We start from the raw sequence: 56112 nt of genomic DNA on the forward strand, positions 1-56112 counted from the left end.
ATCCTTGGAAAGACTGACCAGAAAGATCTTTTCGCGGCCGGAGCCGTGCTCCGCTTGAGCGAGCAGGTCCGCGGCGACGAATTCGGGATCGGCATGATCGTCCGCGATCACCAGCAGCTCGCTGGGGCCGGGCAAAAGATCAACTCCGATCGTACCATAAACCTGTCGTTTAGCTTCCACCACAAAGGCGTTGCCCGGACCGTAGACCTTTAGCGCCGGCTTGATCGTTTCCGTTCCGTAAGCCATCGCTCCCACCGCCATGATTCCGCCAAAGCGATAGGCTTCCGTCACACCGGAGAGATACATCGCAGCCAAGCAGCCGTCGTTTACCTTTCCTTCTGAATTGCAGGGCGTGAACGCCACGATCTCCTTCACCCCGGCCAGTTTAGCGAGGGAAGCTGTCATCACCACCGTGGATACAAGATCGCGCGGGATGTAGAGCCCGACTCGACCAAGCGGATAAAAGCGCTCGCCGATCGTCGCTCCGTGGGCGTTTTTCGCGGTCCAGGACTTGGGCAGCGCGTGGCGATGAAACTCGGTCACGGAAGCGACGCTATGCTTGATCGCATCGACGTCGCTTTTAGGCAAACGCTTCACCGCCGCCTTCATTTCAGCGCGGCTGATTGGAAACTGTTCGCTCTTTAGGGAAACGCCATCGATGCGGCCGAGCGCTTCTGCGACGCCGGCATCGCCCTTGACGCGCACGTCGTCCAGCACCGATGAAACAGCGTCGACGATGCTTTTCGGAACGGAAGAGGTTTCGCAAAACGCTTCGAGCTTTCCCCAGAAGGTTCGTGATTTGTAGGCCAAGTCTGCCATGGCCTCACTTTTGCAAGGGCGCAGCTCGCTTGGCAAAGACAATTTTGGCGCCTCGCTACTCGCGAAGGCGCCTGAAAAAATTGGAGACTGGGCTCGGGAGCGCTACTCGGTCAGCACTGGCACGTTGAAGCGATCCGTATCGAAGCTTTCGTTGATGTCGATGGATGTGTAGGTGATCTCGATGGTCTGCACTCCGAATTGAGTGATGAACTTGGCCACCAGCTTTTCCGGGAAGCGAACTCCGTCCACCCACTGCTCACCGCTGGTGGTCATGATCGCGCCGTTCTGATTGATCATGTGAACCACTTCGCCCGTCTCCCTGTCGATGTAACGATGGAAGCCGCGACTGCGTCCGTGGGCATAGTACAGCACCACCAGCTCGCGACCATCGATGGTCTCCGTGCCAAGATATTCAATACGTCCGTTGCGCACCGGCGGCGTATTCAAAAAACTCAGTGTATCCGCCACCGTCGCCTGCATGGCCCGAAGCTCCTGCAGCTGGTAGATGTTGAGAGTCCAGGATCCCGGCTGGTCCACACGTTCCACCTTCTGCCATGCTTCCGTACGATTGAGCGTGGAGGTCTCCTTCTGGTTCCCAATCACCGATATGGCCTGGTGATAATTCGGTTTCATGAAGATCGACTCGATCGTGCCCGACTGCCCGTTTCCATAAACCAGCACGCCCTTGTAGTGAATAGACTTCACCGCGTTGAGAGCCTTCTCGCCGCCGAGGTACTGACGGGCCTTGGCTACCGTTTCCTTAACAATGGCGGCCGCTTCCTCCGGCGAAACCTGAGGCTGCTTTACCTCCGCTTCCTGCGCCGAAACGGGGCCGATAAAAACAAGCGATACAATCGAAAGGAATACTGCGAATCGATTCATAAGAAATGTTCTGGGGTTGTTTTGGGGGACGCGGAGGGCGGCTTGGCGACTCCTCCGCGAAGCGGAAACTTCAGCAAGGAAAAGCGCGCGCTACTCCCACTCGATGGTGCCAGGAGGCTTGGAGCTGATATCGTAGACCACGCGATTGACGCCTTCCACCTCGTTGATGATTCGCGTGGAAACCTGCTGCAGCACTTCGTAAGGCACGCGTACCCAATCGGCGGTCATGGCGTCCTTGCTCTCCACCACGCGGATGGCGATCACGTTGTCATAGGTGCGCTCGTCTCCCATCACTCCAACCGTGCGGACCGGGAGGAACACACAGAAGGACTGCCAGACCTTGTAATAAAGGTCCGACTCCATCATGGCTTCGTGCAAGATGGCGTCCGCCTTGCGCAGCACGTCGAGGTTTCGCTTGGTGATTTCGCCCAGCACGCGCACCCCTAGGCCAGGACCGGGGAACGGCTGGCGCCAAACGACTTCCTTGGGCAGGCCGAGCTCGGTGCCGAGGGCTCGTACCTCGTCCTTGAACAGTTCGCGAAGCGGCTCCAGCAGTTTGAACTTCATGCTCTTCGGCAAACCACCCACGTTGTGGTGGCTCTTGATGGTGGCCGCAGGATTGCCGTCGATGGAGACGCTCTCGATCACGTCCGGATAAAGCGTGCCTTGAGCAAGAAACTTCGCCTCGCCGATGCGCTTGAGCGATTCCTGAAAGACTTGCACGAAGGTGTTGCCGATGATCTTGCGCTTCTTCTCCGGGTCCGAGACTCCCTTGAGCTTGGCGAGAAACTTGGAACCAGCCCGGGCCACCCGCACGTCCATGTTGAAGTGACGCTTGTAGAGATCCACTACCAGTTCGCGCTCGTTCTGACGCAGCAGACCGTTATCGACAAACACGCAGGTAAGCTGGCGGCCGATGGCTTTGTGTATCAAGGCTGCCGCTACAGACGAGTCAACGCCCCCGCTCAAGCCGAGCAAAACGCGGTCCTCGCCTACCGTGTCACGTATTCTCTGAATGGATTCACGCGCCAAGTCCGCCATGGACCAGTCGCCAGCGCAGCCGCAAATCTTGCGCAGAAAGTTTTCCAGAATGTTGATGCCGCCTTGGGAGTGGTCCACCTCCGGGTGAAACTGAATGCCATAGATCTTGCGCTTCTCGTCCGCGATGGCGGCAAAGCTGGAATTTTCGGTCGACGCGACCGCCTTGAATCCGGTCGGCAGCTTCGCGAGGCGATCGCCGTGCGAATTCCAGACACGCAGCTTGTTCGGCAGACCGCGAAAGAGGCTACCTTTTATCTTCACGTTGAGCGTGCCGTGCCCGTATTCGCGTTCGCGGCTCTTCTCCACCTTGCCATCGAGCAAATGGGCGATCAGCTGGACCCCGTAGCAGATGCCGAGAACTGGCACGCCCAGCTTGAAGATGGCGCTATCCGCCTTGGGAGAATTCGGGGCGAGCACACTGGAGGGACCGCCCGACAGGATGACGCCCACCACGCCATCCTTCTTCAATTGCTTCGCCGAGGTCTTGTAGGAGTAGATCTTGGAGTACACATTGCATTCGCGAATGCGACGAGCGATGACTTGCGTGTATTGTGACCCAAAATCGAGTACGGCGATGGTTTGGTGCTTCATAGATGTAAATGGAAATTAAACTAGCTTCGCGGTGGGCTTGTCACTCGTTTTCAACCGCCAACGGCGGCTTAAAACGATAGTTCGAAATTCTTGTATCCGCATTTTGGACATCGCTCCCCCTCCGAGGCGTCCCGTTTACGGATCGAGTACAGGTTTCCACAGCGCACGCAGTGGAATACCTTTCGCTTTCTTCGCGCGTCAAACAGCTGCTTGTCCCTCTTCTCGTAGTAGAACCACAGGACCGAAATCGCCAGAAGGGCTGATCCAGTGTAGAGGATGAGAAACCAGGTGAAAGAATGCATCGAAGAGGTTCTTAAAAACGCGAAAATGCGTCCTTCGCGGAAGAACGCATTTTCGAAAATGAAAAAGAAGTGTGAGAACCAGCCTTACTTGGCTTCTTCTGTCTTCGCTTCTTCCGCGGCAGCGCCTTCGGCCTCGGCTGCGGGCTCTTCCTTCTTCGGCTCTTCAACCGGAGCGGCTGGCTTGTCAGCCTTCTTTGCCTTGGACTTGCCCTTCTTGGCGTAGCCTTCGTCGTCCGCGTCGATCAGCTCGATCAACGCCATTTCGGCGGCGTCGCCACGGCGTGTACCGATTTTGTAGATACGCGTGTATCCACCGTTGCGATCGGCGAACTGCTCAGCCTTTTCGTCGAAGAGCGTGTGCACCGCGTCAGCGTCGCGAACGCGAGAGATGGCTATACGACGATCGTGCAGGCTACCCTTCTTGGCCAGGGTGATGACCTTCTCGACGAACGGACGAAGCGCCTTCGCCTTCTTCAGAGTGGTCTTGATGCGGCCGTGCTGGATGAGAGCGGTTGAAAGATTGGCGAGCAGAGCTTCACGATGCTCCTTTTTGACGCCGAGTTGATTACGATGCTTGCGGTGACGCATGGCGGTCTAGAGTAAGTTGTTTAGAATTAGAGCTCCTTCTTCGAGTCGAGAAGACGCTCGTCAAATTTCATTCCAAGCGAGAGTCCGAGCGACTCCAGCTTGTCCTTGATTTCGTTAAGCGACTTCTTGCCGAAGTTGCGGTACTTGAGCATTTCCTGCTCACTCTTCATCGCGAGCTCACCCACAGTGGTGATGTTCGCATTGTTCAAGCAGTTCGCAGCGCGAACGGAGAGCTCGATCTCGTTGACGCTCATGTTGAGCAGCTTGCGCAGCTTGTTCTGCTCTTCGCTCACTTCGCCGCCTTCGTCTTCGAACTCGTAGTTCTCGTCGGAAACGTTGTCGAACACGTCGAGGTGATGCTTGAGAATGGCGGAAGCCTGCTTGAGAGCGTCGTCCGGAGTGATGCGGCCATCCGTCCAGATTTCGAGAATCAGCTTGTCGTAGTCGGTGATCTGGCCGACGCGAGTCGCTTCGACAGAGTACTTCACGAGGGTGACAGGGCTGAAAAGTGAGTCGATGGCGATCACGCCGATCGGCTCGTCCTCATCCTTGTTGTCCTCGCCTGGGCAGTAGCCACGACCGACTTTCACTTCGAGCTCCGCAGTGAACGGCATCTCGCGGTCCAAGGTACAGATGACCTGGTCCGGGTTGATGACTTCCACGTTGGAGTCCGGCTGGATATCGCCAGCGGTGATCGCTCCAGCGCGGTTGGTGTTGATCATCAGCTTGACGCCTTCGCGCTTGTGGCAAACGAGCAATACCTTCTTCAGGTTCAGAACGATGTCGGTGACGTCTTCCACGATTCCGTCTACGCTCTGGAACTCGTGGCTAACTCCCTCGATCTTGACCGAAGAAATCGCCGCGCCTTCGATGGAGCTCAACAGAACGCGGCGCAGGGAGTTGCCGATCGTGTGACCATAACCCGCTTCGAAGGGTTCAGCGTGGAACGTTGCGTAAGTAGCGGAGGAACCCTCCTCTACTTTCACAAGACGATTTGGCAGTTCGAACTTTCCAATACGTTTCGGCATGTTGCGTTATGGTCTTTGGATGGGCTGGGAATTAGTTGGTCGAAAGAGTGAGATGATAAACAATCGCGATTAGAAGCGGCTGTAGAACTCTACGATGAGCTGCTCGTTGATGCTTTGCTCGAGCTCTTCACGGTTCGGCAAGCGATTGACGGTACCGCGGAAAGCTTCGTCCTGACGGGTCATCCAGTCGGGTACGTTGCGCAGTCGATTCGCTTCCATGTTGCGAGTGGCGAGCTGACGGGAAGAGGTGGTATTGCGCACTTCAATCTCATCGCCTGGCTTTACCTGGAAGCTAGGGATGTCGACCTTCTGACCATTCACCAGCACATGGCCGTGGTTTACGAACTGGCGGGACGCCTTGCGGGTCTTGGTGAAGCCAAGCAGGTAAACGATGCTATCCAAACGCGTCTCGAGGAGCTGAAGGAAGATGGTACCCGTCACCCCGCGCTGCGCCTTGGCGCGATCGAAGGTGCGACGGAACTGCTTTTCCATCAGACCGTACATGAAGCGCAGCTTCTGCTTTTCGCCCAAGCCGATCGAATACTCGGACTGCTTGCGACGCAGACGCGGACCGTGCTGGCCGGGTGGATAGTTGCGCTTTTCGAGAGACTTGTTGGAGCCGAAAATGGGCTGACCGAAACGTCTGCTGATCTTGGTAGTTGGACCGGTATAGCGAGCCATGAGATCTAGATATAAAGATTAACGATTGATGCGAACGCCATGCGCACTAGACGCGGCGACGCTTGGGTGGACGGCAGCCGTTGTGAGGAATGGGAGTGGAGTCCGTGATGGAAGAGATCTCCAAGCCGAGAGTCTGGAAGGCGCGGATCGCGGAATCGCGGCCCATGCCAGGACCCTTCACTTCGATGTACACTTCCTTCAGGCCGTGGGCCATGGCGGCCTTGGCCGCGTTCTGGGCGACGACCTGAGCAGCGTAGGCGGTGGACTTGCGAGAGCCGCGGAAGTTCATCTTGCCCGCGCTCGCCCACGAAACGGTGTTACCCTTGAGGTCGGTGATGGTGACGATGGTATTGTTGAACGTAGCGCTCACCTTGGCGATGCCGGTGGTGACGTTCTTGCTACCCTTCGCTTTGCGAATCTTGAGATCGCCGATTTCTTCCTTAAGAAGATCCTGAGCGGTTGGTTGCTTCTTAACACCACCAACAAGCTCTTCGACCGCTTCCGCAGCCTTCGCTTCCCCTTCGGGAGCTTCCTTCACTTCTTCTTCAGCTTGAACGTTTTCTTCAGCCATGACTAATAGTTCCTATCTTCTACTTGCGGAGCGAGCCCACGGTCTTGAGTTTGCCCTTGCGGGTGCGGGCATTGGTCTTGGTACGCTGACCACGAACCGGCAGACCACGACGATGACGCAGTCCGCGATAGCAATTGATCGCCTGGAGACGCTTCATGCTAGCGGTGAGTTCGCGACGAAGATCGCCTTCGACGACGAACTGAAGCTCTTGGATCTTCGCCATGATCGCGTTGATCTGCTCTTCGTTCAGCTCCTTGGCGCGCATGTCCGGATCGATGCCGGTTTCCGCGAGGATTCTCTTGGAGCGGGTTGGGCCAATTCCGTAAATGTAACGGAGAGAGTACTCGAGCTTCTTATTGGCTGGAATGTCTACGCCTAGGATACGTGGCATGGTGTTCTAGCAAGTTTTTGGTTAAAAAGTGTTTGTGAATTGTGAAGCGTCAGAGACGCGCGATTTGAGCGAATGCCCGAGATACGAAAAGAGGGGGGACGAATTTCAGCCGTGCGCGAGGCGCAAGGAAAAAAGAGCAACGAAATGACCCCTCATAATCATAAAGTAAAGAATTAATTTGTTGCGTATTGCAGGAAATAAGCGATCAGGCCGACTGCTCCGATTCCCAAAACGACTGCGTAGAGCATTCCGACGTTCTTGAGATCGGTCGCCTCGCCGAGAGCGCTCTGGGCGCCGCGGGTTTGGCTGCGCCCGCGGATGCGTCCCTTTTTCAGGAACCCGTCGTAGTGACGCTGCAGCAAGTGAGTTTCGATCTGCTTCATGGTGTCGAGAGCGACACCGACCGTGATAAGCATTCCGGTACCGCCAAAGAAGATGGCCACTCGCATCGGAATGTCGTAAGCAAAAAGAAGCACATCCGGGAAAACGGAGATGATCGTCAGGAAGATCGCCCCTGCGAGCGTCAAGCGAGTCATCACGAAGTCGAGGAACTTGGCAGTGGGCTGGCCAGGGCGAACGCCCGGCACGTACCCGCCGTACTTCTTGAGGTCGTCAGCGATCTGGATCGGGCGAAACATCACGGAAACCCAGAAGTAGCTGAAGAAAAGAATCATCAAACCGAAGACCACGTAGTAGGTGACCGAACCGCGCACCAGGTAGTTCGCCACGTCCACCAACCAAGGCAGGTCGAGAGCGGCTCCAATCTGCGAGATGATCTGCTGCGGAAACGCCAGCAAGGCCGAGGCGAAAATGACCGGCATCACACCGGAGTAGTTGACCTTAAGCGGCATGAACGAGCTCTGCCCGCCATACACTTTGCGACCTACCACCCGCTTGGCGTACTGCACTGGAATCTTGCGCACCGCTTGGATGACCATGATCAGGCCCGCGGTGACCACCAGCAACAGAGCGGCGAGCAGAATACCATGGCCGAACACCAGCTTTTGCACGCCTACCGGACCGAAGAACAAGTCGTAGGTCGCCTGAGCCGCTCCAGGGAGGTCGGCAATGATGCCCACCGTGATCAAAATAGAGATACCGTTGCCAATGCCCAGCTTGGTGATCTGCTCCCCGATCCACATCAGCAGCACCGTCCCCGCTGTGAGGAAGATGGTCGAGGTGATCAGGAACCAAATCTTGTCGATGATGACGATCTGCCCGTAGACGTCAGTGGAGAAGCCCTGGAACAAGGTGCCCGGATTCTGCAAACCGAGAATCAGCAGCACCGCCTGGACGGCGCAGATGACTACGGTAGCGTATCGGGTGTATTGATTGAGCTTCTGACGTCCGGACTCCCCTTCCTGCTGCAATCGAGCCAGGGCCGGAAAGACGGCCCCCATCAACTGGAATATGATGGACGCCGAGATGTACGGCATGATGCCCAGCGCGAACACCGCGCCGCGCAGAAAGGCGCCACCGGTGAACATGTTGTACAGCCCCACCAAACTGCCTCCGCCGGACGCGGTCTGCTCCGCGAAGTAATCCTGAAGCGGTTTCATGTCGAGACCGGGCAACGGGATGTTGGCGCCGATTCGAGCGATGAAGAGCAACGAGAGCATCATGAAGATGCGCTGGCGAAGCTCAGGGATCTTAAGACAGTTGGTGAACGCGGAAAGCATGCCTAGGGGAGTGGGAGTGTCTGAGAAAAAACCTTAAGAGGCTGCGACGATCGCCTCGCCGCCGGCCTTCTCGATCTTTTCCTTAGCGGATGCGGAGAACTTGTCTGCCGAGATCTTGATCGCTTTGCTCAGTTCGCCCTCGCCGAGGATTTTGAGAGGCTTGTCGTTCAAGCGAACCAGACCGGCGACCGCCAGCGCGTCGCGATCAACCACCTCGACCGAATCGTCTATCTTGGAGAGGTCGCCAACGTTCACGGTTTCGTATTCGGTGCGGAAGTTCTTGTTGTTGAAGCCGCGAATCGGAAGACGGCGGAAGATTGGCATCTGACCGCCTTCGAAGCCGATGCGGATGCTGCCGCCGGAGCGAGCGGTCTGGCCCTTGCCGCCGCGACCGGAAGTCTTACCGTGACCTCCGCCTTCGCCGCAACCGACGCGCTTGCGACGATGCGTGGCGCCTTTTACATTAGATAGTTTGTGGAGTCTCATTGTGAGGGTTCCTTCCAAATTGGGTTTAGCCACGAAGACGCTTATAGTCTTCGTAGGTCTTGAGCTTCTTGAGACCGTCGAGCGTAGCGAGGACGATCGCGTTTGGATTGTTGGAGCCGAGGGACTTGGTGAGCACGTTCTGCACGCCAGCCGCTTCGAGCACGGCGCGAACGCCGCCGCCGGCGATGATGCCGGTACCGGTGGTGGCTGGACGTAGGAGAACCTTGCCGCCGTCGAATTCGCCCAGCACCTCGTGCGGGATGGTGTCGCCCTTGAGCTTCACCGGCTGGAGCAGCTTGCGGGCTTGCTCGGTGCCCTTGCGGATCGCTTCGGGAACTTCGTTGGCCTTGCCGTAGCCGATGCCGACCTGCCCCTCCTGGTCGCCTGCGACCACCAGAGCGGAGAAACTGAAGCGACGGCCACCCTTAACGACCTTGGCGCAACGATTGATGAAGACCACCTTCTCGGTGATGTTGTCGTCTTCCTTCTCTTCGCGGCGGTTGTCGCGACGACCGCGAGGGCCACGCGGACCACGGGGGCTGTTGCCTCCACGAGGGTTGCCACCACGGTTTTGATTTTGCTGTGAAGTCATCATAGGGCTATTAGAAGTTGAGGCCTGCTTCGCGAGCGGCGTCTGCGAATGTTTTAACACAACCGTGGTACTTGCGGCCGTTGCGGTCGAATACCACCTTCTCGATGCCGGCTGCCTTGGCCTTTTCGCCGAACGCCTTGCCGAGAGCGGCTGCTCCAGCGGAGTTCGCCTTGAGGTTCTGCTCGCGCAGCTCCTTGCCCAAAGTGGAGACGAAAGCGAGGGTCGCGCCCTGCTCGTCGTCGATGGCCTGAGCGTAGATGTGCTTGTTGCTGAGGTGAAGGCTGAGTCTCGGGCGCTCTGGCGTGCCGACAACCTTGCGGCGAATGCGCCAGCGGCGCTTCTGAGCGAGCTCGTTTTTCTTTTGAATTTTCATCTGGTAACTCTCTTTCCTGAGTTAGCTGTTCAAGCTAAGCCGGTCCTATTAGACAGACTTGCCCTCCTTGCGGATTACGTGTTCGCCAACGATGCGAACGCCCTTGCCCTTGTAAGGCTCTGCAGGAGCGAACTTCTTGATGGAAGCCGCAGCCTGGCCGACCATGTGCTTGTCGATGCCGGAAACCTTCAGCTTGGTGCTGCCATCCATGGTGATGGTGACGCCTTCGGGCACTTCGTAGTCGATGTCGTGAGAGAAGCCTAGCTTCAGGTTGAGGACCTTGCCCTTCAGGTTAGCTCCGAAACCGACGCCATTGATCTCCAAGTCCTTGGAGTAGCCTTCGACCACGCCTTGCACCATGTTCGCGACGATGGAACGGGCGGTGCCGTACATGGAGTTGGCGAAGCGGGTGCTGTCCGCCGGGCTGACCTTGATCTCGTTGTCTTCAACAACGAACGAGGCCGCTGCGTTGAAAGTCTTTTCTAGCTTTCCCTTGGGTCCTTCCACCTTGACGGTATTTCCGTCGACGGCGACCTTGACGCCAGCTGGGATAGCAACTGGTAGTTTACCGATTCTGCTCATTGCGGATGTCCTTTCTTACCAAACGTTGCAGATGAGCTCGCCGCCGAGCTTGTTGCGGCGGGCGTCGCGGTCCTTCATCACGCCCTTAGGGGTGGTGAGGATGCAGACTCCGAGGCCGTTGAGAACGCGGGGGATGTCGCTGCTTTTAGCGTAGAGGCGAAGTCCCGGCTTGGAGACGCGCTCGATGCCGTTGATGGAGGGCTCGCCGTCCACGTACTTGAGGCCAATTTCGAGGGTCTTGTGCCCCTTTTCGTCCTGGCCTTCCTTCACTTCCTTGACGAAACCTTCGTCGAGGAGAATTTTGGCGATGGCCGCCTTGAGCTTCGAATGCGGGGCCACGCAGATGTCCTTGTTGGCCGCCGACGCATTACGAACGCGCGTTAAGAAGTCGCTGATTGGATCAGTGTGCATACTTGATTAATTGGTTGAAGAGCCGAGCGATATCCAAACTCCCGGCTCGAGGTGTACTTTTGAAAGAAGCGGAGGATTTGATCGGGTTTTATCGATTCGTCAATGATGAAGCGACTACCAGGACGACTTCGTCACGCCCGGGATCTTTCCTTGGAGGGCGAGCTCGCGGAAAGTGAGGCGGGAAAGTCCGTAGCGGCGCAGGTAGGCGCGAGGACGGCCGGTGACATTGCAACGGTTCTTGATGCGTACCGGGGAGGAGTTGCGCGGCAGCTTGCAGAGCTTGCGCTGCGCTTCGTAGAATTCTTCGTCGGTGCTGTCCGGGCTGGCGAGGATCGCCTTGAGGGTCGCGCGCTTTTCGGCGTACTTGGCGACGAGACGTTCGCGCTTCTTGTTGCGGGCAATTGATGATTTCTTAGCCATATGTCTAAAATGCGGGATTAAGCTGCGGTTTCCTCTGTCTTCTTTTCCTGCTTGCGGAACGGCATGCCGAGCAGGGTGAGCAGCTCCTTGCCTTCCTCGTTGGTCTTTGCGGTGGTGACGATGGTGAACTCGAGACCGGACTGGTACTTCACGCTGTCGGTATTGATTTCCGGGAAGATCGTCAGGTCGGTGATGCCGAGGGAGTAGTTTCCGTTTCCGTCGAAGCGGGAATGCACCCCACGGAAGTCGCGAATGGAGGGAAGACCGACCGCGAGCAAGCGATAGAGGAAGTCCCACATGCGAGCGCCACGGAGCGTGACCTTGCAGCCGATGGGCATGCCTTCGCGGAGCTTGAAGTTCGCGATGCTCTTGCGAGCGTAGGTGCGAACGGCAGCCTGGCCGGCGATGGCGCTGAGGTTCTTAACCGCCTCTTCGAGGACGGACTTGTCTGCGGAAGCGTTCACGCCGATGTTCAGAACGACCTTTTCGATCTGAGGGATCTGCATGTCGTTCGTGTAGCCGAGGGCCTTCTTGAGGCCTGGGGCGACCACATCGCTGTAGTACTTCTTGAGTGCTGGAGTTTCTTGAGAGCTCATTGGTTTTTACGTATCCGGATTTCCGACCCGAATATCTTGGTTCTCGGTGTCTTGTTTAGACGGAGTTTATAATAGTGGTTACTTGGAGCGACGGGCGTCCCACTTGGTGGCGGCCATCAGATTGGAGACGTGGATGGAGCCTTCGCGTTCGACGATGGCGCCTTCCGGCTTCTCTTCCGACTTCTTCTCGTGACGCTTGATCATCATCAAGCCTTCGACGATGGCGCGGTCCTTCTTGGGGAGCAGCTGCAGCACCTTGCCGCGCTTGCCCTTTTCCTTGCCAGTGAGGACGATCACTTCGTCGCCCTTTTTGATGTGTGTCTTAGCCATCTTTAGAGTACCTCCGGAGCGAGGGATACGATCTTCATGAACTTCTTGTTACGGAGTTCGCGAGCCACTGGGCCGAAGATGCGGGTTCCCTTTGGGTTGCCGTTGTTGTCGAGAATCACGATGGCGTTGGAGTCGAAGCGCAGGTAGCTGCCATCCTTGCGACGGATGGGAGCCTTGGTGCGAACGACCACGGCCTTCACGACGGTCCCCTTCTTCACGGAGGAGTCGACGGAGGCTTCCTTGATGTTGACGACGATAACGTCGCCCACGCCAGCGGTTTTCTTGTTCTGTCCGAGACGGCGGATCATGTGAGCGCTCTTGGCGCCGGTGTTGTCCGCGATCTGTAGTGATGAACGTAGTTGAATCATGGTTTGCTGACCTCTCTATGCTATGCTTCGACGCCGGATTCCGCTGCGTGGGCTTCCTGTTCCGCTTCCACTTCGGCGAGCGTCTTCTTGCCGAGCATCGGAGCGCGCTCGATCACGCTGACCAGACGCCAGCGCTTGAGGCGGCTGATGGGGCGAGTTTCCATGATCTCCACCTTGTCGCCGAGGCGAGCGGTGTTTTCTTCGTCATGGACGTGAACGACGGTCTTGCGGTTGATCACCTTGCGATAGCGCGGGTGAGGAATCTTGTAGCTGTAGGTCACCTTGATGGACTTGTTGCCCATGACGCTGGTGACCATGCCGATGAGGTCTTTTCTGCTGTTACGTGAATTTTCCATAGCCTTGTTTTACCGGGTATAGGTTAGGCAGTCTGCTTTTCGGCTTTCAGCTTTTGGGAGCGAATGGTTTCCATGCGAGCGATGTCCTTGCGCAGGGCAGTGATCTCATGGGTCTTCTCTACTTGGCCAGTCTGCTTCTTGAGACGGAGTTCGAGGAGCTGCTCGCGAGAGTCGCGGGCCTTCTTCTCGAGCTCTGCAAGGGAAAGTTCTCTGATGTCTTTGGTCTTCATTTCGATCGGTTTCCTTTCCGTGACGATTAATCGCGATCGCGCTCGATGAAGCGCGTGCGGAACGGGATCTTGGCGTCCGCCAACGACATGGCTTGTCGAGCGACCGCGATGGGCACCCCGGCGAGCTCGAACAGGACGACGCCTGGCTTGACTGCGGCGACGTAGTGGTCGACCGGTCCCTTACCCTTACCCATACGGGTTTCGAGCGGCTTCTTGGTGATCGGCTTATGAGGGAAGACGCGGATCCAGAGTTTGCCCTTACGCTTCATGTGGCGAGTGATCGCGACACGAGCGGCTTCGATCTGACGGCCGGTGAAGTGGCCTCGGTCGAGGGCTTGGATAGCGAAATCGCCGAACGCGATGGTGTCGCCACCCTTCGCGTTTCCGCGAAGGCGACCCTTCATTACCTTACGGTACTTTGTACGTGATGGTGTTAGTGGTGGCATGGCTTGTTACCCTTTCCGCTTAGTCTTCCTTGTTGAATACCCAGCACTTGATACCGATGATTCCGTACACGGTGCTGGCTTCCGCTGTGCCGTAGTCGATGTCTTCGCGCAGCGTGTGCAGAGGCACGGAGCCCTGACGCTGAACTTCGGTGCGGGCGATGTCCGCGCCACCGAGACGGCCTGCGACTTGAATCTTGATTCCGTTGGCGCCGAGCGACATGGCCATCTGGACGGCCTTCTTCATGGCGCGACGGAACGAAATGCGACGCTCCAGCTGGAGGGCCACGTTCTCGGCGATGAGGGTGGCGTCGAGCTCGGGCTTCTTGACTTCCTGGATGTCGAGGAGGATCTCCTTGCCGGTGGCCTTGGAGAGCTCTTCCTTGATCTTCTCGATCTCCTGACCCTTGCGTCCGATGACGATACCTGGGCGGGCGGTGAAGATCTTGACGCGGACGCGAGCGGAAGCGCGCTCGATGAAGATGCGCGGCACGCTGGCGTACTTGAGCTTCTCCATCAGCTTGGTGCGGATGATGTGGTCCTCGTAGAGGGTGTCGGCGAAATCGTTCTTGCGTGCGAACCAGCGGGACTGCCAGTTGCGGTTAACGGCGAGACGGAATCCGATCGGATGTGTTTTTTGACCCATGTGTAGTAATTCCTTTAGGCGTTATCAGACAGAACGATGCGGATGTGGGACATGCGCTTCTTGCGGCGGGCTACGCCGCCACGAGCGGCAGCCTTGAAGCGCTTGAGCGCTGGGCCTTGCTCGACGGTTGCCGATTCGACGACCAGAGAGTCGCCGGAAAGGTCGTGGTTGTTTTCCGCGTTTGCGATAGCGGACTGCAGCGTCTTGGAGAGAAGGAAAGCCGACTTGCGGGGGATGAACTTGAGCAGTTCGAGAGCCGCGTTGGCATTCTTTCCACGAATCGCGCGAGCCACTTCGATCACTTTCTTAGGCGACATTCGGGCGTATTTGGTACGTGCTTGTACTTGCATTGCTAGGTGCTCCTTTCGCGACTACTTCTTGCTGCCACCGTGGGCCTTGAAAGTGCGAGTCTGCGAGAACTCGCCCAACTTGTGGCCAACCATGTTTTCGGTCACGTGGACAGGAATGAACATCTTGCCGTTGTGTACGTTGATGTTGAGACCGACAAACTCAGGAGTGATGGTGGAACGGCGGGACCAGGTCTGGATCGGCTTGCGATCGTTGCTGGCTTGGGCTGCGTCTACCTTCTTCTGAAGACTGGGGTCGATGAAATATCCTTTTTTTGCTGAACGCATTTTCTCGTTTCCTCGCTTATCGGTTCTTCATTTTCCGTCCGTTACGGCGGACGAGGATGAGGCTGTTGCTCTCCTTGGACTTGCGACGGGTTGGGAAGCCCTTCGCGAGCTGACCCCATGGGGAAACCAGCATCTGACGACCACCGCCGCCCTTGGACTTCGCTTCACCACCACCGTTGGGGTGATCGACCGGATTCATGACCACACCGCGAACGCGAGGACGCTTGCCGAGCCAGCGGCTACGACCCGCCTTGCCGATCACGACGTTCTTACGCTCGGCGTTGCCGACGATGCCGACGGTGGCCAGACACTTCTTGCTCACCAAACGGATTTCGCCGGACGGCATCTTGATCTGAGCGGAGTCGCCATCGATACCGATGAGTTCCACTGCGTTGCCAGCTGCGCGAGCGATCTGAGCGCCCTTGCCGGGCAGCAGCTCGACCGCGTGGATCTTGGTGGCAGGAGGGATGAATTCGAGCGGCATGGCGTTGCCTGGCTCGAAAGCGATCATCTTCTGCGATGAGAGAATGGTATCGCCTACCTTGACACCGGCGGGAGCGACCACGTAACGCTTTTCGCCATCAGCGTATGCCAAGAGGGCGATGTAAGCGCTGCGATTCGGATCGTACTCGATCGCCTGGATCTTGGCAGGGATATCGAACTTGTTGCGCTTGAAGTCGATGGAGCGGTAGAGCTGCTTGTGGCCTCCGCCGCGGCGACGCATGGTGATGCGACCGTAGCAGTTGCGACCAGCCTTTTTGCCCTTGGACTTGGTCAGAGCCTTCTCGGGGCGCTTGTTCGTGACGTCCTTAACTTGGATTGCCGCGAAGCGCTGAGTCGGGGTGACGGGATTGAAACTCTTGATAGCCATTTCGAATGATCTCCTTTGTCTTATGCAGTGAGGTCGATGGCGTCACCCTGCTTGAGCGTTACGATAGCCTTCTTGAAACCGGAACCGCGAGAGGCCTTGCCAGTCTTGCGGTTGCGGCTCGGCTTGCCGACCTGATTGATTACGTTGACGCGCTTGACGGTCACATCGAAGACCTTCTCAACCGCAGCCTTGATGGAGCCCTTGTTGGCTTCCTTGAAAACTTCGAGAGTGTACTGGCCAATCTCGGAGGACTGAAGGTTGGATTTTTCAGTCAAGCGAACTGATTTGATGACTTTATCTGGCTGGATCATTTCGAGCCTCCTTTCGCGCGCTCGATCAGCGCTTCGAGAGCTGCACGCGTTGCGATGATTGTCTTGAACTGGCAGAGTTCCGTTACGCTGATGTAGGGAGCTTCTTCCAGGGCCACGCCGGCGAGGTTGCGCAGGGCGAGGATGGCGGTGTCGGAGAATTCCTTGTCGATAACCAGCACCTTGCCTTCGGGAGCGATGCCGCGAACGAGCTTGCTGCCTTCCTTCGCCTTGGGGGCGAGGTCGAGGGATTCGATGACAACGATCGACTCGTCAGCGACGCGATCGAAAAGAGCGCGGCTGAACGCGAGGGATTTCACCTTCTTGTTGATCTTCTTGGAGTAGTCGCGAGGACGTGGGCCGAAGACGATACCGCCGCCAACCCAGATTGGGGAGCGATTGGAGCCGGCGCGAGCGCGGCCGGTGCCCTTCTGGCGCCAGGGCTTCTTGCCACCGCCGCGGACTTCGCCGCGAGTCTTGGTGCTAGCGCTGCCTTGACGATTGTTCGCCGCCTGAGCGACGACGACTTCCTTGACAGCCTGTACGCCCTTGTCGTCTTCGAAAACGGGAAGTCCTTCGAATTCCGCTTCGCCGTTGGCGCTGCCGTCGTTGTTGAAAAGTTTAAGCTTCATGGTCGATCAGTCCTCCCTTATTTCTTGGCCTTGATCGCGGAGCGGATCATGACGGTGTCGCCATTGGCGCCCGGCACGCTGCCCTTGACCAAAATGAGGTTCTTCTCGGCGTCGATCTGAACGATTTCGAGATTTTGAATAGTGCGTTGCTTGGCGCCCATGTGACCTGGCATCTTCTGGTTCTTGAAAACGTGTCCTGGCCATTGGCAGAGACCGATAGAACCGATGCGGCGGTGGAACATGGAGCCGTGAGAAGCGGGACCGCCCTTGGTGTTGAAACGCTTCATAACACCGGCGAAGCCCTTACCCTTGGTGGCGCCGATCACGTCGACCTTCTTGCCGACTTCGAACTTGCTCACGTCGAGCACGTTGCCTGGGTTCGCTTCGATAGCGTCTGCGCTGCGCACCTCGCGAATGATGCGGGGAGCGTTGGCGACGCCAGCTTTCTTAGCATGGCCAAGAGCCGCCTTGCTGGCGTTCTTGTCCTTCTTGGCGCCGAAACCGATCTGGATGGCATTGTATCCGTCGGATTCGACTGTCTTGACTTGGAGAACCGGGCAGGGACCAGCCTGCAGCACGGTGACAGGAACAACCTCGTTGTCGCTGCCATAAACCTGGGTCATGCCCAGCTTTTTGCCTAATAGCGTATAGTTCATAGTTCTAAGAGGTAGGTGAAGGCGGCTGCCTTCGTTTTTATTAGACCCACATTAGCGCCCGACCTTCGTGGTCAGGCGAAATTCTGTCTGTTAGGTGTCGCTCTCTTAAACGTTGATGGTGATGTCGACGCCGGAAGGAAGGTTGAGCTTCTTCAGTTCGTCAACTGTTTGAGCAGTTGGCTCGATAATATCCAGCAAGCGCTTGTGCGTGCGGATTTCGAATTGCTCCATGGACTTCTTGTCCACGTGAGGGGAGCGGTTAACGGAAACCTTCTCGATTCGCGTCGGAAGCGGCACGGGGCCCGATACGCGAGCGCCGGAGCGCTTTGCGGTATCCACGATTTCTGACGCGGACTGATCGATCACTCGATAGTCGAAACCTTGAAGTCTGATGCGGATTTTTTGTCCAGTCATGTTCGTTCGGTAGAAAGTTGCGGCCTAGTAAAGCAAGCCTTGGTTCACAATGGTTTGGAGGACGTTTGCTGGAACCTGCTCGAAGTGAGACGGCTCCATTGTGTAACTTGCACGGCCCTTGGAGAGGGAGCGTACATCCGTCGCGTAGCCGAACATGGTTTCGAGCGGCACGCTGGCGGATATGATCGCGAGGTCACCTTTCGCTTCCATATTCTGGATATGGCCGCGACGGCGATTGAGGTCGCCGATGACGTCGCCTTGAAATTCGTCTGGAGTGGAGACTTCCACCTTCATGATGGGCTCGAGCAGGACTGCTCCCGCTTTTTGCAAAGCGTCCTTGAGGGCGAAAATGCCCGCCATCTTGAAAGCGGCCTCGGAGGAGTCCACTTCGTGAAAGGAGCCGTCGAGAATGCGTACTTTGATGTCAACGACAGGATAGCTGGCCACCACGCCGTTGCGGCAGGCTTCCTTGATGCCATCCATGGTGGGCTTGATGAATTCCTTGGGAATGGAGCCGCCCACGATCTCGTTGACGACCTCGATGCCCTTCCCTGCTTCCTGCGGCTCGATTTCGATAACGGCATGACCGTACTGGCCCTTGCCGCCGGACTGGCGGATGAACTTGCCCTCGCCCGGAGCCTTCTTGGTGATGGTTTCGCGGTACGCGATCTGCGGCTTGCCAGAGTTGGCGCCGACCTTGAACTCGCGGAACAGACGATCGCGAATGATTTCCAGGTGCAGTTCGCCCATACCGGAAATGATCGTCTGGCCCGTCTCCTCGTTGGTCTTCACCACGAACGTCGGATCCTCCTCGGAGAGGCGACCGAGACCGAGCGACATCTTCTCCTGGTCGGCCTTGGTCTTCGGCTCGATGGACATGGAGATGACCGGCTCGGGGAACGTGGGAGGTTCGAGGGCTACATCGTATGACTTGTCGGCCAAAGTATCGCCCGTCGCCACATTCTTGATACCAACCAAAGCGCAGATATCGCCAGAGCGAACCACCTCGAGGTCCTCGCGCGTGTCGGCTTTCATTTGCAGAATGCGACTCACGCGCTCGCTCTTGCGGGTACGCGGGTTGTAGAGAACGTCGCCCTTTTTGATGGTACCGCTGTATACTCTGATGAATACCAGTTTTCCGACGTAGGGATCGCTCCAAAGCTTGAAGGCCAAGGCGCTGGATTTGCCGGCGTCATCGGCTTCGATGTCGACCAGGCTTTCGTCGTCGGCATGGCCAACCATCGGCGGCATGTCTAGCGGGCTCGGAAGGTAGTTGACCACCGCGTCGAGCACGCTCTGCACGCCCTTGTTCTTGAAAGCGGATCCAGGAATGACACCAACGAACTTAAGAGCGATCGTCGCCTTGCGGATGGCCAGCACCAGCTTCTCGACAGTGATCTCCTCTCCGCCCAAGTAAGCTTCGGCCAGTTCGTCGTCATGTTCGGCTACCGCCTCGATGAGCGACTCGCGAGCGGCGGCGACTTCCTCAGCCATGTCGGCGGGAATATCGATATCGATGGTGTTCACGCCCATGGGGTCCGATTCGTCGAAGCGAAACGCCTTGTTGCGCACCAGGTCGACGAGTCCGGAGAAGCCCTCTTCCGCCCCAATGTTCAGGAAAAGCGGATGAGCGTTGGCTCCGAGCTTCTTGCGCATGTCCTCGACCGCGCCCATGAAGTTGGCGCCGATGCGGTCCATCTTGTTGATGAACGCGATGCGCGGCACCTTGTACTTGTCCGCCTGACGCCAGACCGTTTCGGACTGAGGCTGCACGCCTGCGACGGCGCAGAAAACAGCCACCGCTCCGTCGAGAACGCGCAGCGAGCGCTCTACCTCAGCGGTGAAATCGACATGCCCCGGGGTGTCTATGATGTTGATCAGGTGATCAACGTTCTCAAGGGGGCCAAAGCGGGCTTTCCAATGACAGGAAATGGCGGCGGAGGTGATAGTGATCCCGCGCTCGCGCTCCTGCTCCATGAAGTCCGTGACCGCGTTGCCGTCGTGGACTTCACCGATTTTATGAACAACGCCCGTGTAATAGAGGATTCGTTCCGTAGTCGTGGTCTTCCCGGCATCGATATGCGCTGCAATACCGATGTTACGCATCCACTCCATCGGCACCGGTCTGTCGGCGCCGTTTCGTGGCGAATGCTCTGTGAGGGAGACTGACATTTACAAAGAACAAAACAGTAGGCCGGGAGCGGAAACTACCAGCGTAGGTGCGCGAAAGCGCGGTTGGATTGAGCCATCTTGTGGGTATCTTCCTTCTTCTTCACGACCGAGCCGGTATTGTTGTAGGCATCGACGATTTCGGAAGCCAGCGCGTCCTTCATAGGAAGACCGCGGCGGGAATTGGCTGCGTTCACGATCCAGCGAAACGCGAGCGATTCCTGGCGATCGTAGGAAATTTCGACCGGCACCTGATAGGTGGCGCCACCGACGCGGCGGCTCTTGACCTCGAGGCGAGGACGGGCGTTTTCCAAGGCACCGAGAAGGAGATCGATAGGATCGCCCTTGCCGAGCTTTTCGGAAACCTTTTCGAAAGCCGAGTATACGATGCGCTCCGCGACCGTCTTCTTACCATCGCGCATGACGGTGTTAACGAGGCGACCCACGAGGGTGCTGCCGTAACGAGCGTCCGGCTTGGCTGGTCTTTTATTAGCTCTTCTGCGACGAGACATGATCTAAAACTCCTTATTTCTTTTCCTTGGGGCGCTTCACTCCGTACTTGGAGCGGCTGCGACGACGCTTATCAACACCCTGAGCGTCGAGCGTACCACGAACGATGTGGTAGCGAACACCAGGAAGGTCCTTAACACGACCACCGCGAACGAGTACGATGCTGTGCTCCTGAAGGTTGTGACCTTCGTCCGGAATATAAGCGATGACTTCGTATCCGTTGGTCAGACGCACCTTTGCCACTTTACGAATAGCGGAATTCGGCTTCTTAGGCGTACGGGTCATGACCTGTACACACACGCCACGACGAAACGGGTTTGCTTCAAGGGCACGTGACTTGGACTTGGCCTTGATCACTTTGCGTCCCTTTCGAACTAGCTGATTAATAGTAGGCATGGTGAGAAATTTTGAGAAAAGAGCGTGAACGTATCGTTTGAAGGTGGTTCGGCAAGAATTTTCTGCCGAAAAAAGATCAAAAAGCAGAACTCGTCCTCAACGGGCCGAATCTGCTTCTTTCCAGATCGCTTTGGGCGGAAAACTCTGGGGGAGTCTCCTATGGAGCCGAAAAAATAAAGGGCGAGTTGTTTGATGCGCCCCACGGGCAACATCAAGCACAATAGTGCCCGAAACGCAGAAATTAGCGCGAATACGTAACCTCGGCAGGCCTGCTGATCGAAAAGCCTAGGTCCAGAGCTCCGTCAGTCCAATACCAGCCCGACTGGCAGGGCTTCGCCAAAGCTAGCCGCTTGATCTCCGCGCGAGATGGGAACGTACTCCCGCAGCGCCTGCAAACGCCCGGGTCCGACCCCGCTCTTTTCGAGCTTGGAAACGATTTTTCGGCTGGCGCCTTTCGACAGGTCCAGAGCCCGCTCGTCAACCTTGCGAGCGGCGGACAGAAACAGCGGCAGCGCCTGAGCGAAACGACTATCCTGCCAATCGAATCGTTTGAGCAAGTCGTAGAGCTCCTCCACTCGCTTCGGCGGCATGACTCGATCCGGCCCGGCCCGGAAGGGCGCGCGACTGAGCAGCGGTCCCAAGCCGCCCAAGACCGCTTCCACATGCTGGTCCTCTGCCAACGCCTCGCGCAACCGCTGCTCGAGGTCGCGAAAGAGCAGCTGCTTGCGCTCGAGATCCACCTTTTCCAGGCAGCCCAGAAGGCGAATTCGTTCCGCCGAAGCCCGGGGACTCGATCGCAATGCAGCGAGCTCGGTATCGAACACACGGCTTTGCTCCGCCTCCTCCAGGCCGGCAACCACCCGCCTCAGCATGATGAGACGCTGCACCTCCACCCGAGCGGAGGACACGGCGCTTTCCGAGCCCCATCGCGAAAGACGCAAGACCCGCTGCTCGTCCTCCGCAAATCCAAACCCCGGCCGCAACAAGTATCCAGCCAACTGCAGCCACGTCTCGAGGTAGGCCTCGCTGCGGTGTCCGAGTCCATCCGCGTCTTCCAAAACTGCGAACAAGCGACGGGCCGTCGGCAGATTCCACTCGTGTTTAGGAGCCCCAAGAGCCCGCTCCACCTCCTTATATACCTGCGACGCCTTGATCGCCCCGCCCCGTCCTTGCTTGAGTTTGCCCTCCAAGGCCCGGATCCCTTTTTCGATTCGATCGGAAACGCTCAAAATCTCAGGCCCCATCGCCGGAGCCGGCTCGCTCCGATCGGCCTCGGAACGCAAATTGAAGGACAACGGCCAGCCGCCCGGACAGGACTCCTCCTTCGATTCGCAGGAAATGGTAAGCACCCCCAGCTCGTTCACCTGCGATCGCAGCGAAACCGCTACCCACTGCTCATCAGGCGCTTCAGGCGCCTCGATCTTGGCTTGCAGGACGGGCAAGGAATGGAATCCCCCCTTTTCGTACCGCACCACGGCCCCAGAGGAATCCTCTTTTCGCTCGGCGCCCTGAAAGGCGGAGAAGCTCGCGCGTCGGTTGGTGCGAAGACGCAGGCCTTGCAACTCCACTTCGACGCTCGCCCCGACCGCAGTCCCTTTGGGTAAAACGCACAGCAAGCTTCGCTCCTGATCCGTCGAAGAACCGATTTCCAGGTAAACCGCTCGAGGGGTTCGGGCCGAAATCCGACGCCTCCCTTTAGCCAGCAGAGCCCCGTAGCTCGCGGCGCCGCGGGCCACCGCCAAATCCCTTTCCGCGTTGCCGAGCTCTCTTGGCGCCGCCCCGTCGTACCACCGGGCGAAGCTTTCCAGCAACCGCTTCCTGACCACAGGCGCCATCAAGCTGCCCCCGTTGAAGAGCACCTGATCCACGCGAGGTCGCCCTTGCAGGAACTCCGCCAGATGCCGCGTCACCGCGCAGTCGGCCGCGTAGGGCAGTCCCCACTCCAGCAGGCCGCTCGAAGAGCGGTCCGCCCGGGAATCGGCGGAGCAGAGCGGATAAAAGCCCTCCAGGAGGAGTTTGCGCACGTCGCTAGCGGAAACCACCGTGGTCAGACTGCCCGCGAACAACCCGGAACCTCGACTGGGCAAGGAAACGGTCAACGACTCGTCGTCACTGTCCTGCGAGGAAAAGCAGCGCTCCTTCAAGTCGCGAGCTCGGCTGATCAAATAGGACCATTGGTCGGAGCTCAGTTCCTCGCCGTTTGGCGACAGTTCGGTTTCCAAAGCGTGAGCTAGCGCCAGATCGATATTGTCGCCGCCGAGCAGCAGGTGTTCGCTCACCGCGACGCGCTCGATTTGGCGGCGTCCGGTTTCCGACGACAGTTCGCCGACGCGAAAGAGGCTGAAATCCGACGTGCCGCCGCCCACGTCCACCACCAGGACGCACTCTCCCTCGCCGAGAACCGATCCGCCCTCGCCGACCGATTCGAGGTGTCGGTAAAACGCCGCCTGCGGCTCCTCCAGCAGGCGAGTTCCCTCCGCAAACCCCGCCAGCTTCGCCGCTTCCAAGGTCGCCGCTTGCGACGCGACATCGAAGGAAGCTGGCACGGTGATGGTGATCTGTTGCTCGTCAAACGGCGCGTCCGAGCCGAAACGGCCTTCCCACGCGTCCTTCAAAAACGCCAACAGACGGGACGACGCCTCCAGCGGTGACAGCTTCTCGGCGTCGGGCACGATGGGAGACTTCCACGGAAGTATCTTCGCGTCGGGGCGAACCGCGTGCTGGCAGAGCCACGATTTCGCGGAGTGGGCGACCAGTCGCGGACTGTCGTAGAACCGGTTGCGAGCGAAGAGGCCAAGCTCCCAGCGAGCAGGCCCGGCTTCGCCGGCCACCCGAACCAGAAACGACGGCAAGGTCGAACGTGAAACCAGCGTATTGAGCTCCTCGCGCTGCTCGATCGGCAGGACTTGCGACACCGCGCCCTCCTCGCCCAACGCCACGTAAGCGAGGGCGCAGTTGGTAGTACCGAGGTCGATGCCGATGCTATAACGAGAACTCATTCCGCTAAACCGTTTAGGCCACAAAGAATTCTGCACTGCTAGCCTGCCTAACAAGGCAGGTCATCCGGAGGTTCGTTCTCCGTGCTTTTTCGTGGCCAAATCTCCCTTTCAATCGCTTCGTGATTTTCGTGTCCTGAGCAGGCATATGATCACTCCATGCGCACCTGGAACTCCACCTTCCAACGGCGATCGGAGTCGGCGTGCTGCATCCAGAGTTCCAAGTTGCCCAGCTCAGTCACCACCGAGTTGAGAAAAACCGGTATCGGCTGCCCGTCGGGAAAGGCTTCCATGGGCGGCAAGGTGATTTCCAGCTTGCTGGTCTCCTCCAGGTTCCTTTCCGCGTTGCTCACCACATCCCCCGGTTCATCGCCGCTGCGAATCTCCGATGAGAAGAAACGGAAAACTGCCGCCTTGCCGGTCACCAGTCCGAATCGGCGACCTTCCAGCATATGCGAGCTCCCCTCCTCCATGCCTTGCGGCACCACGCAGACCGCCTTCACCGGCGGCTTGAAGCCGGGCACCGCAGGACGCGAGGATTCCAGCCCCACGTAGTAGGATCGCGCCGTGCCCGCTCGGATGCGAATCCCCTGACCGCTGACGCGATTTCGTCCGTAGCACGCCGCTCCCTTGGCCACCGCCAGATCTGGCTGAAAGCCCTGCAGCTCTCGCGGAGCCGTCCCGCACCAGCTGGCCAGCAGGTCCAGCACGCGGGCTCGAATGGCGTCGGCCTTGAACACGCCGCCGTTGAAAAGAACCGCGGTGGGCTTCAAAAGGGAGCCATCGAGAGCGTCGACCGAGTCGCCGATGAGCGCTGATAGGGCTTCGCTGGTTTTCACGTTTTGCAGGCTGCGAGCAAGGAATCGGGCTAGATGTTTGCTCACGACCGCGTCGGAAGCGTACGGGAGGCCGAATTCCTGCAGCGCCGCACCGCCCTCTTCCACCGGCATGTCATCCTCGGCGGTCATGGCGAAGAAGCCGTCGATGACCACTGCCTCCAGAGTCTCGCGGCTCAGTGTAGTCGAGACCGTCCCAGCGAAGAGACTCGACCCTCGCGAAGGCACGGAAATCGGCAGTTCGTGGAGCGAGAGGTCCTCGAAAAGCTTGGCCTTCGCTTGGCTGGCCGCGTGTACCAAAGCGAGGAATTGCCAGTCGTCGATCTCGGAGCCTCCATCCTCCAGCTGAGCTTGCAGGGTGTAAGCCAGAGCGAGGTCCATATTGTCGCCGCCGAGCAAGATGTGTTCGCCCACACTGACACGCTCCACCGCGAGGTTGCCGTCTTCCTCGCTCACCGCGATAAGACTGAAGTCGGCCGTGCCGCCGCCCACGTCGCAGACCAGAATCACATCGCCCGCTTGCACCTGTTTGCGCCAGTCGGCCCCCGCTTGCTCGGTCCAGGCGTAAAAGGCGGCCTGCGGTTCTTCGAGCAATACCGGTTCCGGAAAGCCTGCCGCCGCGGCGGCGTCTGCGGTAAGCTTGCGGGCCACTTCGTCGAAGGAAGCCGGGACCGTGATCACGATTTGCCCGTCATCCCAGTTCCATTGGCGGCCTTCCAGCTGCTCGGCGTGCAGGACGCCTGCCTTCAGGTGCTGGAGATAGCGACGGGAGGCCTCGACGGCCGATACCTTCGCCTCCACCGATTCGGAATTCCACGGCAGCACTGCGGACTGCGGATCGATGTGCGGGTTCGAAAGCCAGGACTTGGCGGAGGTGACCAAGCGATCCGGAACCTGGGCCCCATGCTCGCGAGCGAACGAACCGACGATCTGCCGAATCTCGCCCTCGCTCCAAGGCAAGCGGAGCGATTCCTCCGAAAACTCGCCAGCTTCAGGCAAATAAAGCGCGGAAGGTAGAGAGGGGCGCTCGCCGACTTGATTGGGTGCGAGAATCTGCGTGACGTTTACTACGCGACTTTCGCCGGATTCCAAATCGCACAAGCTCACCGCGCTGTTGCTGGTGCCAAGATCGATGCCGATGACAAATTTCTTATCCATGTGAAAAACCGAGGTAGTGTGTTGCCTACTGAAATTACTTCAAAATGCGCTTCCGCTAACGCCAAGGGTGGAGCGGACCTCCGGACTCGCTCTTTCTGCAACGAACCGAAACACGACAGTCGGAGCCAAATCGCAAAAGGGCCCCTATTTCACTTCCACCTGGGCGGGAGCGATGGGCGCGCGCGATGGGCCGTCGACCTTGATCACTCGCGGCAGGTTGACCGAACGGGCCTTCCAGCCCTTGTGCACCAGCTTGCCCTTGCGCGGACCGTCGCCCGAAACCGAACCTGTCACGCGATACGCCTCGCCGGCGTCCGCCGGCACGGTGATGGTGGAGCCTTCCTTCTCGGAACTGACCGGCTCCACGATGAACATCTCGTCGAAGGCGGCCCGACAGCCTTGATGAACTACGCGCGCCGCCGCCCCGACCTGGGCGTCGCTGTACTTGCTGATGTCGTCCATGAGGAAGTCGACCAGTCGACCTTTGCTCTGCAGAGCCCCGATGACGGCGAGCACTTCCGCTTCGGCCACATTCTTCGTAGGAGCAGGCGGAGGTGGAGCAGGAGGCGCAGGCGCGTCCACCTCTCGAGGGGTCCGCTGCGGCGCGTTGGGAGCGAGAGCGCTTTTCAGCACCAGCCAGAGAGCGAACGCCAAGGAACCCGCTACGCAGTAGGTCGCGTACTGGGAAACAGCGGGGGCCAGAGCGAGCCCGTTGAGAAGAGCGATGATAACACCTGCGACGAGCGCGTTGCTTTTCATGATACTGAGTTGATTTGAAATGGGATTGGCCCGCGACCGAGCACGGACGAGAGTTGTCTTCGTTTTAAGAGGACCAGCGAGTCAAGAGTCCAACTGAAAACGGATTCGTCGTTAACTCGTTTGAAAGCAAGGTCCGAGCCAGACGTTGACCTAGCAAAGGGTTGCGAGCCCGAAGACGGACGACAGACTGGCCTTCGAAATCGCTCTTTCGCCATTTCACTCGCCTAGCCCCGCAACGTATCCCAATCGCCCATGTCCCCTGACTTCCTCGTGCTCGCATCTGGCGCCGTCGACCTGAGCCCTTTGATCAACCTATGCGCTGGTATCGCTTTTGTGGTCATTTCGATAGCCGCTCTTCGCATCCATCCGTTTATCGCCCTGATCCTAGCGGCCGCCCTCGTGGGCACGCTAAGCAACCTCGCTGGAGCCAGCGAAGGCAATGCAGTCGTCACGGCAATCAGGGATACCATGCTGCAATTTGGATCCACCGCGGGTGGCATCGCTTGGATCATCGCGCTCGCAGCGATCATCGGACTCTGCTTAATGGAAAGCGGAGCGGCGGATCGAATCGTGCGAAGCATGATCAAGGTATTTGGAGAGAAACGGGCGGGCGTCGCCATGCTGATCTCCGCCTTCCTGCTTTCGATTCCCGTATTCTTCGACACAGTCTTCTACTTGATGGTGCCGCTGGCCCAAGCCCTGGCATTTCGACTCGGCAAACGCTACGTGCAGTTCATCGTAGCGATCTGTATCGGAGCCGCCATTACACATAGTCTCGTACCGCCTACGCCGGGACCGCTGATCGTCGTGGAAGCGCTGCAGATCAATCTCGGATTCAGCATCATCGGAGGCCTCGCCCTCGGCATTTTGCCCGCCCTCGCCGGCATGCGCCTTGGCGTCTGGCTCGACAAGCGACTCGACCTGCCCTTGCGCGACGGCGGTTTGGTCAGGATCAAGGATCTGGAGGCGATCGTGAACAAAACAGACGACCAGCTGCCCGGCATATTCGTATCCAATCTCCCGGTACTTCTTCCAGTTTTCCTCATCTCGCTCGCTTCATTCGTCACGGAGTTCTCGAATCCCGAAGCGCTCGGCTCGCTGTACTCGGTCATCGAGGTTTTTGGATACAAGCATGTCGCCATGTTTCTCGGGGCCATAATAGCGATCTACCTGCTAGCCCGTCAGGAAAAGCTCAACAAGACAGAGCTTTGGAAGCGACTGGAGGAGCCGCTCGCAACGGCGGGCACGATTATCCTCATCACCGCTGCGGGCGGGGCTTTTGGCGGCATGATTAGACAATCAGGGATTGGAGACACCATAATCGCTATGACGGAGGGAAGCGACGTTTCCTACGTCGTGCTCGCGTGGATCGTGGCGGCCGTCATGAAGGTGGCTCAGGGATCTTCCACCACATCGATGATCACCACTTCCGGAATCATGGCTGGCATCGTCGCCACTCTCTCCGCGAGCAGCGTCACCCTGGGATTCGATCCCTTCTATCTCTTCGCAGCGATCGCGTTCGGAGCCATGTTCGGCTCATGGATGAACGACAGCGGCTTCTGGATCGTCTGCAAGATGACCGGCTTCACCGAAGCCGAAACCCTCAAGACCTGGACCCTTTCAGTGAGCGTGATTTCGCTGATCGGACTACTCGAACTGCTGCTCCTTTCGAGACTGCTGCCCTTCCCTTTCGGAAACTAGCCGAGCTATTAACCTAGAGCCCCATATGGGTCAGAATGAAAGCTTCGGTCTCGTTTAAGGAATGGTTCCAGCCAAATGCGTCATGACCGTGCCCATCTTCCGGGTACAAAATCAACGCATATTCCTTCCCTGCTTTCTCCATCGCTTTTGACATGATACGAGCTTGATCGATATCCACACGCCTGTCTCGTTCTCCCTGGATAATCAAAATGGGTCGCTGGAATGCATCCACATAATTAACGGGAGACACCCGCTCGATGTAAGCTGAATCGACACGACTCTCGAGTATTTCCTTCCAGAAGTGATACTTGAACCGGTTGTGAACGTACAGATCGTTTCGCAGCATCGCTTTCATATGGCTGGGGGCCGCTGTGGCCACACCACATCGATATAGTTCAGGGTAACGTACCATGCTCATGTAGACGGAATAGCCTCCCCAACTTCCGCCGACTATCGCTACCCTTGCTTTTTGGGCGATCCCATTCTCGATTGCCCAGTTCACAGCATCCGCGATATCGTCGATCGGAGTCGTATCCAGATTTCCGACAATCCCATCGAGTTTAAACGCTCTTCCGAATCCAGCAGACCCACGATAGTTCACCTCCAATATCGCAAACCCCCTCGTCGCATAAAATTGGGTGATAGGAGAATAGGTCAACAAGTCGCGACTAGTAGGCCCTCCGTGAATACTCGCTATTAAAGGCAATGGCGTTCCATCCCAATCTGGGGGAGTCGTCAAATAGCAGAGAATGCTCTGACCATCTCTAGCTTCGACATGAATAGGACGAGTTGTCGCTAAGTTCTGGTCCAATATAGCCAAGTTTGTCGTATATAAGTTTCGAAGCGATTTAGCTGCCTCACTGTAGAGGTAATACTCGCCAGGCGATTGGTCACCGAAGCTCCTGAAAACGATGGCTTTCCCCTCAAGATCCCAAGATATCGGTTTATGTTGCAAATGGGGCAAGGCGCTCTCGACCTGCCGCTGAGCCGCCTCGAACCTCGGGTCAAACCAAACTACTTTGTATCGATCTTTCCAATACCCTATTCCGATCACCTCGTAGTTCCGGTTTCGAAACAGGTCCACCGCCGGATAGTCGCCCCCAACATCATATTCGTCATCCTGCCAAAGAACCTCTTCGACTTTCCCTGATTCGATATTGTACCGACAAAGCGAATACTTATCACCTCCACGGTGAGCAGAGACTATCAACGTGTTTTCATCGCCACCAAAACCTTCAACATAGACTGAGTGGTCGACCTCATCTTTTCCAGAACGAGTAAACTGGATCTCAAGCTCATTGTTTTGATGTTCCAGATCTCGCCATCGTTTCGAATCACCGTCCCTGTACCGAAACTCAAGTTGGCCATCGCTATACTGCTGTTTCAATCTAAGCCGGCCATTGGCATCCAAGTAGCAAGCGTCCCATAACTCGCCGATTTCTAATAACACCCGCTTACCTTTTACGCAGTCGACGGTGGCGAAATGTTTACCACGGCCAATTGCTTTTGTCGTATGCGAATACGTGACCGCATGGGTGCTATCCGGAAGCACTCTTAGGATTCTCAAGGTCTCACGCCCTTCCAGCAATTCGACCTTGCCGGAAAACGCGTGCAATGAGTTCAGCTCGCGATCTGCTATGAACAGCAAAACCTCATCGCTCAACCACTCCAGGTCAGACACTGCTTCATCGTACTCCCCGACCTCAACACTTTGCAGGATACTCAGCGACTCTACGTCAAAGACGACGAGGCGATGATGCGTTTTATCATCTCGATAGGTAGCCACGAGCTTGCCGTTCGGCGAAACGACATGGGGGTAATGGTTAACACGTTGAAACAAGGCTACAGCTGGAACGCCTGAAGACCGATCCAGCAAAGTCTCGTATTCCTCCTCCAGACTTCGACCGGCAATCGAGTCACCCGTCCTCAACTCTCGACCACGCTCGAAGATATGAAGGCTCCCAATCGCGTCGACCTGGGCAGGCATTTTTATCGCTATCTTCCTCTTCTTCCCAGCTCTCAAGCTTCCCACCGAATCATAGTAGGTCGCCAAGGCATCATTGGACTGAAACAAAAGGAGGAAAAAACAGTTACTAACGTTGCGATCCGCAGTCAGAGAGATCGTCATCTCAAAGCTGTTTTTCCCCGCTTTCATTTTATTGTTTTTGAGCACGCGAGGATCTCTAGCTTCACCGAAATCGACATCCACAAATCCCTCCGCGTAGGACTCAGCAGCTACAAAACGGGTACGTTCATGCTCCGACTTTTTTGCCCTTCCTTTGGAGTCTTCGACAATCAAGGTGTCTGAGCGTATTCCAATCACACGACGGAATTCCCCCTTGTGATCGACTTGCATCTCAATTTGCCCCCAGGCGCAGGTTACGAAACACAACGTAGACAGTATGAGAAGGGAGACGAAATTACGGGGCATACGGAATGGTAGTTACACCTACTTATTAACTCGTAGAAAACGCCTTTATCAATTCCAAAACAAACGGGACACAAAATCGATCTCCAGTAGGTTGAGCGACGAAACGAAAACCCGTCTCCCCAAAACGCTCACCTGATCGCAAACGAGGGCGCTCAGTCTGTCAGTTCCAACAAATTGGATACATCGACGAAGTGTGGGATGCCGAGGGTGAGGCAATGCAGGAAGCCGCCGGTCGCCACGAGATGATCCGCAGGCACAGCGACCACGTCCCACTTGGGAAGCAAGGAACGAAAGGTCTCGAAGACGCGAGCTTCGACATCAGCATCCACATCGGAATAACTGGGGACCAGCATCAAGCCGTTCGCATAGAACACGTTGGTATAGGAACGCCAAAGTCCGTCTTTACGGGGAGCGAGCGGTATGCGGTGGATTTCCAGCGGCCGGCCGTCGACCGTTTGCTCAGCGAGATATCTCGTCGCTTCCTCAAGGCTGTCCCGCACCGACTGATCCTCGCCGGGCAATGCCTCGGCCACAACCACTGTATTCGAATTGAGAAAGGTCATGAACATGTCGGCATGCCCAGTTCCTTCGCCTGGCAACGGCGGCACCACGGTGAAGGTTTTCAAGGCTAGGTAGGAGCTCATCAGTCCCATGAACTCCTCGGAGCTGAATTTCCGAAACCGATTTCGATCGATCAGCTTGGACGTGGAGACGCCAAATCCATTGCCATTGTGCACCAGGTTTCCTCCTTCGAGAGCGATCGGCACATAGGAACACTGTAGATTCAAGGCGTTCGCTAAGATAAGGGGCAACTGGTCGTCCAGAGGTCTATTTCCCAGCTCGTCGCGAGCAGCGTAGTAGGTATCGACCACCGATGCGGAACCATCCGAGCGTCGCACGAAAATCGGCCCGAAATCGCGTATCCACATGGAGTCCAGCTGATGGGTCAGAAAGTGCACCCGCTCGCGGGAAACACCTGCCTCCTCCAAGGCTTCGCGTCCGTCAAGCACCTGCTCTGGCCCCGCCACGATGGCAATCACCGGAGCTCGCTCCGAAATCAACTCAACCAAACGGGCAAAGAGTTCGGGATGGAAATGCACCAGTTCGTTGGCCGACAGAAGCACTGCGGAAAGCCGACCGAATTCGCCTTGTATGCGCACCGGTACCGGCAGAGCTCGATGAAACGCGTCGCGACGATTTTGCGCCGATGCCGGTAGCACGTTTGAAAGCGGTTCGTCTGCCGTTCGCTGCGAGTAAAGCAGGTCGAAGGCAGCGAGGAGAAACAGAGTCAGAGAGGCGATTCTCATCGGCGAAACCAATAGGTCGGAAGCAGGATTGCTGTGTTTGCAGAAACGAAAACGAACACCAATAGGCAAGCTGAATTCAGAGCCCTCACCCATCGACCGTTCCCGCAAACAAAAAGGCCGTATCCTGCGAGAGGATACGGCCTTCGAAAGGTTGTTAGGGAAACGCTTAGCCGACTTCCGGCGTGACCGCTGCGGTCGGATCGTCGGAGGAGCTTTCGACTTCCATGCCATCTTCGAGCTCGCCACCAAATGGAAGCGTGATGCGAAGATCGCGGTAGGTGCGAAGTCCGGTACCAGCAGGAATGAGGTGACCCATGATCACGTTTTCCTTGAAGCCTTGCAGCTGGTCGATCTTCGACAGAGTGGAGGCATCGGTGAGTACGCGAGTGGTTTCCTGGAAGGAGGCCGCCGAGATGAAGGACTCAGTCTCGATAGACGCCTTGGTGATGCCGAGGAGAACGGGCTCCGCTTCGGCTGGCTTACCACCGGCTTCCACGATGCGATTGTTCTCACGCATGAAGGTGGAACGCTCCACCTGCTCGCCCCAGAAGAACTCGGTATCGCCTGGATCGCTGATGCGCACCTTGCGCAGCATCTGACGGATGATGAGCTCGATGTGCTTGTCGTTGATGGTCACACCCTGCAGACGATAAACCTCCTGAACCTCGTTGATGAGGAATTCGTAGAGGCGAGATGGTCCGAGGATGTCGAGGATCTCGTGCGGATCAGCGGAGCCTTCGGTGAGGTGCTGTCCCTTGTGCACCACGTCGCCAGCCTGTACGATGATCTGCTTGGCGTGCGGGATGAGGTGCTCTTCGGCTTCGCCGGACTCTTCGTCGGTGACGATCAGCTTGCGCTTGGAACGAACGGTTCCACCGAAGGAAACCACACCATCGACGCGGGCCATCTCCGCGGCTTCCTTTGGACGACGAGCTTCGAAGAGCTCGGCAACACGAGGAAGACCACCGGTGATGTCCTTGGTCTTGGACGCCTGACGTGGCGTCTTCGCGAGCAAGGCACCCTGAGCGATTTCGTCGCCTTCCGCAACCGTCACCTGAGCGCCAGTCGGAATGCTGTAAACCGCCAGCGGCTTGCCGGTGTTGTCACGAATTTCCACGGAAGGATTCAGGTCTTCCTTGTGCTCGATGACCACAGTGGCGATACGACCGGAGCTCTCGTCGAGTTCCTTCTTGATGGTCACGCCAGGGATCATGTCGCGGAAGCCGATCACACCCGACTTTTCGGAAAGTACCGGAATATTGTACGGGTCCCACTCGGCGAGCAGCTGTCCCGCTTCGATTTCGCCGCCATCGGCGACGCGTAGGAGAGATCCCACTACGATGTCGTAGGCTTCGAGCTCACGGTCGTTGGCATCGAGGACCTGAACCGAACCGGTCTTATTGAGCACCACGCTGACTCCCGGAGCAATTTCAACCAGACGCAGACCACGGTAGCGAACCTTGCCACCGTTACGAACGGTGATCTTCGGATCGGTCACCACCGAGGAAGCGATACCGCCAATGTGGAAGGTACGCATGGTCAGCTGGGTACCTGGCTCACCGATGGACTGAGCCGCGATGATGCCAACCGAGTCGCCAATCTTGGCCACGTCGTTGGAGGCCGGGTTGATGCCGTAAGACTTGGCATCGATACCGTATGCCGCAGTCGATGTCAGCGGAGACATAACCTTGAGACGCTCGATGCCGAGTTCCTCGACACGCTTCGCGATCTGCTCGGTGATGAGCTCGCCAGAGCCGACAACCAGCTCGTCTGGATTGATCGGATTGTAGACGTCGTCGCAAGAGCAACGGCCTTCGATACGCTCACGCAGACCAACGATTTCGTCGTCGCCTTCGAAGATGGCCTTCTTCCAAATGCCTTCACGAGTGCCGCAATCTTCTTCGGTGATGATGACATCCATCGCCACGTCACAGAGCTTACGAGTGAGGTATCCAGCGTCAGCGGTCTTGAGAGCTGTATCCGCGAGACCCTTACGAGCGCCGTGAGTCGAGATGAAGTACTCGAGTACGGTCAAACCTTCACGGAAGGAAGAGAGGATCGGACGTTCGATGATTTCACCCGATGGCTTAGCCATCAAACCGCGAGTACCGCAAAGCTGACGCACCTGGTTCGGGTTACCACGAGCGCCGGAATCCATCATCACGAAGACAGGATTCACGCCCGGCTTACCGCCATTGGTTTTCAGCTGGATGAACACCGCCTGCTTGATTTCGTCGGTCGCAACAGTCCAGATGTCGATGATCTTGTTGTAGCGCTCACCTGTAGTGATGATACCCTTACGATACTGGCTATCGACTTCGTTGATCTTGTTGAAGGCGCGTTCGACGATTTCCGTCTTCTCCTCAGGAATGATCATATCGTCGATACCGATGGAAATACCTGCCATGGTAGCGACGTCGAAACCGAGTTTCTTCAGAGCGTCGAGAGAGAGCACAGTCTGCTCGGATCCAGACACCTTGTAGGTGTTGTTGATCACGTCGCCGAGTTCCTTCTTACCAACTTGGAAGTTGATGAAACCAAGCTCCTTCGGCCAGATCTGGCTGTAGCGGATACGACCCACCGTAGTGGTGATGGTCTTACGCTCGGCGTTGCCGAAAACGGTTTCACGACCGTAGTCGGGATTTGGGATGCGCACCCAATCGTGAGTGTGCAACGCCCCATCGAGGTTGGCGAAGATCGCTTCGGTCTTGTTGCCCAAGAGCGGGACGCGACTCAATTCCTCGGCCGGAACCTTGGGGTTCATGGTCAAGTAGTAGGAACCGAGGATAACGTCCTGGGATGGCGTCAAAATCGGCTTACCACTGGAGGGCGAGAAGATGTTGCCCGTGGCCATCATGAGCATCTTGCACTCGAGCGTGGCTTCGAGCGAAAGAGGCACGTGAACCGCCATCTGGTCACCGTCGAAGTCCGCGTTGTACGCGGTACAAACGAGCGGGTGAACGCGGATCGCTTCGCCTTCGATGAGCACCGGCTCGAAAGCCTGGATGGAAAGACGGTGAAGGGTCGGAGCGCGATTCAGAAGAACCGGATGCCCCTTGGTCACTTCTTCCAAGATGTCCCAAACTTCCGGAGAGCGCTTTTCGATCATGCGACGAGCGCCACGAACGGTGTGCACGAAACCGAGTTCCTTGAGGCGTCGGATGATGAACGGCTCGAACAATACGAGGGCCATCTTCTTGGGAAGACCGCACTGGCTGAGCTTGAGCTCAGGACCAATCACGATGACGGAACGACCGGAGTAGTCGACGCGCTTACCGAGAAGGTTCTGACGGAAGCGTCCCTGCTTGCCCTTGAGCATATCGCTGAGGGACTTGAGCGGACGGTTTCCTGCGCCAGTCACTGGACGACCGTGACGACCATTGTCGAAGAGCGCGTCGACCGCTTCCTGCAGCATGCGCTTTTCGTTGTGAATGATCACGTCCGGCGTCTTCAACTGCATCAAGTTCTTGAGGCGGTTGTTACGATTGATGACGCGGCGATAGAGGTCGTTGAGGTCGGACGTCGCGAAGCGGCCGCCTTCCAAAGGTACGAGCGGGCGAAGGTCTGGCGGGATGACCGGCAGCACTTCCAGCACCATCCACTCTGGGCGCGAGCTGGACTTGATGAAGCCCTGGATGACCTTGAGACGCTTAGCTAGCTTCTTCTTGATCTGCTTGGACTTGGTGGAGCGCATGGCTTCCTGCAGCTCGAGCACGGTTGCTTCCATGTCGGTCTGCGTCAGCACGTCGCGAAGGGCTTCGGCGCCCATCTTGGCCACGAAGGAATCGTCGCCGTACTCGGCCATGGCTTCGATGTATTCCTGGTCGGTGAGCAGCTGCTTTTCTTCCAGCGGCGTGCGACCAGGGTCGGTCACCATGTAGGCTTCGTAGTAGATCACGCGCTCGAGAGAACGTGCGGTCATGTCGAGCAACAGGCCGAGACGAGACGGCATGCTCTTCAGGAACCAGATGTGCGTCACAGGCACGGCCAACTCGATGTGGCCCATGCGCTGACGGCGGACGCGAGATACGGTTACCTCAACGCCACAGCGGTCACAGATGACACCCTTGTACTTGATTCGCTTGTACTTTCCACAGGCGCACTCGTAGTCGCGCACTGGACCGAAGATGCGCTGACAGAAAAGTCCGCCTGGCTCCGGCTTGAAGGTACGATAGTTGATGGTCTCCGGGTTCTTAACCTCGCCGCGCGACCAGGAACGGATCGTCTCAGGAGACGCGACATTGATCGTAACGCAGTCGAAATTCGACTCGCGTTCCGCGCTGAGCACTTGTTGGGCTTCTTGCGTAGACATGTTATAAAATCCTCAGTCGGTTGGTTGTTTACTTGTATTCGAGTTCGCTTTGGCGGCCGAGCTTCACGTCGAGACCGAGGGATTGGATTTCCTTGATCAATACGTTGAAGGACTCAGGCGTGCCTGCCTGCAGCGTGGAGTCACCCTTGACCAGAGACTCGTAGATTTTGGTACGACCTTGCACGTCGTCGGACTTGACGGTGAGCAGCTCCTGTAGCGTGTAGGCGGCGCCGTACGCTTCGAGAGCCCAGACCTCCATTTCCCCGAAACGCTGACCACCGTACTGGGCCTTACCACCGAGCGGCTGCTGGGTGACGAGGGAGTAAGGTCCGACCGCGCGGGCGTGGATCTTGTGGCTAACCAAGTGATTTAGCTTCAGCATGTACACCCAGCCGACAACCACTTCGTTATCTAGCTTTTCGCCGGTACGACCATCGTAGAGGATGCTCTTACCAGTGGTGGGCAGGCCGGCATCGGCCAAGTGCTGACGTACGACCTTTTCAGGAATACCGTCGAAGACCGGAGTGGAAACCTTCATGCCGAGAACCTTACAGGCCCAACCCATGTGGGTTTCGAGAACCTGACCAACGTTCATTCGGGAAGGTACACCCAGCGGGTTCAAACAGATCTGAATCGGCGTACCGTCGGGAAGGTATGGCATGTCCTCTTCAGGAACGATCTTCGCTACAACACCCTTGTTTCCGTGGCGTCCCGCCATCTTGTCACCGACCTTGAGCTTTTCCTTGGTAGCGACGTAAACCTTAACCTGCTTGATAACGCCAGTGGCGGCATCTTCGCCGGATTCGATGTTGGCGGTCTTGCGTTCGCGGTCCGACTCGAGCTCGTCGAACTTGCTCTGGTAGGAACCGATGATCTCCATGATCTTGATACGAACTGGAGACGGATCGATCTCAACGTGCTTGGAAACCGCGGCCAGCTTGCGGAGCAGAGTCTTGGTGATCTTGCGGTTGGCCGGGATGATGATCTCGCCGGTCTGACCGTTGACCACATCCAAAGGAATCTTTTCACCGAGAAGGATGTTGGAGAGCGCTTCGGTCAGGCCTTCGCGCAGCTTGTCCATCTGGGTCTTGTAGTCCTCGTTGATCTGCTTGACCTGACGACGACGATCGGACGGGCTCAGGCGCTCGCGCTCGTAGTCGAGGCGGCTGGAAACCTTAACATCCATCACGATGCCATCGACACCAGATGGTACGATGAGCGAGGTATCCTTAACGTCGGCCGCCTTTTCACCGAAGATGGCGCGGAGCAGCTTTTCTTCCGGAGCGAGCTCGGTTTCGGACTTCGGAGTGATCTTACCGACGAGGATGTCGCCCGGCTTCACTTCCGCGCCCACGCGGATAACGCCGTCGTGGTTGAGGTTTTTGAGAGCCTCTTCACCGACGTTTGGAATATCGCGAGTGATTTCTTCCGGGCCGAGCTTTGTGTCACGAGCAGTGACTTCGAACTCCTGGATGTGAATGGAAGTGTAGATGTCGTCCTTGAGAACCTTTTCGGAGATCAGGATGGCGTCTTCGAAGTTGTAACCATTCCAAGGCATGAACGCCACCAGGATGTTCTTACCAATAGCGAGCTCACCGTTTTGAGTACAAGGACCGTCGGCGATGATCTGGTCCTTCTTGATCGGCTGCCCCTTGGCGACGATTGGCTTCTGGTTGAAGCAGGTGCCAGCGTTGGAGCGCATGAACTTGCGCAATTCGTAAACGTGGATGCCCGCCTTCACGTCGGTGTAAGGCTTGCGCTCGAAGTTCGCAGGGAGTTCGCCATCCTTGGAAATGACGATGCGCTTGGCGTCTACCGAGGCTACGATGCCGTCGATCTCGGAAACGGAAACCGTTTTGGAGTCGCGAGCGACACGCTCCTCGATGCCGGTTCCCACAAATGGAGAATCAGCCTGCAGGAGAGGCACGCCTTGGCGTTGCATGTTCGAGCCCATCAACGCGCGGTTAGCATCGTCGTGCTCGAGGAACGGGATCAATCCCGCCGCCACGGATACCACTTGCTTGGTGGAAACGTCCATGAAGTCGACCTGATCGGGATCCACTTCCAAGAACTCGCCCGATTGACGGACGGTGACCTTGCCAGTGAAGTTGCCGTTTTCATCCACTTCGGAATTGGCCTGAGCGATGATCTTGCCCTCTTCCATGTCGGCGTTGAGGTACTTGATCTCATCGGTCACGCGACCGTTTTCGACGATGCGGTACGGGGTTTCGATGAAGCCGAACTCGTTTACGCGCGAGTAGGTGGAGAGCGAGTTGATCAGACCGATGTTCGGTCCTTCCGGCGTCTCGATCGGGCAAATACGACCGTAGTGAGATGGGTGAACGTCACGCACTTCGAAACCAGCGCGCTCGCGATTCAAACCACCTGGGCCGAGAGCGGAGAGACGACGCTTGTGGGTCAGTTCCGCCAGCGGATTGATCTGGTCCATGAACTGCGACAGCTGCGAGCGAGCGAAGAAGTCGCGGATCACGGTGGTAAGCGCCTTCGGGTTGATCAGCTTCTGCGGCGTGATCGAATCGACGCTCTGATCGTAGAGGGTCATGCGCTCGCGAACGAGGCGCTCCGTACGAGCCAGACCGAGGCGACACTGGTTAGCCAGCAATTCGCCCACGGTACGCACGCGGCGTGAGCCAAGGTGGTCGATGTCGTCGAGGTAGCCCTCGCCTGCCTTGAGCTTGATCAGGTACTTGGTCGCCAGAACGATGTCTTCGCCCTGGAGCGTGCGTGTTTCCACGTCCACGTTCATCTCCAGCTTCTGGTTGATCTTGTAGCGACCAACGCGACCGAGGTCGTAGCGCTTGGGATCGAAGAAGAGGCGCTTGAGCAGAGCCTTGGCGTTGGCAGTCGTGGGCGGCTCGCCTGGACGCAGACGCTTGTAGATTTCCTTGAGGGCTTCCTCCTCGTTCTGGGAGGTGTCCTTCTTCATGGCGCGAACGATAGCGCCGTCGTCGACCGTGGTATCGATGACCTTCAAGGTCGGGATGCCATGACCTTCGAACTCACGAACGATGGCCTTGGTGAGCGGCTCGAAGGCGCGAGCGATGACCACACCCTTTTCCGCGTCGATGGCGTCTTCCACCAGCACGTACTGGGAGACGTTTTCCTTTGCGAGAGCATCGGAGGTGGAAAGCTCGTCGATGGTGTAGAACAGCTTGAGAATATCGACGTCCGAGCTGTAGCCCACCGCGCGAAGCAAAGTGGTGATGAGGAACTTGCGGCGACGGCGGCGGCGGTCGAGGTAGACGTAGAGCAGATCGTTGTTGTCGAACTGCACTTCCAGCCAGGTGCCACGGTCCGGGATGATGCGGAAGGCGTGCAAGGGCTTGCCGTTGGTGTGCGGCGTGACTTCGTAAGCGATACCCGGCGAACGGTGCAGCTGGGAAACGACCACGCGCTCGGCGCCATTGATGATAAAGGAGCCGCGGCTGGTCACCATGGGGATCTCACCCATGTAGATCTCTTCGTCCTTGATGTTGTCCTCTTCGCGGAGACGCAGCTTCACGTACAGAGGCACGGAGTAGGAAATGCCCTCGCGGATACACTCGATCTCGGAGGCCTTGGGGTCGCCGACGGTGTAGGATACGAACTCGAGAACCAGACGTCCGTCATAGCTCTCGATAGGAAAGACCTCGCGGAAAACCGCTTCGAGTCCGTCGTTCTTACGCTCGGATATCGGGGTGTCCTTTTGCAGGAAGTCGAGATAGGAATTGATCTGGATCTCGATCAGATTGGGCGGCGTGATAACGTCCTTGAGTTTTCCGAAATTGATGCGGTCGGCCATGTGAATCTGTGCTAGATGTGGGCGAAATTTGGTAAGGTCGGCTAGTGGGAAACAGGCTGCGATCGCTTAGATCGACGCCCGGCTAATAAACGCGAGAAAGACAGGCGCGCTGATTCGCGCCTGTCTTGAAAGTAAAAAGCTGTGAAAAGCAACGTGCAACAAGGCTTACTTAACTTCGACCTTAGCGCCAGCAGCTTCGAGCTTGGACTTGACCTCTTCGGCTTCTTCCTTGGAAACGCCTTCCTTAACAGGCTTGGGCGCGCCTTCAACGAGGTCCTTGGCTTCCTTCAGTCCGAGACCGGTGATGCTACGTACTTCCTTGATCACGTTGATCTTCTTGTCGCCAGCGGCGGCGAGGATTACGTCGAACTCAGTCTTTTCTTCTGCAGGAGCAGCAGCTTCACCGCCAGCGCCAGGAGCTGCAGCAACAGCTACGGGAGCAGCTGCGGATACGCCCCACTTTTCTTCGAGGTCCTTAACGAGACCTGCGATTTCGAGTACGGTCTGGCCGCTGAGCCATTCGATTACGTCTTCTTTATTGATGTCTGCCATCTTCGTAGTGATCGGCTAGTTCGGAGCGATCTCCTCGTTTAAGAGCATAGGCCCCTAGCCTGAATCTTTGTGTTATGGTTTTGTTGAGACGAAGGCATCCAAGCCCTCGAAAGTGTTGATATGAAACGAGTCTTATTCGCCCTTGTCGGCTTTGGCCTGCAGCACGTTGAGCATGGCCTGCGGCACGCCGTTGAGGACGAACACCAGGCTCTGCGCGGGCTGGCTGAGCAGACCGAGCAGCTGGGCCCGGAGAGCTTCCAGGCTTGGCAGCTTGGAAAGGGCCACGATTTCATCCCTGTCTAGACGCTGGGCGCTAAGAATGCCCACCTTGACGTCCATCTTGTCCTTCTTGTCGAAGTACTTGGTCAGGATCTTGGCCACGCCGGAGGGATTCTTGCCACCGATGACGATAGCGTTTTGACCAGCGAGGTGCTCGTCGATTTCCGGATAGCCGCGGTCGCGGGCGGCAACCTTAAGGATGTTGTTCTTGATTACGTGGAACTCGGCCTCTTCCTTGTTGAGCTCGTCGCGGAGCTCAGCGATGTCGACCACGGTGGCTCGCTCGTAATTGGCGAGGAACATGTAGTCGGACTTGTCGAGGTGAGTGTTTACTTCTTCAACGAGAAATTTCTTTTCAGGTCTCATGGTATGCGATCCTCCTGGGCTTAGTATTTCGCGAACTCCGAACCGGCGAGCTTGATGCCAGGAGTCTGGGTTGCGGAAATGTAGACGCTCTTGATGTAGCGGCCCTTGAATACGGACGGACGAGCCTTGCCTACGGCTTCCAAAAGCGCACCGAGGTTTTCAGCCACCTGCTCGTTGTTGAAAGAACGCTTGCCGACGCCGACGCCGAGAGAGGCGTTCTTGTCGACCTTGTACTCGACGCGACCAGCCATCACTTCGTTGATCGCCTTGGCGATGTCGTCGGAAACGGTGCCAGCCTTCGGGTTCGGCATGAGGCCTTTCGGTCCGAGCACGCGAGCGATCTTGCGCACTTCCTTCATGGCGTCCGGAGTGGCGACGGCCACGTCGAAGTCGAACCAGCCACCCTGAACTTTGGCGATCATGTCTTCGAGACCCGCTTCGGTGGCCCCGGCGGCCTTGGCCGCTTCAGGATCCGAAGTGAATGCGAGAACGCGCACCGTCTTGCCGCTGCCGTGGGGAAGCATCACCGTGCCACGCACCATCTCGTTGCCCTTGCGGGGATCGACGCCGAGCTTCATCGAGATTTCGATGGTCTCGTCGAACTTCGCCTTAGGCAACTTAGCCAAGACCTCTACAGCCTCGGCGATCGTGTATTCCTTGCTAAGATCGGCAGCTTCAGACGCTGCGCGAAACTTCTTGGATAGTTTTACCATTTAGTACTCCTTGCGGTGCGAACGCCTGCACGGCTCCCGCGTTGAGGTTTGTTTGCTGTGTTAGCCCTCTACTTCGATACCCATGGAACGAGCGGTACCTTCGATGATACGCGCCGCCATTTCCGGGTCCGAAGCGTTGAGATCGGCTTTCTTGGTTTCGACGATCTCGAGAATCTGAGCTTTCGTGACCTTGCCAACCTTGTCGCGGTTGGGAACGCCCGAGCCCTTGGCCAGACCGGCCGCCTTCTTGAGAAGCACGGATGCTGGAGGGGACTTCAGTACGAAAGTGAAAGACTTGTCCTGATAGACAGTGATTACGACAGGGAGGATCAGACCCGCCTTGTCCTGCGTCTTCGCATTGTACTCCTTGCAGAAGGCCATGATGTTGACCCCAGCCGCGCCAAGGGCTGGACCAACGGGAGGCGCTGGATTGGCGCCGCCGGCAGGGAGTTGTAGGCGAATGGTTCCTGTGACTTTCTTTGCCATTTGTTTAGCTTGTTAAGCGTTCGACTTGCCAATACTCCAGCTCGACTGGAGTGAATCTTCCGAAGATCGAGACCGACACCTTGAGCTTGCCCTTTTCCGGGTCGATCTCGTCGATGCGGCCATTGAGGTTGAGGAACGGGCCATCCGTAATCTTGACCTCTTCTCCAACCTCGAACTGTACCTTCGGTGTTTCCTTGCCCGTGGCGGCTTCCACTTGCCGGAGAATCGTGTCGATCTCCGACTTTTTGAGAGGCGTTGGACGGTCTCCGCCTACGAAATTGATGACGCCCGCGGTTTCGCGAACGAAGTACCAAGGCTTGTTCATCAGCTTTCCGTTCTCATCGTATAGACGCATGTGAACGAATGCGTAGCCTGGATAGAACTTGCGCACCATCTGAGTCTTCTTGCCGTTCTTGACTTCCGTCACGGTCTCAGTGGGCACGAGGACTTCGAATACGTAGTCCTCCATCTCCTCTTCGGCGATGAACTTGTCCAGGTAGCGCTTTACCTTCCCTTCCTGATTGGAAAGGGTCTGAATAACGTACCAAGCGGCGCCTGACTTTGCGCTGGTTTCAGCCATGGGGAGAGTGTTGGAGTTCGAGTGTTTAGCGCATCCAGCTCGTGAACAGGTTGACCACGTTCGCGAGAGAGAAGTCGGATACGGCGATGAAAATACCCATGATCGCGATCGCGATCAGCACAACCACAGTGGACTCGCGCAGCTCGGCGAAAGAAGGCCAGCTGGACTTCTTGAGCTCCGTAATCGTTTCACCGGTGAAGATGCGAATGCTGCGAAATGGATTTTTCATTTATAAAAAGATGGCAGGGCAGGAGGGACTCGAACCCCCAACCCTCGGTTTTGGAGACCGATGCTCTACCAATTGAGCCACTACCCTATGCCAATAAAAACCAAATACAATCGCCGGAACCCGAGGGACGGGCTCCGGCAAAGGAAATTAACTATTCGAAAATCGACTACTCGACGATCTCGGTGATACGACCAGCACCGATGGTACGACCGCCTTCGCGGATCGCGAAGCGCTGACCAGCTTCCATCGCGATCGGCTTGGTGAGGTCAACTTCGATGGAGATGTTGTCGCCTGGCATTACCATTTCGACACCTTCCGGAAGCTGGCATACACCAGTCACGTCAGTCGTACGGAAGTAGAACTGAGGACGGTAGCCGTTGAAGAATGGAGTGTGACGTCCGCCTTCTTCCTTGGAAAGGACGTAGATCTCAGCCTTGCCCTTGTGGTGAGGAGTGATCGAACCTGGCTTGGCGAGCACCTGACCGCGCTCGATAGCGTCCTTGTCGATACCGCGAAGAAGGATGCCAACGTTGTCGCCAGCCTGACCTTGGTCGAGCATCTTGCGGAACATTTCAACGCCGGTGACAGTGGACTTCTGAGTGTCCTTGAGACCGACGATCTCAACTTCCTCACCCACCTTGATCACACCACGCTCGATACGGCCGGTAGCGACGGTACCACGACCAGTGATGGAGAAAACGTCTTCGACAGACATCAAGAAAGGCTTGTCGACTTCGCGCTCCGGCTCGGGGATGTCGGCGTCGATAGCGTCCATGAGAGCCTGGATGTGAGCCTTGCCTTCGTCGGTGCCTTCGAGGGCCTGAGCAGCGGAACCACGGATAACGGTGGTGTCGTCGCCTGGGAAATCGTACTTGTCGAGCAGTTCGCGAACTTCCATTTCGACGAGCTCGAGAAGCTCTTCGTCGTCGATGAGGTCACACTTGTTGAGGAATACCACGATCTTCGGTACACCTACCTGACGAGCGAGAAGGATGTGCTCGCGAGTCTGCGGCATCGGGCCGTCTGCAGCGCTCACAACGAGGATCGCTCCGTCCATCTGAGCCGCGCCAGTGATCATGTTCTTAACGAAGTCAGCGTGGCCTGGGCAGTCTACGTGAGCGTAGTGACGCTTGTCGGACTCGTACTCAACGTGGGCGACGGAGATGGTTACGATCTTGGAGTCGTCACGAACGGTACCACCCTTAGCGATGTCCGCGTAGCTCTTGAGCTCTGCAAGACCCTTGGACGCCTGCACTGCCAAGATAGAAGTGGTCAGCGTGGTTTTGCCGTGGTCAACGTGACCGATAGTGCCGACGTTAACGTGTGGTTTCGTTCTTTCGAAGGTTCCTTTAGCCATTTTTGGTTGTGAGTTATGTTAGTTTTAAAAATTGGTCCCAGATGTGCTTAGACCCACCGGAGGAACCTGCCGATCCCGAAATGGAGCCCTCGAGCGGACTTGAACCGCCGACCTCGTCCTTACCAAGGACGCGCTCTACCGGCTGAGCTACAAGGGCATTCCGAGAAGTGGATCTGAAAAAAAAGAAACGAGAACATGCGCAGCGGGTTTTTACCCGTCAACTACAATATCAGAAAAATTCGAAGGGTTTTCACGGGACCACCTGCAATAGGTACACTCCATCCTCAAGTTGTTTAAGATCAGGAAAATAACTCTTCGCGATCCCCCGTAAACGCTGGTCGACCTCGTCAAAACCAGAACTCTCCAGCACCGAGAGCCCGCCTACAAGAAAGCTTTTCTCGACGACCGCCATGAATGTGGCGATGCCCCAGGCGGGCCATTGCTCGGTGAGCGAGGCGATCTCGTTGCTATATATAAAGGTCTGCGAAATCTCTCTGCCCGTCCCGGGATCGGTCAGCGTGAGCAAGGCCCCCTCCTCCTGCTGATAGTCCGATTCGAACTCCGTTCTACCGAGCTGATGAAAAAGCGGCAGGTCGAAGTTCACCTGAGCCAAGGAGAGGCGGTCGTAGTTGGCCGCGGCTATTCCGAAATCGTCTACATAGTTGCCATCCTCCAACTCGAACATGGGCGAGAAATCGGTGAAGATGGCTCCCTCCTCCTCCAGAGTGTTGGTCAGGTAGCGGGCGTTGGACGCGTTCCAGCGCGTCGGCAGCAGCAAGGGCCGCGGATCGAACAAGGTCATGCGCTGGGTCAGCAGGTCCGACTCCTCCGTGGTTTCCTGGTCGAGGTATCGGATTTCGGTGAACTGACGGGTCTCGCGGCGCAGGGATCGGTTCGAATCCATGGTCAAGGAAACGCTCCAGTAGAGGGCCAAATGGAACAGCAACGCGAAACTGCACGCGACAGTCCAGCGCAGGGTCCTGCCAAAACGACGCTTCCCGGCGCGAACGCTCATCGAATTCCGACTCCTCCCCCTTCCACACGCTGCTCCTCGGTGGCCAGCTGCACCCGAGCATAGCCGGCGCTGATGGCAAGTTCGCACAAGGAACTCAGCGTCTGCATGGATACCCGCACATCCGCTTTCACCAGCAGTGTGGCACCCGCCTGAGCCGGTCCGCGCTCTTCCAGCAGCTTGCCCAGCGATACCAGATCCAGCACGCTATCCTTGAAGAAGATCATTTCCTCCCCTTTCACCTCAGTGACGGTGATCACTTCGTAGACCGACGCGATCGCCACCTGAGAGCTTTGCGCTTCGGGCAAGGCCAAGGTCACTCCCGGCGCCATGACGAACTTCGAGCTGAAAAGAGCGAAAAAGAGCCCGATGGCGCACAGGTCGACGAAGGGCCAAAAACTCAGCCGGGCTCGTCTAGGCAGTTCGCGTTCAAGCTCAAGCATCGCCTTCCGTCTCCTTTTCCGTCGGTAGTGACACTGGCTCCGAGCGGTGCTTCGCCCGGGCGAACATCACCATGAGTTCCTGAGCCAGCCACTCCATCTCGTGGGCCACGGAGCGAATTCTGCCGACGAGGAAATGATGCGCCAAGATTGCTACCGCCCCCAAGGCCAGACCGGTAGCCGTGCTCACCAAGGCCTGCCAACCGCCACTTGCCAATTGCCCAGCATGCACATAGACGCCCTGACGCTCGTATTGCATGAAACTGTCGATCATGCCGATCACCGTGCCCAGCACGCCGAAGATGGGAGCGACCTGAGCGATTGCGTACAAGGCCCCGATACGCCGCTTCACTGGGCCGAGCTCCACCACGGCCGCTTCGCGCACGACCTCCCGGATTTCCGCATCGCTCTCGCGAAAGTGCATCAGTCCCGCCTTCACCATCGCCGCCGCTGGGCCTGGCGTGTCCTGGCAGATGGTCAAGGCCTCGATCAGCCGGCCCTTGGTCAAGGAATTCTCGATGCCGGAGAGGAACTCCTTGGATCGAATCTGATGGCGATGCAAAAACAGCAGACGCTCCACGAACACCACGAGAGCCACCAGACTCAATGCGAATAGGGGCCACATCACCAGGCCGCCTTGGCGAAAGGTGTCGAACAACTCGATCTGCAGAGATTCCATCGATAAAACGCGTTGAGGTAAAATTCAGAACAAAACCGCCAGAGCGCTGGCCATAGCAACTCAATTCTCCAGCGGTTCACGCAAGGGCTCGAGCCTCACGCGAGCCAGCTCTCGCCCGTACAGACGGTGCTGGATCACCACTTGGTAAAAGTCCATGGCCTTGTCCACCTCGCCCTCCTCCTTCATGATTTCCGCCAGCGAGAACAAGCAGCGCGAAAGCCAGTAGCGGCCGTTGCGGGTAAGGAAGCGAAGCTGATTGTCGTCCAGGACCATGGAGTCGTAAAGGGACCACAGCACCTGCTTGGCCTTGTCCACCTCCCCTCGAGTCCGCCACGCTTGACCAAGCTTGAAGCCAGCTTCGACCCGCAGGTCCAACGGGGCGTTGGAAGAGGTTTCCGGCAGGTCCATCAGCAGCTCCAAACGCGAAATCGCCGCCCCGAACTTGCGCGGATCCTTGTCCGCCTGAGCGATCAGCGTGTCGGCCATCGAGAGCTGGGCCAGAAAGCGGTCAGGACGATCCGCATACTCGTTTTCCAGCAAGTAGTAGATGCGCTCCGCGGAATCGAACTTGTTCAAACGGCGCAGCAGATCGGCCTGCATCAGCCGAGCTCGATACACCATCTCGCTCTCCGGATAGTCGTTCACGATGCGCTGCAGCAGCTTGTTGGCCTCGTCGAGATAGGCGTCCTCCCCACGTTGCTCGGCATTGAGCGCCGCTTCGAAAAGCGCTGTCGGAGCCAGGCGATTGTCGCGGTACTCGTCGGCGAGCGACACCAGCAGCTGCTGGGCCTCGACAGTGCGATTGATCGAGGAGAGGTAGCGCGCCTGGGCGATGTAGGAAAACAGAGCCGGCTCCGAACCAGCGTATTCCTGTCGCAAACGCTCCAGCAGCGCCACCGCGGCCTCAGGCTCGATCAGAGCGAATCGCGACTCGGCTAGCGACAGCAGGCAGCTCGCGCGCACCCGCCCCAAAAGATCCGCGTCGACCTGGTCCGCTTGCTCGCTCTGAGCGAAAGCGTCCACCATTTCCACCCATTCCACAGTGTCCTCCGGCTCGCCCGCCACGGACGACAAACGGGCCGCCAGCCAGAGCATGCGAAGATGAAGCTCCGGCGACTCCTCCGTACCCCCGATGGCGAACTGGACCCGCTCGTACGCTTCCGAGACGCGCTGCACGCGGCGCATCTCGTTGATCGCCTTCCATTCCGCCCGCCAAATCATCTCGTCCCCGGCCAGCACCCGCAGCTCCGGATTGTCGATCGAAGCCAAAGCCTGCTCCAACTGGCCCGCACCGAGACGAGCATAGATCAGCTGGAAAAACAACGGCCCGCCGTCGGAGGGGTTGCTCACATTGCTCAAGGCGTTGGCGTAGGCCTCAGCCGCGTTGCGAAAGTCCTCCCGCGTGTTCGACTGCAGCCCAGCCCGCAAGTAGCAGTCCGCAATCAAAGCCGAAAGGCGAGAGTCGACGGTCAGGTCGGCGAACTCGTCGCGCATCTGCTGCAGGTAGCTCGCCGCCGTTCGGTAGCGATTTCGATTCCAGGCCGAAGAGGCTTGAAGGGCCAGCATGCCGCGCCGATAGCTCGAGCCTGGAAACCGCTGCCCCAAGGTAGCCGCATCCTCCTCAGCCCCGACGTAATCCTCCTCCATGAACCGAAACACCGCTCGATAGTAAAGCGCCTGGTCCACCAAGGCATGCCGATCTCCCAAGGCGATCAGTTCGTCCAACACCGCCCTGAGCAGCTCGTGATCCGCCGACTCCTCCACGCGAGCCCGACTGAACACCTGCTGCAAGGCGATCGTCATCAACTCCGGGAATCGGTTCTCGAAAATCAGCTCGCGAAAGGCCTGACCGCCCTCAAGCCGATCCAGGCCAGCCGCCATGGTGGCCAGCAAACGGAACTGGGCCCGGATACGCGGCAACTCCGGCGGCACCTGCTCGAGACGGGAACGAATCAGCTGGATGGCCTGCTCCACACGTCCATTGTCGAACAGCGCTACTGCAAGCTGCTGGGCGTAGAGGTAGCCGACCTCGCGCTCCGCGTTCTCCAACATGGCATTCTGCAGCTGGGCGATGGTCTCCGCTCCCGCGGCCCGCGTCTTCAAACGGCTTCGAAACACCAGCAGGCTGATCTGAGCCCCCAAGGCGGGCGACTCCTCATCAGCCAGCTCCCGGGCCCTCGCATAAGCCTCGCTGCCCGCTTGCAGCCCGCTTTCATTCGTCTGCACCCAGCCCCGCAAAAACCAGTACCACGCTCCATCTCCAGAGCGCAGCGCCTCCCGCTTCACCTTGGCAAGGTGGCGCTTCACCGCGTCGACATCGATTTCAGCGAAGGCGATCATCGCCCGCCTCAAGGCCACCCGGGAAACCGCTCCGCCTTCAGCTCGCCCTTGCAGACCGTCCAAACGCTCGGCCGCCTCGATCCAGCGCGACTGCGCCAGCAAAGCGTCGATCTCGACGAAGCGGTTGCCGATCCACAAATCGCCAGCAGCCAGACTCTCCCCCGCATCGCGAGCCAAATCAAAGGCAACGTCATACAAGCCGACCCCCAACGCCCGCCGAGCGCTGGCAGCCTTCAAAATCGCGTCCCGCTCAGCTCGAGCAGACTCCACCGGATCGCCCTGGGTGAACGGTATGTCCCCATCCAAATCCAGCTCCTGGCCGCCCAGCGAACAAAGCGAAATCGGCAGCCAGACGACCACGCGCAACAAGCGAAGGAAGCCCCCTCGCTTGGGCGAACGAAAACGATGGATTGAGAAAAGCGAAGCCATAGCGATTAATCCGTCCTCACCGAAACGGTCAAAAATCGATCCCTAGACCCGGATTCGACCTAAATGTGGCGCGAATCCGATTCATCTTTCTGGGAGTAGCCACTGTCCTGACGCTGGTGGTTCACCTTGTTCTTCGCCACGTAAGCGGCGAAAACGTCGTCCGCGCTCATGCCCAGCGTCTGAGCCAACGAAATGAGAAAATGGAAAAGGTCGATCACCTCCACCCTGGCGTTCTGCTTGTCAAACTCCTGGTATTTCGCCCACCACTTCCACGGCACCGAATCGATCAGCTCGCAAATCTCCTGCTGCATGGCCCGCGTGTAGTTGAGCACCCACTCGGTCTGCTTTTCCTCTCCGATGTCCTTGAGGTTCACGCCGATACGCGCGTTCAGCTCCTCCTGCATCTCGAAAATCCGCTCAAGCTTGTCCATAAGCCTCGGTCACTAGCCCCCTAGGCCAGACCACGCAAGGCCCAAGGCATTTAAGTTTGAACTTTTCACTTCTATAGTAAAGTACCTAAAACGCGGCAGCAAAAGGGCCCCACCACGCCGACTCGCTCGGCCCGCCGCATCACACACCGCGAGTCGCCCGCTCAGTCGAAGCAAATACCGACTGACCAACGAGTAACAACATGTCACACACAGAAGAACCAAACAAATCGACGCCAGAGCAGGAGGAGCCGCAAAGCCCCGCTAACGTCGCGGCCGACGACGATCTCGGAATCGTCGACGCCATGAAGCCGCCCTCCGCCCCGTCGACCGACAAGCCGATCCGTTACGGCACACGCAAGCAACGCGCAGGCGCCGAAGCGCCCGCCGTCACCTCACTCAACTCGATCAAAACGTTCGAAGAAGAGGAGATCGAAATGGACGATCTCCCGATCCGCGCCAACGCGCCCGAACACCTGATCGACTCGAGACCAAACCCGAGCGAACGACGCGAACGTGATGGCGAAGAACGCCCACGCCGCCAACGCCGCTCGCGCGAGGAACACCCCGGCAACGACCGCCGCAGACGCTCCTCGGAAACGCCTTCCGAAACCGATTCGGAAGCTAACGCAATCGAAGCGAACGAAGCAGAACAGCCAGAAGACCGTCCTGAACGCTTCGGCATGGTGGAAAACCGCGAAAGCGATTCCAGCCAGCCGACCGGCGTGCAGGAATTCCGCCCATCGCGCGATGGACGCGTAGCCCCCAAACGCGAGCGCAAGCCACGCAGCGAAAGCGGCAAGCCCAGCGCTCAGCCCAAGAAAAAAGGCCTCCTCTCCAAGATCATCTCCTTCTTCACCGGAGACGAAAGCAAGGAAGAGGAAAGCAAAAGCTCCCCGCGCCGCCAAAGCTCAGACCGCCCTCGAAATCGCAACCGCCGCGGACCAGGCGACCGCCAGAACCGCGAAGGCGACGAAAACCAAGATGGCAGACCGCGCCGCCGCAAACGTCGTCCCCGCAACCGCGGACCACGTGGCGAAAACCAAGGCGGCAACGCCGAAGGACAGCAAAACCGAGAAGGCGGACAGCGTCGTCGCAGACGTCGCCCCCGCCGCAGCGGCGGACCGCGCCAGCGCGAATCCGCTTCGTCGCAAAAATCGGAATAGACAGCGTACCCAACTCACCAACGAGCCCTGCAGCCTGCCAGCCGCAGGGCTTTTTCACGCTCCTCCCCTTCCACCCACACCCAAAACCCGCAACTCTTTTTTGCAACATGGCAAAAAAGAGTTGCGCCCCCGTCAGCGCAGCAGGCGCCCCCAAACCGCAAAAGCTCTGTCCACTCAGGCGAGCGCAGGCCGCTTTCGTCCGGTCGAGAGAGGCTTGTTCGAGACGCGTATCGCCAGTCGAAGCTTGCTCCGACTGGTCCAAGATGGGTGGCCATTTGTCGTTAAAATCCCGATGGACAGCGACGGTGCCCCGCCTCAGATTCTACCTCAATGAACGAGCCCACCGATAAAGGAGTCGACTATTTCGCCGCCGCTTTGAGCACCCCCATGAACACTCAGACCGAGTCGATCCTTCGTCCCCCGAGCTTCGAAGAGTTCGTTGGCCAAACCAAGACAGTGGAGCGCCTCCGCATCATGTCGGGCGCAGCCCGCAAGCGCGGCGAACCGCTAAACCACATCCTGCTCTCCGGACCTCCTGGCCTTGGCAAGACCAGTCTTTCCTTCATTCTTGGAGCCGAGATGGGGCGAAACGTGCGCATCACCTCCGGACCCGTCGTGGAAAAGGCCGGCGACCTAGCGGGCATGCTGACCAATCTCGAGGAAGGCGACATCCTCTTCATCGACGAGATTCACCGCATCCCCAAAACGGTGGAGGAGTACCTCTACTCCGCCATGGAAGACTTCCGAATCGACATCATGATCGACCAAGGGCCCAACGCCCGCAGCGTGCGGCTGGACATACCGCGCTTCACCCTGGTAGGAGCGACTACCCGAAACGGTCTTCTCACCGCCCCGCTGCGCAGCCGTTTCACCCTGCAAACCCGACTCGACTACTACGAACCAGACGATCTGGTGAAAATCGTCCTGCGCACCTGCGGCTTGCTCGGGGTGGAAACGAATGCCGAAGGCGCCATGGAAATCGCCCGTCGCGCCCGCGGCACGCCACGCATCGCCAACAACCTGGTGAATTTCGTGCGCGACTACGCAGAGGAAAAAGGCGACGGGGTGATCACCAAACCCATCGCCCAAGCAGCTCTCGAGCTGCTGGAAATCGACGCCCTCGGCCTCGATGAGATGGACAAGCGCATCCTTCGCGTCATGGCCACCACCTACAAAAGCCGTCCGGTCGGCATCAGCACGCTCGCCGTCGCGGTAGGCGAGGAAGCCGATACCCTGGAAGAAGTCCACGAACCCTACCTCATCCAAAGCGGGCTCATTCAGCGCACGCCTCAAGGCCGAGTCATCACCGAAAGCGGCTTGCGAGCCATCGGCCTGACGCCCTCGTGATCGGCGCAGGTCTTAGTTCGGAAAACTCTCCAGCACCTTCGATATCGCCACGACTCGCTTCGAATCCGTCGCAAACCCATTGACCGTGCTACTCTTAGCCCATCCCTGCCAAGCCAAGCTTTTCGTAGTCGCATCGAAAACATCGATAATCAGGTACACTCCCTGATCGCTAGGCAATCGCGAGCCCTCGCTCGCATCATAGATGTCCAGATCCGTCGGCCTGTAAATGCTCCTCGGATAGTCGGCATCCGTATTACCCAATCGGTTCGGAGGTAAAACCGACATGGCAAGAAGCCCCTCTGGCTCTGCATCCAAATAGCCGATCACCTCTTCGATCGAACGAAACGTCGCCCGAATCCCCACGAAAAAATCAGCCGGGCCATCGATCGCGCGATGATAGCCCTTGCCTTCCAATATCGAAGTTAGCGCCAGCAGGCTGCTATCATCATTCCCCAATACCATTCGCGCTTTCTCGTCGTACTCGGGATGCGGAATCGGCAACAGGTCGAAACTCTCGTACATCGCCAAATCGATCTGCGGATCGTAGTCATGGGACACATTCACCGATGCGCATCCGCACAAAAACAGGCTAACGAGCAGAAGGGGTAGCAAGTGCTTCATCAATCTTCGGGTTTGATGAATGAGTGAATCGGCTAACGGCTTTGCTGGCAGACTCCTAATCACCTAAATCTGCCTACGAGCCAAAGGCCCGACCTAGTTTGGGAACGTACTCAGAATTTCGTGAATTGCCTTGGCTCGTTTCTCATCGGTATTGAAATGCTTACTTGATAACGACTTGGCCCATCCGTGCCAAACTACCTTTCGCGTCGAGCTATCGAATACTTCGACGATGATAAACGAGTACCACGAGTACTTCCGACTTGTTTTCCCCAATTCTGACCCAGAACCAGTTTTTGAGTATCCTGGCAGGCTAGGCGGGGTGGCAATATCCCAACCACGCATCACCAGCAAATCGTCTTCGCTCGAGACGGGAGCGTCCGCTATGATTTTCTGTTTCAGCCATGCCTTGCGTACCCGAATGAAAAAATCCACATCCTCCCCTGTCTCCAGCGAAAACCCTTTCTGCTGCACAACCTTTGCAGCCTCCTTCAGGGCAAAGTTGTCCTCGCCGAGGATCCGAAAGGCGTTTTCATCAAATTCATCATGAGGGCTCGGCAGCAGGGCGAACGTCTGGTAGGACATCAGGTCCACTTCCGGACTAAAATCATGCTCCACATACACGGTTTTGCAGGATGCCAACAAAAGGCAGAAAGCAACTAGGGTAACAACGGGGCACTTCATATAAGTAAAAAGACATACCACTTACCTGCGGTCAATACTTACAACCCGCCACGAAACAGCACAAGTCACGCCTACCCCCTCCATCACCTTCAGAAATAGAAAGACCAATTCCGCCTACGAAAAGCGGGCCGCTAAAGCCCTAGCAAAACAAGCGAAAGAAACGACTCGCGCAACGCCGTCTCAAAACGCCCAATCGCTTCGACAACACTCTCCGTCTGAATTGAGCGCAGCTGATGCGAATGGCCTCGTGCTGCAATCACCACGGCCGACTTCGGCGCAAACGACGTCCCCTGGACTAAAGAACGAGAATCCGCGCCTTTAGACAAGGGATCGAAGCGGTTTTCGCCCTCAATTTGGAAACGGGCTGAGAATCTCTTCAATCGCTTTCGCTCGCTTCGCATTCGTATTAAAAGCCGCCGCAGAGTTCGACTTCGCCCACCCCTGCCAAACGAGCTTCTGGGTCGCTGCATCGAACATATCGACGTATAGAAAGAGATCTGTCGTCTGATTCGGGTGGACCACGTCTAGGTCTTTCTGATCCATTTTCGTATACCCAGGTAGACGAGGTGGTTCCGCAATGTCCCAAGCATGCATCACGAGGAAATCGCCATCGCTAGCCAAGGAAGCTTCCGCTAAGCCTTTCCTCTCCACCGCATTGACACGAACGCCAAGGAAGAAATCCACCTCCCCACCCGACTCTTCCATAAACCCTTTTTGCTGCAGGACACTCGAAGCCACCGCCAAGGCGAAGTCGTTTTTCCCAAGGACGTTGATGGCGAGCCGATCAAACTCCGGATGAGGGTTCGGCAGTACGCCAAACGTCCGGTAGGCCACCAAATCAATTTCGGGATTAAACTCATGATCCACCGACACGCTGGCGCAGGATGCCAACAGGAAACAGAAAGAGACGAGGGTAACAACGGGGCACTTCATATAGGCATAAAAACGTATCCTCATAATAGCGTCAATACCTATACGTCGACCCCGAACGACAAAAGCAACGCTTGTCCCTTTCGTCACCATTGGAAATAGAAAAGCCCGCTCCCACAAATGGGGAACGGGCCTCTAAATTCATCTCTGCGCGGGAGAAATACTAGTCGGACAGCGCCGCCTTGATCCGGTCCATCGCTTCCAGCACCTTCTGGCGCGAGTTGAACGCGCTGATGCGGATGTGTCCTTCGCCGCAGGTGCCGAAGCCCGCCCCTGGAGTGCAAACCACGCCTGCCTTGTTGAGCAGCAGATCGAAGAACTCCCAGCTTGGTCGCTTGGCGTTGATCCATACGTAGGGAGAATTGTCGCCGCCCACGCAATCGAAGCCCAACTCGGTCATGGCCTTCACCACGATCTTGGCGTTTTCCAGATAAAAATCGGTCAAGGCTTTGACTTCCGCCTTTCCTTCTTCGGAGAAGGTCGCTTCGGCCGCCCTTTGCACCGGATAAGATACCCCGTTGAACTTGGTGCAGTGGCGACGATTCCAAAGGGCGTGCACACTGTGTTCGTTGCCCTCCGCATCCTTAGCCTTGAGGTTCTTCGGGATCACCGTGTAGGCGCAGCGCGTTCCGGTGAATCCAGCATTCTTGGAGAAGCTGCGAAACTCGATCGCAACCTCGCGCGCCCCCTCGATCTCATAGATGCTTTGCGGCAAAGACTCATCGCGGATGAACGCAACGTAAGCTGCGTCGAAGAGAATCAGAGCTCCGCAATCCTTGGCGTAGTCCACCCAGGCCTTTAGCTGCTCCTTGGTCGCTGTGGCCCCGGTAGGATTGTTCGGAAAACAGAGATAGATCAGATCCACCTTCTCCTCCGGCAACGCGGGGACGTATCCATTTTCTGGAGTGGACTCCAGATAAACGAATCCCTCGTAGCGGCCGCCTACGTTCTTTCCGGTGCGACCTGCCATCACGTTCGTGTCGACATAAACTGGATACACAGGATCCGGCACTGCGATCTTGATATCGTCGCCGAAGATTTCCTGAATGTTTCCGCTGTCGCACTTGGCCCCGTCGCTGAGGAAAACCTCGTCCGCCGCGATGTCCGCGCCGCGGGCTTGGAAATCGTTCTTAGCGATAGCCTCGCGAATGAAGGGGTAGCCCTGCTCCGGCCCATAG

At 57.5% G+C, this 56112-nt stretch carries 58 protein-coding genes and 2 tRNA genes (2 of these 60 running past the window's edge); 3 read left to right on the plus strand and 57 right to left on the minus strand.

Annotated features, from left to right (window positions below):
- From hisD to QEH54_RS17705, 35 genes are all read right to left on the minus strand, one after another.
- Positions 1-819: the 5' portion of a histidinol dehydrogenase gene (gene hisD / locus QEH54_RS17535; protein ID WP_309020006.1), read on the minus strand. Its footprint begins 477 nt before the window's first position; 819 of the gene's 1296 nt are visible here — the first part of the coding sequence; it begins with the start codon at positions 817-819; its stop codon lies beyond the left edge, outside the window.
- A 102-nt stretch (positions 820-921) separates the two neighbouring features.
- The gene (locus QEH54_RS17540) at positions 922-1701 is read right to left on the minus strand and encodes a hypothetical protein (RefSeq protein ID WP_309020007.1); all 780 of its coding nucleotides are present in this window, start codon (positions 1699-1701) and stop codon (positions 922-924) included.
- Between the two features lie 90 nt (positions 1702-1791).
- Complete coding sequence (guaA, locus tag QEH54_RS17545; protein ID WP_309020008.1) at positions 1792-3333, minus strand: glutamine-hydrolyzing GMP synthase; 1542 nt, start codon at positions 3331-3333, stop codon at positions 1792-1794.
- Between the two features lie 386 nt (positions 3334-3719).
- Positions 3720-4223, minus strand: coding sequence for a 50S ribosomal protein L17 (gene rplQ / locus QEH54_RS17550; protein ID WP_345785672.1), 504 nt, complete (start codon positions 4221-4223; stop codon positions 3720-3722).
- A gap of 26 nt (positions 4224-4249) precedes the next feature.
- Complete coding sequence (locus tag QEH54_RS17555) at positions 4250-5251, minus strand: DNA-directed RNA polymerase subunit alpha (protein ID WP_309020009.1); 1002 nt, start codon at positions 5249-5251, stop codon at positions 4250-4252.
- A gap of 69 nt (positions 5252-5320) precedes the next feature.
- Entirely contained in the window at positions 5321-5932 is a 612-nt protein-coding gene (rpsD, locus tag QEH54_RS17560; protein WP_309020010.1) for a 30S ribosomal protein S4, read from the minus strand.
- Between the two features lie 46 nt (positions 5933-5978).
- Positions 5979-6503 (minus strand): 30S ribosomal protein S11, encoded by a 525-nt coding sequence (gene rpsK / locus QEH54_RS17565; protein ID WP_345785673.1) that lies wholly within the window; start codon positions 6501-6503, stop codon positions 5979-5981.
- Positions 6504-6522: 19 nt separating this feature from the next.
- A complete protein-coding gene (gene rpsM / locus QEH54_RS17570; protein WP_309020011.1) occupies positions 6523-6894 on the minus strand; it encodes a 30S ribosomal protein S13 in 372 nt (123 codons plus the stop codon).
- A gap of 173 nt (positions 6895-7067) precedes the next feature.
- Positions 7068-8573 (minus strand): preprotein translocase subunit SecY, encoded by a 1506-nt coding sequence (gene secY, locus QEH54_RS17575; protein ID WP_309020012.1) that lies wholly within the window; start codon positions 8571-8573, stop codon positions 7068-7070.
- Between the two features lie 33 nt (positions 8574-8606).
- A complete protein-coding gene (gene rplO, locus QEH54_RS17580) occupies positions 8607-9059 on the minus strand; it encodes a 50S ribosomal protein L15 (RefSeq protein ID WP_309020013.1) in 453 nt (150 codons plus the stop codon).
- A 25-nt stretch (positions 9060-9084) separates the two neighbouring features.
- Positions 9085-9654 carry a 30S ribosomal protein S5 gene (gene rpsE / locus QEH54_RS17585; RefSeq protein WP_309020014.1) on the minus strand — a complete coding sequence of 190 codons (570 nt, stop codon included), beginning with the start codon at positions 9652-9654 and terminating at the stop codon, positions 9085-9087.
- 7 nt (positions 9655-9661) lie between these two features.
- Positions 9662-10024 (minus strand): 50S ribosomal protein L18, encoded by a 363-nt coding sequence (gene rplR, locus QEH54_RS17590; protein WP_309020015.1) that lies wholly within the window; start codon positions 10022-10024, stop codon positions 9662-9664.
- Between the two features lie 48 nt (positions 10025-10072).
- Complete coding sequence (gene rplF / locus QEH54_RS17595) at positions 10073-10606, minus strand: 50S ribosomal protein L6 (protein ID WP_309020016.1); 534 nt, start codon at positions 10604-10606, stop codon at positions 10073-10075.
- 15 nt (positions 10607-10621) lie between these two features.
- Positions 10622-11017, minus strand: a complete 396-nt coding sequence (gene rpsH / locus QEH54_RS17600; protein WP_309020017.1) for a 30S ribosomal protein S8 — start codon at positions 11015-11017, stop codon at positions 10622-10624.
- 114 nt (positions 11018-11131) lie between these two features.
- Positions 11132-11437 (minus strand): 30S ribosomal protein S14, encoded by a 306-nt coding sequence (rpsN, locus tag QEH54_RS17605; RefSeq protein ID WP_309020018.1) that lies wholly within the window; start codon positions 11435-11437, stop codon positions 11132-11134.
- 17 nt (positions 11438-11454) lie between these two features.
- Positions 11455-12033 carry a 50S ribosomal protein L5 gene (gene rplE, locus QEH54_RS17610; protein WP_309020019.1) on the minus strand — a complete coding sequence of 193 codons (579 nt, stop codon included), beginning with the start codon at positions 12031-12033 and terminating at the stop codon, positions 11455-11457.
- 78 nt (positions 12034-12111) lie between these two features.
- On the minus strand, positions 12112-12363 hold the full coding sequence (rplX, locus tag QEH54_RS17615) for a 50S ribosomal protein L24 (RefSeq protein ID WP_309020020.1): 252 nt from the start codon (positions 12361-12363) through the stop codon (positions 12112-12114).
- 2 nt (positions 12364-12365) lie between these two features.
- Positions 12366-12731, minus strand: a complete 366-nt coding sequence (rplN, locus tag QEH54_RS17620; protein ID WP_309020021.1) for a 50S ribosomal protein L14 — start codon at positions 12729-12731, stop codon at positions 12366-12368.
- 20 nt (positions 12732-12751) lie between these two features.
- Positions 12752-13087 carry a 30S ribosomal protein S17 gene (rpsQ, locus tag QEH54_RS17625; protein ID WP_345785674.1) on the minus strand — a complete coding sequence of 112 codons (336 nt, stop codon included), beginning with the start codon at positions 13085-13087 and terminating at the stop codon, positions 12752-12754.
- Positions 13088-13110: 23 nt separating this feature from the next.
- The gene (gene rpmC / locus QEH54_RS17630) at positions 13111-13317 is read right to left on the minus strand and encodes a 50S ribosomal protein L29 (protein WP_309020022.1); all 207 of its coding nucleotides are present in this window, start codon (positions 13315-13317) and stop codon (positions 13111-13113) included.
- A 26-nt stretch (positions 13318-13343) separates the two neighbouring features.
- On the minus strand, positions 13344-13763 hold the full coding sequence (rplP, locus tag QEH54_RS17635; protein ID WP_309020023.1) for a 50S ribosomal protein L16: 420 nt from the start codon (positions 13761-13763) through the stop codon (positions 13344-13346).
- Between the two features lie 19 nt (positions 13764-13782).
- Entirely contained in the window at positions 13783-14406 is a 624-nt protein-coding gene (rpsC, locus tag QEH54_RS17640) for a 30S ribosomal protein S3 (RefSeq protein ID WP_345785675.1), read from the minus strand.
- 14 nt (positions 14407-14420) lie between these two features.
- Positions 14421-14756, minus strand: a complete 336-nt coding sequence (rplV, locus tag QEH54_RS17645; protein ID WP_309020024.1) for a 50S ribosomal protein L22 — start codon at positions 14754-14756, stop codon at positions 14421-14423.
- Between the two features lie 21 nt (positions 14757-14777).
- Positions 14778-15041 carry a 30S ribosomal protein S19 gene (gene rpsS, locus QEH54_RS17650; RefSeq protein WP_309020025.1) on the minus strand — a complete coding sequence of 88 codons (264 nt, stop codon included), beginning with the start codon at positions 15039-15041 and terminating at the stop codon, positions 14778-14780.
- 16 nt (positions 15042-15057) lie between these two features.
- Positions 15058-15912 carry a 50S ribosomal protein L2 gene (gene rplB / locus QEH54_RS17655; protein WP_309020026.1) on the minus strand — a complete coding sequence of 285 codons (855 nt, stop codon included), beginning with the start codon at positions 15910-15912 and terminating at the stop codon, positions 15058-15060.
- 20 nt (positions 15913-15932) lie between these two features.
- Positions 15933-16223, minus strand: coding sequence for a 50S ribosomal protein L23 (gene rplW / locus QEH54_RS17660; RefSeq protein ID WP_309020027.1), 291 nt, complete (start codon positions 16221-16223; stop codon positions 15933-15935).
- Positions 16220-16852: a 50S ribosomal protein L4 gene (rplD, locus tag QEH54_RS17665; protein WP_309020028.1), complete on the minus strand. Its 633-nt coding sequence runs from the start codon at positions 16850-16852 to the stop codon at positions 16220-16222. The genes rplW and rplD overlap by 4 nt, the downstream gene beginning before the upstream one ends.
- Positions 16853-16869: 17 nt before the next feature.
- The gene (gene rplC / locus QEH54_RS17670; RefSeq protein WP_309020029.1) at positions 16870-17508 is read right to left on the minus strand and encodes a 50S ribosomal protein L3; all 639 of its coding nucleotides are present in this window, start codon (positions 17506-17508) and stop codon (positions 16870-16872) included.
- Between the two features lie 105 nt (positions 17509-17613).
- Entirely contained in the window at positions 17614-17922 is a 309-nt protein-coding gene (gene rpsJ, locus QEH54_RS17675) for a 30S ribosomal protein S10 (RefSeq protein WP_309020030.1), read from the minus strand.
- A 24-nt stretch (positions 17923-17946) separates the two neighbouring features.
- Positions 17947-20037: an elongation factor G gene (gene fusA / locus QEH54_RS17680; RefSeq protein WP_309020064.1), complete on the minus strand. Its 2091-nt coding sequence runs from the start codon at positions 20035-20037 to the stop codon at positions 17947-17949.
- Between the two features lie 92 nt (positions 20038-20129).
- On the minus strand, positions 20130-20603 hold the full coding sequence (gene rpsG, locus QEH54_RS17685; protein WP_309020031.1) for a 30S ribosomal protein S7: 474 nt from the start codon (positions 20601-20603) through the stop codon (positions 20130-20132).
- Positions 20604-20616: 13 nt separating this feature from the next.
- On the minus strand, positions 20617-20997 hold the full coding sequence (rpsL, locus tag QEH54_RS17690) for a 30S ribosomal protein S12 (RefSeq protein WP_309020032.1): 381 nt from the start codon (positions 20995-20997) through the stop codon (positions 20617-20619).
- A 302-nt stretch (positions 20998-21299) separates the two neighbouring features.
- Entirely contained in the window at positions 21300-23996 is a 2697-nt protein-coding gene (locus QEH54_RS17695; RefSeq protein ID WP_309020033.1) for an Hsp70 family protein, read from the minus strand.
- Positions 23997-24145: 149 nt separating this feature from the next.
- Entirely contained in the window at positions 24146-25987 is a 1842-nt protein-coding gene (locus QEH54_RS17700; RefSeq protein ID WP_309020034.1) for an Hsp70 family protein, read from the minus strand.
- Between the two features lie 144 nt (positions 25988-26131).
- Positions 26132-26746, minus strand: coding sequence for a DUF2760 domain-containing protein (locus tag QEH54_RS17705; protein ID WP_309020035.1), 615 nt, complete (start codon positions 26744-26746; stop codon positions 26132-26134).
- 252 nt (positions 26747-26998) lie between these two features.
- Between QEH54_RS17705 and QEH54_RS17710 the strand changes: the two genes are divergently transcribed.
- On the plus strand, positions 26999-28447 hold the full coding sequence (locus QEH54_RS17710; protein ID WP_309020036.1) for an SLC13 family permease: 1449 nt from the start codon (positions 26999-27001) through the stop codon (positions 28445-28447).
- Positions 28448-28460: 13 nt separating this feature from the next.
- Here the strand turns inward: QEH54_RS17710 and QEH54_RS17715 are convergent, their stop codons facing one another.
- The 18 genes from QEH54_RS17715 to QEH54_RS17800 form a co-directional block, all read right to left on the minus strand.
- Positions 28461-30878, minus strand: a complete 2418-nt coding sequence (locus tag QEH54_RS17715) for a prolyl oligopeptidase family serine peptidase (RefSeq protein WP_309020037.1) — start codon at positions 30876-30878, stop codon at positions 28461-28463.
- A gap of 152 nt (positions 30879-31030) precedes the next feature.
- Positions 31031-32185, minus strand: a complete 1155-nt coding sequence (locus QEH54_RS17720) for an agmatine deiminase family protein (protein WP_309020038.1) — start codon at positions 32183-32185, stop codon at positions 31031-31033.
- 166 nt (positions 32186-32351) lie between these two features.
- Positions 32352-36497: a DNA-directed RNA polymerase subunit beta' gene (gene rpoC, locus QEH54_RS17725; RefSeq protein WP_309020039.1), complete on the minus strand. Its 4146-nt coding sequence runs from the start codon at positions 36495-36497 to the stop codon at positions 32352-32354.
- Positions 36498-36525: 28 nt separating this feature from the next.
- On the minus strand, positions 36526-40299 hold the full coding sequence (gene rpoB / locus QEH54_RS17730) for a DNA-directed RNA polymerase subunit beta (RefSeq protein ID WP_309020040.1): 3774 nt from the start codon (positions 40297-40299) through the stop codon (positions 36526-36528).
- 165 nt (positions 40300-40464) lie between these two features.
- Positions 40465-40851 carry a 50S ribosomal protein L7/L12 gene (gene rplL, locus QEH54_RS17735; protein WP_309020041.1) on the minus strand — a complete coding sequence of 129 codons (387 nt, stop codon included), beginning with the start codon at positions 40849-40851 and terminating at the stop codon, positions 40465-40467.
- Positions 40852-40983: 132 nt separating this feature from the next.
- Entirely contained in the window at positions 40984-41496 is a 513-nt protein-coding gene (rplJ, locus tag QEH54_RS17740; RefSeq protein ID WP_309020042.1) for a 50S ribosomal protein L10, read from the minus strand.
- A gap of 20 nt (positions 41497-41516) precedes the next feature.
- Positions 41517-42209 carry a 50S ribosomal protein L1 gene (gene rplA / locus QEH54_RS17745; RefSeq protein ID WP_309020043.1) on the minus strand — a complete coding sequence of 231 codons (693 nt, stop codon included), beginning with the start codon at positions 42207-42209 and terminating at the stop codon, positions 41517-41519.
- Between the two features lie 60 nt (positions 42210-42269).
- Entirely contained in the window at positions 42270-42695 is a 426-nt protein-coding gene (gene rplK, locus QEH54_RS17750) for a 50S ribosomal protein L11 (RefSeq protein ID WP_309020044.1), read from the minus strand.
- A gap of 4 nt (positions 42696-42699) precedes the next feature.
- Entirely contained in the window at positions 42700-43275 is a 576-nt protein-coding gene (gene nusG / locus QEH54_RS17755) for a transcription termination/antitermination protein NusG (RefSeq protein ID WP_309020045.1), read from the minus strand.
- A 25-nt stretch (positions 43276-43300) separates the two neighbouring features.
- Positions 43301-43504 (minus strand): preprotein translocase subunit SecE, encoded by a 204-nt coding sequence (secE, locus tag QEH54_RS17760; protein WP_309020046.1) that lies wholly within the window; start codon positions 43502-43504, stop codon positions 43301-43303.
- Positions 43505-43515: 11 nt separating this feature from the next.
- Positions 43516-43591: transfer RNA gene (locus QEH54_RS17765), tRNA-Trp, on the minus strand.
- A 79-nt stretch (positions 43592-43670) separates the two neighbouring features.
- Entirely contained in the window at positions 43671-44861 is a 1191-nt protein-coding gene (gene tuf / locus QEH54_RS17770; RefSeq protein WP_309020047.1) for an elongation factor Tu, read from the minus strand.
- An 81-nt stretch (positions 44862-44942) separates the two neighbouring features.
- A tRNA-Thr gene (locus QEH54_RS17775) sits at positions 44943-45018 on the minus strand.
- Positions 45019-45111: 93 nt separating this feature from the next.
- Entirely contained in the window at positions 45112-45876 is a 765-nt protein-coding gene (locus QEH54_RS17780) for a hypothetical protein (RefSeq protein ID WP_309020048.1), read from the minus strand.
- Positions 45873-46316, minus strand: a complete 444-nt coding sequence (locus QEH54_RS17785) for a biopolymer transporter ExbD (protein ID WP_309020049.1) — start codon at positions 46314-46316, stop codon at positions 45873-45875. The genes QEH54_RS17780 and QEH54_RS17785 overlap by 4 nt, the downstream gene beginning before the upstream one ends.
- Positions 46309-46992: a MotA/TolQ/ExbB proton channel family protein gene (locus QEH54_RS17790; RefSeq protein ID WP_309020050.1), complete on the minus strand. Its 684-nt coding sequence runs from the start codon at positions 46990-46992 to the stop codon at positions 46309-46311. The genes QEH54_RS17785 and QEH54_RS17790 overlap by 8 nt, the downstream gene beginning before the upstream one ends.
- Positions 46993-47052: 60 nt before the next feature.
- On the minus strand, positions 47053-49761 hold the full coding sequence (locus QEH54_RS17795; protein WP_309020051.1) for a hypothetical protein: 2709 nt from the start codon (positions 49759-49761) through the stop codon (positions 47053-47055).
- 59 nt (positions 49762-49820) lie between these two features.
- Positions 49821-50192: a dUTPase gene (locus tag QEH54_RS17800; RefSeq protein WP_309020052.1), complete on the minus strand. Its 372-nt coding sequence runs from the start codon at positions 50190-50192 to the stop codon at positions 49821-49823.
- Between the two features lie 200 nt (positions 50193-50392).
- Between QEH54_RS17800 and QEH54_RS17805 the strand changes: the two genes are divergently transcribed.
- Positions 50393-51355, plus strand: a complete 963-nt coding sequence (locus QEH54_RS17805) for a hypothetical protein (protein WP_309020053.1) — start codon at positions 50393-50395, stop codon at positions 51353-51355.
- A 330-nt stretch (positions 51356-51685) separates the two neighbouring features.
- Positions 51686-52702, plus strand: coding sequence for a Holliday junction branch migration DNA helicase RuvB (gene ruvB, locus QEH54_RS17810; RefSeq protein ID WP_309020054.1), 1017 nt, complete (start codon positions 51686-51688; stop codon positions 52700-52702).
- 12 nt (positions 52703-52714) lie between these two features.
- On the opposite strand, the gene QEH54_RS17815 is transcribed toward ruvB, so the two are convergent.
- The 4 genes from QEH54_RS17815 to QEH54_RS17830 all read right to left on the minus strand — a co-directional run.
- Positions 52715-53323: a DUF4136 domain-containing protein gene (locus QEH54_RS17815; protein ID WP_309020055.1), complete on the minus strand. Its 609-nt coding sequence runs from the start codon at positions 53321-53323 to the stop codon at positions 52715-52717.
- Between the two features lie 93 nt (positions 53324-53416).
- Entirely contained in the window at positions 53417-54004 is a 588-nt protein-coding gene (locus QEH54_RS17820; protein WP_309020056.1) for a DUF4136 domain-containing protein, read from the minus strand.
- Between the two features lie 348 nt (positions 54005-54352).
- Complete coding sequence (locus QEH54_RS17825; RefSeq protein ID WP_309020057.1) at positions 54353-54961, minus strand: DUF4136 domain-containing protein; 609 nt, start codon at positions 54959-54961, stop codon at positions 54353-54355.
- A gap of 136 nt (positions 54962-55097) precedes the next feature.
- Positions 55098-56112, minus strand: partial view of an LL-diaminopimelate aminotransferase gene (locus QEH54_RS17830; protein ID WP_309020058.1) — the 3' portion only. 212 nt of this gene lie beyond the right edge of the window; only the last 1015 of its 1227 coding nucleotides appear in the window; the start codon falls outside the window, past its right edge — the gene reads right to left on this strand; the stop codon is at positions 55098-55100.

The organism is Pelagicoccus sp. SDUM812003, assembly GCF_031127815.1.
GTDB lineage: Bacteria > Verrucomicrobiota > Verrucomicrobiia > Opitutales > Opitutaceae > Pelagicoccus.

Coding starts and splice junctions, on each gene's coding strand:
- QEH54_RS17540 (WP_309020007.1), bottom strand. CDS start 1,701: ATGAATCGATTCGCAGTATTCCTTTCGATTGTATCGCTTGTTTTTATC.
- guaA (WP_309020008.1), bottom strand. CDS start 3,333: ATGAAGCACCAAACCATCGCCGTACTCGATTTTGGGTCACAATACACG.
- rplQ (WP_345785672.1), bottom strand. CDS start 4,223: ATGCGTCACCGCAAGCATCGTAATCAACTCGGCGTCAAAAAGGAGCAT.
- QEH54_RS17555 (WP_309020009.1), bottom strand. CDS start 5,251: ATGCCGAAACGTATTGGAAAGTTCGAACTGCCAAATCGTCTTGTGAAA.
- rpsD (WP_309020010.1), bottom strand. CDS start 5,932: ATGGCTCGCTATACCGGTCCAACTACCAAGATCAGCAGACGTTTCGGT.
- rpsK (WP_345785673.1), bottom strand. CDS start 6,503: ATGGCTGAAGAAAACGTTCAAGCTGAAGAAGAAGTGAAGGAAGCTCCC.
- rpsM (WP_309020011.1), bottom strand. CDS start 6,894: ATGCCACGTATCCTAGGCGTAGACATTCCAGCCAATAAGAAGCTCGAG.
- secY (WP_309020012.1), bottom strand. CDS start 8,573: ATGCTTTCCGCGTTCACCAACTGTCTTAAGATCCCTGAGCTTCGCCAG.
- rplO (WP_309020013.1), bottom strand. CDS start 9,059: ATGAGACTCCACAAACTATCTAATGTAAAAGGCGCCACGCATCGTCGC.
- rpsE (WP_309020014.1), bottom strand. CDS start 9,654: ATGATGACTTCACAGCAAAATCAAAACCGTGGTGGCAACCCTCGTGGA.
- rplR (WP_309020015.1), bottom strand. CDS start 10,024: ATGAAAATTCAAAAGAAAAACGAGCTCGCTCAGAAGCGCCGCTGGCGC.
- rplF (WP_309020016.1), bottom strand. CDS start 10,606: ATGAGCAGAATCGGTAAACTACCAGTTGCTATCCCAGCTGGCGTCAAG.
- rpsH (WP_309020017.1), bottom strand. CDS start 11,017: ATGCACACTGATCCAATCAGCGACTTCTTAACGCGCGTTCGTAATGCG.
- rpsN (WP_309020018.1), bottom strand. CDS start 11,437: ATGGCTAAGAAATCATCAATTGCCCGCAACAAGAAGCGCGAACGTCTC.
- rplE (WP_309020019.1), bottom strand. CDS start 12,033: ATGAGCTCTCAAGAAACTCCAGCACTCAAGAAGTACTACAGCGATGTG.
- rplX (WP_309020020.1), bottom strand. CDS start 12,363: ATGGCTAAGACACACATCAAAAAGGGCGACGAAGTGATCGTCCTCACT.
- rplN (WP_309020021.1), bottom strand. CDS start 12,731: ATGATTCAACTACGTTCATCACTACAGATCGCGGACAACACCGGCGCC.
- rpsQ (WP_345785674.1), bottom strand. CDS start 13,087: ATGGAAAATTCACGTAACAGCAGAAAAGACCTCATCGGCATGGTCACC.
- rpmC (WP_309020022.1), bottom strand. CDS start 13,317: ATGAAGACCAAAGACATCAGAGAACTTTCCCTTGCAGAGCTCGAGAAG.
- rplP (WP_309020023.1), bottom strand. CDS start 13,763: ATGCCACCACTAACACCATCACGTACAAAGTACCGTAAGGTAATGAAG.
- rpsC (WP_345785675.1), bottom strand. CDS start 14,406: ATGGGTCAAAAAACACATCCGATCGGATTCCGTCTCGCCGTTAACCGC.
- rplV (WP_309020024.1), bottom strand. CDS start 14,756: ATGCAAGTACAAGCACGTACCAAATACGCCCGAATGTCGCCTAAGAAA.
- rpsS (WP_309020025.1), bottom strand. CDS start 15,041: ATGCGTTCAGCAAAAAAAGGATATTTCATCGACCCCAGTCTTCAGAAG.
- rplB (WP_309020026.1), bottom strand. CDS start 15,912: ATGGCTATCAAGAGTTTCAATCCCGTCACCCCGACTCAGCGCTTCGCG.
- rplW (WP_309020027.1), bottom strand. CDS start 16,223: ATGATCCAGCCAGATAAAGTCATCAAATCAGTTCGCTTGACTGAAAAA.
- rplD (WP_309020028.1), bottom strand. CDS start 16,852: ATGAAGCTTAAACTTTTCAACAACGACGGCAGCGCCAACGGCGAAGCG.
- rplC (WP_309020029.1), bottom strand. CDS start 17,508: ATGAACTATACGCTATTAGGCAAAAAGCTGGGCATGACCCAGGTTTAT.
- rpsJ (WP_309020030.1), bottom strand. CDS start 17,922: ATGACTGGACAAAAAATCCGCATCAGACTTCAAGGTTTCGACTATCGA.
- fusA (WP_309020064.1), bottom strand. CDS start 20,037: ATGGAGTGGATGCGTAACATCGGTATTGCAGCGCATATCGATGCCGGG.
- rpsG (WP_309020031.1), bottom strand. CDS start 20,603: ATGTCTCGTCGCAGAAGAGCTAATAAAAGACCAGCCAAGCCGGACGCT.
- rpsL (WP_309020032.1), bottom strand. CDS start 20,997: ATGCCTACTATTAATCAGCTAGTTCGAAAGGGACGCAAAGTGATCAAG.
- QEH54_RS17695 (WP_309020033.1), bottom strand. CDS start 23,996: ATGAGTTCTCGTTATAGCATCGGCATCGACCTCGGTACTACCAACTGC.
- QEH54_RS17700 (WP_309020034.1), bottom strand. CDS start 25,987: ATGGATAAGAAATTTGTCATCGGCATCGATCTTGGCACCAGCAACAGC.
- QEH54_RS17705 (WP_309020035.1), bottom strand. CDS start 26,746: ATGAAAAGCAACGCGCTCGTCGCAGGTGTTATCATCGCTCTTCTCAAC.
- QEH54_RS17710 (WP_309020036.1), top strand. CDS start 26,999: ATGTCCCCTGACTTCCTCGTGCTCGCATCTGGCGCCGTCGACCTGAGC.
- QEH54_RS17715 (WP_309020037.1), bottom strand. CDS start 30,878: ATGCCCCGTAATTTCGTCTCCCTTCTCATACTGTCTACGTTGTGTTTC.
- QEH54_RS17720 (WP_309020038.1), bottom strand. CDS start 32,185: ATGAGAATCGCCTCTCTGACTCTGTTTCTCCTCGCTGCCTTCGACCTG.
- rpoC (WP_309020039.1), bottom strand. CDS start 36,497: ATGTCTACGCAAGAAGCCCAACAAGTGCTCAGCGCGGAACGCGAGTCG.
- rpoB (WP_309020040.1), bottom strand. CDS start 40,299: ATGGCCGACCGCATCAATTTCGGAAAACTCAAGGACGTTATCACGCCG.
- rplL (WP_309020041.1), bottom strand. CDS start 40,851: ATGGCAGACATCAATAAAGAAGACGTAATCGAATGGCTCAGCGGCCAG.
- rplJ (WP_309020042.1), bottom strand. CDS start 41,496: ATGAGACCTGAAAAGAAATTTCTCGTTGAAGAAGTAAACACTCACCTC.
- rplA (WP_309020043.1), bottom strand. CDS start 42,209: ATGGTAAAACTATCCAAGAAGTTTCGCGCAGCGTCTGAAGCTGCCGAT.
- rplK (WP_309020044.1), bottom strand. CDS start 42,695: ATGGCAAAGAAAGTCACAGGAACCATTCGCCTACAACTCCCTGCCGGC.
- nusG (WP_309020045.1), bottom strand. CDS start 43,275: ATGGCTGAAACCAGCGCAAAGTCAGGCGCCGCTTGGTACGTTATTCAG.
- secE (WP_309020046.1), bottom strand. CDS start 43,504: ATGAAAAATCCATTTCGCAGCATTCGCATCTTCACCGGTGAAACGATT.
- tuf (WP_309020047.1), bottom strand. CDS start 44,861: ATGGCTAAAGGAACCTTCGAAAGAACGAAACCACACGTTAACGTCGGC.
- QEH54_RS17780 (WP_309020048.1), bottom strand. CDS start 45,876: ATGAGCGTTCGCGCCGGGAAGCGTCGTTTTGGCAGGACCCTGCGCTGG.
- QEH54_RS17785 (WP_309020049.1), bottom strand. CDS start 46,316: ATGCTTGAGCTTGAACGCGAACTGCCTAGACGAGCCCGGCTGAGTTTT.
- QEH54_RS17790 (WP_309020050.1), bottom strand. CDS start 46,992: ATGGAATCTCTGCAGATCGAGTTGTTCGACACCTTTCGCCAAGGCGGC.
- QEH54_RS17795 (WP_309020051.1), bottom strand. CDS start 49,761: ATGGCTTCGCTTTTCTCAATCCATCGTTTTCGTTCGCCCAAGCGAGGG.
- QEH54_RS17800 (WP_309020052.1), bottom strand. CDS start 50,192: ATGGACAAGCTTGAGCGGATTTTCGAGATGCAGGAGGAGCTGAACGCG.
- QEH54_RS17805 (WP_309020053.1), top strand. CDS start 50,393: ATGTCACACACAGAAGAACCAAACAAATCGACGCCAGAGCAGGAGGAG.
- ruvB (WP_309020054.1), top strand. CDS start 51,686: ATGAACGAGCCCACCGATAAAGGAGTCGACTATTTCGCCGCCGCTTTG.
- QEH54_RS17815 (WP_309020055.1), bottom strand. CDS start 53,323: ATGAAGCACTTGCTACCCCTTCTGCTCGTTAGCCTGTTTTTGTGCGGA.
- QEH54_RS17820 (WP_309020056.1), bottom strand. CDS start 54,004: ATGAAGTGCCCCGTTGTTACCCTAGTTGCTTTCTGCCTTTTGTTGGCA.
- QEH54_RS17825 (WP_309020057.1), bottom strand. CDS start 54,961: ATGAGGATACGTTTTTATGCCTATATGAAGTGCCCCGTTGTTACCCTC.